The following is a 57,671-nucleotide window of genomic DNA, read 5'->3' as shown; positions in this document are numbered from 1 at the left end:
CAACGTTGACGATCTTCCCGTCGACCATCGATTGGCTGAACGCGGATGGTAACGGTCGGCATCCTTGCCCTTCAGGGCGATGTCGCAGAACATGTGCGGGCGCTGGAAGAATCCGGCGCCCGCGCTGTCCTTGTGCGACGTCAAAGTGAACTAGACGCTGTCGACGGCCTCGTTATTCCCGGCGGGGAATCGACGACCATGTCGAATCTGCTTCTGTCTTTCGGCCTCTTCGATCCGCTATCGAAGAAAATCGCGGAGGGGATGCCCGTTTACGGGACCTGCGCGGGAATGATTATGCTCGCTACGCATATCCTTGACGGTCGAGACGACCAGCGTTCCTTTGCTGCGATCGATATGGTTGTGCGCCGCAATGCTTTCGGGCGGCAGGTCGATTCGTACGAAGAAGATCTTTTCATCGACGGGATTGAAGGCGCGCCTTTCCCGGCGGTCTTTATCCGTGCTCCCTGGGTTGAGTCGGTCGGCAATGACGTGAAGGTTCTTGCCCGCGCGGGGAATCTGCCTGATGGCCCCATTGTTGCTGTTCGCAGCGGCCAGGCCATGGCAACCTCTTTCCATCCAGAGATCGGCTCAGACTCACGATTCCATGACCTTTTCGTACGGATGATCCGCGGAGAAGCCTGAAGATGCGGGTATTGGGTATAGACCCAGGTATTACGCGGTGTGGACTCGGCGTTGTAGACGTCGATGCGACTCGTCGTGCCTCGATGGTTTTCGTTGGCGTTGCGCGTTCGTCAAATGAGCTTGCTCAACATTTTCGATTGGCGAAGATCGCCGATGCGATTGATCGCGTCATTGGGCTCTACCATCCTGAGGTGGTTGCCATCGAGCAGGTTTTTGCGCAAGACAATTTGCGTTCCGTTTCGACAACAATGCAGGTTATGGGCGTAGCCCTTGCTGCAGCGGGGCGCGCGGGGCTGCCGATGGCGATCCATACTCCATCCGAAGTGAAAAGTGCCGTCACGGGAAACGGCAATGCCGACAAAGCGCAAGTCCAGCATATGGTTGCTCGTATTCTCGGATTAGATAAGCCGCCCAAGCCTGCAGATGCTGCGGACTCCCTCGCGATAGCGATCTGCCATGCGTGGCGGGGGACCGGACTTCTTGGAGCTCGATCGGATTCGACGGTTGCAGTTTCCTCTTCAGGAAAGCTCTCTGCGCGCGGACAGCTGACTCCCGCACAAGAAATGTGGGCACAAGCGCAAGCGGCTCAGCGCCGCACCGGCGCGGTCGATCCCAGGCGGCGGCGCAGCTAGGGTATCGTACGTATGTTCGGTCCCATCGATTTGAGGTGAAGTCATGATTTCCAGAGTTCTCGGCACAGTGGCGCAAGTTGGCGTCGACGATGTTGTCGTGGTCTACGGGGGACTTGGCTTTAAGGTCTTCATTGTTCCGCCCTTGGCAAGCGAGTTGCACAAGGGCGATGAGGTTGAGCTCTACACCCACTTAATTGTTCGCGAAGACGCATTGACTCTCTATGGTTTTAAGACCGAAGAAGAACGAAAAGTCTTTGAAATCCTTATGTCTGTGACCGGAATTGGACCTCGAATTGGACTAGCCGCTCTGTCTGTCTTCAGCCCGAATGATCTGCGCCGAGCCGTTGCTGATCAAGATACTGCAACGCTTTCGCGCATTCCGGGAGTTGGAAAGAAAGTCGCCTCGCGAATGCTCGTCGAATTGGGCGACAAACTTGGCCTTCCCGCGCAGCTTCCCGAGGCCTCGGCCCCCTCAGCCGGGGTGGTTGAAGCAGAAGTGAAGGCCGCGCTCATCGGGCTTGGATGGAATGAAACAAAGGCGGAGAGCGTCCTGTCTGAGCTCGGTGGAAACGGGCTTAACGCTTCCGATCTTTTGCGGGCTGCACTCATGAAGCTGGGAGGCGCTAATGGCCGATGAATTTGAGCCCTCGATCAACATTGTTGCTCCGGATGCTGGAGAACTTGAGAGGGCTGCCGAGGCTGCGCTTCGTCCCAAGCGTCTCAGTGAGTTTGTTGGTCAAAGTGTCGTGCGTGATCAGCTTCAACTGGTGCTCGACGCAGCTCGTGCACGAGGTGCGAGCGCTGACCATGTGCTTCTTGCTGGCCCTCCCGGGCTAGGAAAAACGACCCTAGCCATGATTATTGCAGCGGAGATGGGAACCTCACTGCGACTGACTTCTGGTCCCGCTATCCAACATGCCGGTGACCTTGCGGCGATTTTGTCCGGCCTTCAAGAAGGCGATGTCCTCTTTATTGACGAAATCCATCGTCTTGCGCGCACAGCCGAGGAAATGCTCTACCTGGCGATGGAAGACTTCCGCGTTGACGTGGTGGTAGGAAAGGGACCCGGGGCAACCTCAATTCCTTTGACCCTTCCCCCCTTCACTGTCGTCGGAGCAACGACGCGATCGGGGCTTTTGCCGGCGCCTCTTCGCGATCGTTTCGGCTTTACGGCACATCTGGAGTTTTATTCGACTGAAGACCTAGAGATGGTCGTGAAGCGTTCTGCTGATCTTCTCGCTACACCCATCGATGCACAGGCTGCCCATGAAATTGCCTCACGCTCTCGAGGCACTCCCCGTATCGCAAACCGTCTACTGCGGCGAGTCGTCGATTTTGCGCAGGTACGTGGAAATGGGCAACTCACTCTTGAGGCCGCTCGGGGAGCTCTCGAGCTTTTTGAAGTTGATGCCTTTGGTTTGGACCGACTTGACCGCGCCGTTTTGGATGCGATGTGCCGTCGTTTTGCCGGGGGACCAGTGGGACTGACCACTTTGGCTGTCACGGTTGGAGAAGAAGCAGAAACTGTCGAGACGGTTGCGGAGCCCTATTTGGTGCGTGAAGGCTTCATTTTGCGGACGACACGCGGGCGCATGGCGACGGCGAAGGCTTGGAAACACTTAGGGCTTACTCCGCCGCCTGAATCGACGCTTTTTGAGTGATTTTTGTGAACCCGGACGGTATGTCACCGAAAACCAAGCGTAGCTATTAGACTGTATGCGGATAGTTATCGTGCGTATCTGCCCCTAGAAGAAAGACACACCGTGGATTATAAATTCCTGCTCTTCCTTGCCATCGCAGTCGTTGCCATGTTTGTGATGAATGCTCGTGCCCGCAAGCGCATGATGGAGCAAGAAAAAGAAGCAGAACGACGTCGCAACGAAATGATGGTTCCGGGTGCGTGGGTTCGCATGCGCTGCGGATTCTGGGGACGCTTTGTTGACAAAGACGGCGAGATCATCATTCTTGAAACTCCCGGCGGCTCCGAAACCTACTGGGATCAGCGCGCAGTTCTTGAAGTTGCTGAAGAACTTCCCTTCCAAGGCAGTGAGTCTGACAACCAGGACGATACGCAAGAAGAGCCGGAAGAAGAACCTATCCTCGGCTTGGATTCGCAGGAAAACCCCACCGACACGAAGTAATCCCCTAAGGGACCCAAAGGCAGCCCATCGTGAAAACTCAAAAGCGTCATCCATGGCGCGCACTCTTTACTCTCATCTTTATTTTTGTTCTCGGGACAGCCTCGCTTGTCGTCGGAAAACTGACGAACAAGGGTGCTTCCTACACTCCTTCCTTGGCTTTGGACCTGCAAGGTGGAACGCAGCTCATTTTGACCCCAGTTTCGACGGGACAGGGCGACCGAGAGGTTACTGAAAGCGATATCACCGAGGCGATCAACATCATTCGCCAGCGTATTGACGCATCCGGTGTGTCTGAGTCTGAGATCTCTTCTCTGGGTTCGAGCAATATTTCTGTGTCGATTCCCGGTACTCCTTCCCAGGAAACCTTGGATTTGATTCGTTCGTCTTCGCAGATGAACTTCCGTCCGGTTCTGGCGATGCTTCCCGCAGTCAAGCAGTCGGAGGGAACACCTACGCCTTCTGCAAGCCAGGGTGCGGAAGTGACGAGTCCTCAGAACAGTGAGTCTCCTTCTCCTTCGGAGTCTGCATCGGCGTCTCAGAGCGCTTCTCCTTCGGAGAGCGCATCGCCTTCGGCGTCTGCAAGCCCGAGCTTGGTCACTACCGCACTGAGCGAAGAACGCGCTAAGGAACTTGCCGATATCAATAAAGACGGCGTTCTTTCTGATACACCCAGCGAGAATCCAGAAAGTAACTCGGATCTGAAGTGGGCCACGGAGCAGGCTCGCTATGACCTTTTCACTTTGGACTGCACCACTGCTCGTGGCGGACGCACCGAAGCCCCCGCGGATAAGCCCTACGCTGCTTGTGACGCGGATGGGAACATTAAGTACCTTCTTGGTCCGGTTGACGTTTCGGGTGCCAATCTTGCCGATGCAAGCGCCGGAATGGGCGTGAACCAACAGGGGCACACGACCGGTGAATGGATCGTAAACCTCACGTTCAACGACGAGGGTGCGAAGCAATTCGCTGAGGCATCGAAGCGGCTCTACGATCTCAGCCAAGATACTGAGGGCGGTAAGAGCTACGGCAAGCCTGATCGCAACCACTTTGCGGTGGTGCTGGATGGACAGGTGATTACTGCTCCCTCGATGAATGCGGTCATTACGGACGGTAAGGCCCAGATTTCGGGTAACTTCACCGCGAAGACTGCCTCAGCCTTGGCCAACCAGTTGCGCTTCGGTTCTTTGCCCTTGAACTTCGAAGTTCAATCGGAACAGCAGATTTCTGCAACGCTCGGCTCTGAGCATCTTGAAAAGGGTCTGTGGGCTGGCCTCATTGGTCTGCTTCTCGTTGTCCTCTACATGATTTGGCAATACCGTGGCCTTGCCGTTATTTCAGCAGGTTCGCTGCTTGTCGCAGGATGCCTAACCTATCTGGTCATCACGGTTCTTTCATGGGCCGTTGGTTATCGATTGTCACTTGCTGGCATTGCGGGCTTGATCGTTTCTGTCGGTGTTACTGCGGACTCCTTTATCGTCTACTTCGAACGTATCCGAGATGAAGTCCGCGATGGACGTCCACTCAGTGCCGCGGTTGATGAAGGCTGGGATCGTGCGAAGCGAACCATTTTGGTCTCCGATGCGGTCAACCTTGTTGCAGCTGTTGTTCTCTACGTCCTCGCTGTCGGTGGTGTTCAAGGCTTCGCCTTCACCTTGGGTGTGACAACGGTCGTGGACTTGGTCGTGATCTTCCTCTTCACGCACCCCATGATGGAGCTTCTCATTCGCACCGAGTTCTTCGGTGGGGGACACAAGCTCTCGGGTCTCGATCCCGAGCACTTGGGTGCACGTTCGGCAATTACTTATGCCGGCCGAGGCCGTGTGGTTGTTTCAGCGCAGGGTTCCGAATCTGAGCAGCTGGGCGCAGATGGTGAAGTCATGTCACTTGCCGAGCGCAAACGTGCTGCCCGTTTGGCGGAGCAAGAAAAGGCGGAGGCAACTGCCACACCTGAGGTTTCGGACAAGCAGGAGGGAGAAGACCAATGATGAGTTACGCGCAGTGGGGCAATGCCCTGTACTCGGGTGAGAAGTCATATGCGATCGTTCCTAAGCGTCGGATCTTTGTCCGAGCTGCTTACGCCGTTATTGCTGTGTGCATCGTGTTGATTGCCATTCTTGGCCTCAACCGTTCATTCGAATTTACCGGCGGTTCGCAATTTACACTGACCGGTCTGACCAACACCTCGCAGCAGCCGGCATACGATGCAATCCAGAAGGCCAACTTGGCCTCTGAAGTTCGCGTTTCCTCGGTGGGTGTCGACGGTATCCGTGTTCAGACGGAATCCTTGGATTCTCAGAAGACTCTTGCGGTTCGCGAGGCTTTGGCTCAGGCGTACAGCGTCAACGCCAGCGATGTTCAATCCGCTTCGATTGGCCCCTCTTGGGGACGTGACGTGACGGCGAAGGCTGCTCAATCACTGATCATTTTCTTGACTCTTGTTGCCGTTTTGATGACGGTTTACTTCCGGTCATGGACAATGTCGGTTGCCGCGATTTTTGCGCTCTTCCACGATATTGCGATGACTCTTGGCTTCTTCGCGGTTACCCGCGTTGAGGTTTCGCCGGCAACGGTCATCGGCTTCCTGACAATTTTGGGCTACTCACTTTACGACACCGTCGTGGTTTTCGATAAGGTTCGTGAGCTTACCAAGGGAATCAATGATCAGAACCGCTACACCTATGGCGACATGGTGAACTTGGCTGTGAACCAGACGATGGTTCGTTCACTGAACACCTCCATCGTTGCCTTGCTCCCGGTCGGATCCATTTTGATTATTGGATCTTTGCTTTTGGGAGCGGGAACGTTGACCGATATTTCACTTGCACTGTTTGTCGGAATGATCGTCGGCACGTACTCGTCAATCTTTATCGCTTCGCCTTTGCTGGTTATGCTTGAAGAACGCCGTGCCTCTACAAAGGAACACAATGAAATTGTTGCCCGTCGGCGTGAACGCGACGGCGGCAGCAGCGACCATGTCCGCGTTGCACCGGTCCAGCCCGGTCGACGCCTCGCAAATGATGCCCAACCCAAGAGGAAGAAGGCCCGCCGATGAGCGCTGAGCTCGGCAAAGTTGTCAGTGATTTGGTCTTGAGCCACTTGCGAGAGGTTCAAGATTTTCCCGAGGAAGGGGTGCTGTTCCGCGACATCACACCGCTGCTTGCAGACGGAGAAGCCTTTGCGAAGCTCATCGAGCTCCTCGCAGATCACTACCGCGGTCGTATTGATGCAGTAGCAGGTTTGGAATCACGAGGCTTCATCCTCGCTGCTCCCTTGGCTACCGCTCTTGGAATTGGCATGATCACGGTCCGAAAGGGAGGCAAGCTTCCCGGTCCGGTGATCGGTATCGACTACGATCTCGAGTACGGAAGCGCACGTATGGAGCTCAATCCGGGCCTCGTTCGTGAAGGTGCACGTGTTCTTGTCGTCGACGATGTGTTGGCGACGGGTGGAACTGCAGCGGCATCTGTGAAACTGCTTGAGCAGTGTGGTGCGAAGATTGAAGCCGTTGCTATTTTGCTTGAGCTTGAGGCTTTGAAGGGACGCACAAAGCTGGAGCCTCACGTGAAGGTTGAAACTGCTGTCGTTTTCTAATTCAGGCCTTTCATTCCCGCAGATCACTTGTATCATTGAGGAATGAGTGAGCAAAAAGACGATGTGACCCGGCCACCCGCGGCCGGGTCACGTGTGCGTTCAGGACTTGTATGGTTCGGTGCTCGTTCAAAGACGACGACACCCGAGATTGAACCTCTGATCCGCGCCCTCCGTGCAAATCACCCGAAAGCCGATATTTCACTGATCGAGCGCGCGTATCGTACGGCAGAAAAAGCCCATCGCGGGCAAATGCGTAAGAGCGGGGAACCCTACATTACTCACCCGGTCGCCGTCGCCACGATTTTGGCTGAGGTCGGTATGACCTCGCCAACGCTTGCTGCTGCTCTTTTGCACGACACCGTTGAAGACACTGACTACAGCTTGGAACAGCTCACCGCAGATTTTGGTCCCGCAATTGCACAGCTCGTCGACGGCGTAACAAAGCTCGACAAAATCCGTTACGGAGCAAACGCCCAGTCGGAGACTCTGCGCAAAATGATTATCGCGATGAGTCGTGACATCCGTGTTTTGCTCATCAAACTTGCTGATCGCCTCCACAATGCTCGTACCTGGCGTTTCGTACCTGTCGAATCTGCAAAGAAGAAGGCGCGCGAAACGCTTGAGATTTACGCTCCGCTGGCACACCGCCTCGGAATGAACATGATCAAATGGGAGCTTGAAGAGCGCTCTTTCAAGGTCCTCTATCCCGAAATCTACGAGGAAATCGATCATCTCGTTGCCGAGCGCGCTCCTGAGCGAGACGTCTACCTACGCGAAGTAATCACCCAGATTGAAGAAGATCTACGCAGGTCCGGGACTCAAGGCACCGTGAGTGGGCGACCTAAAAATCACTATTCGATCTATCAAAAGATGATCGTCCGGAATAAAGCCTTTGATGAGATCTTTGATCTGGTCGCGGTGCGCGTGCTGGTTGAGACAGTTCGCGACTGCTATGCGGTTTTGGGAGCGCTTCACGGTCGATGGAACCCGATTCCCGGGCGCTTCAAAGACTATATCGCCATGCCGAAGTTCAACTTCTATCAGTCGCTGCATACGACGGTGATTGGTCCCGGTGGGCGTCCGGTTGAGATTCAGATCCGCACCTACGAGATGCACGAGCACGCCGAGCACGGCGTCGCCGCACACTGGAAGTACAAGCAGAATCCGAACGCGAATTCGCTTGAGTCGGATCGAATGAGTGCTGACGAACAGATGAACTGGCTTCGGGCGCTCGTCGATATGGAACGGGAAACCGGCGATCCCGAAGAGTTTTTAGATTCTCTTCGCTACGAGATTTCCGGTGAAGAGGTTTATGTCTTTACCCCCAAAGGCGAGGTCGTTGTCCTTCCGCGAGGGGCTACGCCGGTTGATTTCGCCTACACGGTGCACACCGAAGTCGGCCACCATACGGTCGGCGCGAAGGTCAATGGGCGCCTCGTCCCCCTTGATACTCGGCTTGAATCCGGGCAGACCGTTGAAGTTGTCACTTCAAAATCTGATAAAGCGGGTCCGTCGCGAGACTGGCTGGCCTTTGTTGCATCGCCTCGAGCGCGCTCAAAGATCAAGGGCTGGTTCTCGCGCGAACGTAAGGAAGAGGCCGTCGAGGCGGGCAAGGAACACATTGCGCGTGCTATGCGTAAGCAGAACTTGCCTCTGCAGCGTTTGATGAGTCATGACTCACTGCTCTCTGTTGCTACCTCTTTGGGATATCCCGATATTTCTGGACTGTATGCAGCCGTTGGTGACGGTCATATTTCCGCGCAAAGCATCGTCACGAAGCTCGTTGAAAACCTCGGTGGGGGAGACGGAACGGAGGAAACTCTCTCCGAAGCGATTACCCCCGGAAGCCATCGATCGACAATTGGTGAATACAGCGCAAAGGGACAGGGTGTCTCTGTCGCGGGTATGAATGCCAATGACGTTTGGGTCAAGCTTGCACGTTGCTGCACGCCCGTACCGGGCGACGAGATTATCGGCTTCATCACCCGCGGCCAGGGCGTGTCAGTTCACCAGAGTTCATGCCCCAATGCGATCCGTCTCCAGGGACTACATCCGGAGCGCTTCGTGGAAGTGTCGTGGAGCGGTGAGCACTCACATGCCCAGTATCTCGTTCAGATTCAGACCAAAGCCTTGGACAGGCCAGGACTCTTGGCTGATATGACGAAGGTGATGACCGATTATCGCGTGAACATTCTTTCGGCATCGACGGTGTCGACGCGTGATCAAGTTGCGACGGCGCGTTTCAGCTTTGAATTGGCAGAGATTAGCCACCTCAATGCCGTGCTATCTGCTTTGCGTCGGGTTGACGGGGTTTTCGAAGCGGTGCGAGTATCGACCTCTGCGGCACAGTAACCGCGTATCGCTTCGTGGAATCCTAGTGAAACGTCACACCTTTTTTTATGAGTTTGGCGGCTATTTCATTTAGGATGGATGCGTACCGTTGATGGTATGCCTGTGTGGAGCCCCCACGCACCGCGTCGGATGGGAAACTGTCCCAACCTCTAAGGAATATCGTGACCACTTCGCCTGAACCGCAGGCCGTTGAGCCTGAAGTTGCCGCTGCACGTACTGTCGAACAACCAGGAACCCAGGAAATGTCGACCGATTTTGGTCGGATTGACTCGCAGGGAAATGTGTGGGTTAAGGACGGCGAAGAAGAGCGCATGATTGGCTCTTTCCCCGAAGGCCTGCCCGCAGATCCCTTTGCTCTGTATACGCGTCGTTACGCAGATCTTGAAGCTACGATCAAGCTTTTCGAAGATCGACTCGCTTCACTTGGTCCCAAGGAAATTGACCAGACTTTAGCAACCCTCAAGGAGGCAGTTGCCCTTCCTAACGCAATTGGCGATTTGCCGGCATTGCGTGCGCGCGTAGCCGCTGTCGAAGAACGTGCCCAGGCACGTAAGGAAGAGGCAAAGGAAGAGCGTCGCCTCGCAAAGGAACAGGCACTTGCCGAACGTACCTCTCTGGTCGAGCGCGCTGAAGCGATTTTGGCCAAGGAATCTTCGAAGATTCATTGGAAGCAATCAGGTCAGCTGCTTCGCGATCTCCTCGAAGAGTGGAAGCAGATGCAGCGCAGGGGTCCGCGCCTCGATAAGAGCACTGAGGACGAGCTCTGGAAGCGTTTTTCGGCAACCCGTACGCAGTTTGACCGCCGTCGCCGTCAGTACTTCTCTGAACTTGATGAGCGCCAAGGTCAGGCCAAGCGCGTGAAGGAAGAGATTATTGCTCGTGCTGAGGCGCTGAAGGATTCGACTAATTGGGGTGAAACTTCAGCTGCTTTCCGCGACCTGATGGAACAGTGGAAGCGCGCACCGCGAGCGTCCCGCCGTGAAGACGACGCGCTGTGGGCGCGGTTCCGTTCCGCTCAGCAGGCCTTCTTTGATGCTCGTCACCGTAATGATCTTGCAGTTGATTCCGAGTACCAGGCGAACTTGAGTGCAAAGGAAGAACTCCTCAAGGAAGCTGAAGCACTGCTTCCCATCACGAACCACGAGGAAGCTAAGTCTGCGCTTCGTTCGATTCAGGATCGTTGGGCAGAGATCGGTCGTGTTCCTTCTGAGCACTTCCGAAAGATCGAGTCTCGACTGCGCGCCGTTGAAGATGCTTTGCGCCAAGCGGAAGAAGCTGAGTGGCGTCGAACGAACCCCGAAACGCGCGCGCGTGCAACGGGAATGCTTGGACAACTTGAAGAACAGCTTGAGCAGCTGCGCGAAGACCTTGAGACCGCTAAGGCACAGGGTGACGATGCTCGCGTTCGTGAGTTGACGCAGGCCTTGGAAACCAAGAAGGCATGGTTCGACCAGATTTCCTCGACGCTCTCGTGAGCCAGGGAATTCGGATCCATGTGATCCCAACGCCCTTCTATGGTGCGAATTGCTACGTCATTTCGCCCCGAAGCGAAGGTAACGCGCCGGTTCAGTCTCTTGTTGTCGACCCTTCGTTCGGCGCTCGCGAAAAGATTCGAGAGGCACTGGAGGAAGACAACGCCTACGTGGGTGCGGTGTTGGCGACACACGGTCATGCCGACCACGTCTGGGATTGCGCAGAGATCGCCTCGTGGGCACCAGATGGTCCCGCTCCGGTGTGGATCCCCGGTCCTGACCTGTACCGCTTGGACGACCCGGCCTCGTACGTGAGCCTTCCGCTTCCTGAGGAAGTGAATGTGCCGTGGGTGAAGCCTGCGCTCATCAAAGAATGCCCAGTCGATACTCTCGAGTACGTTCGAGGTGTCTACTTGCGTATGGTTCCGGCCCCCGGACACACCGAAGGTTCAGCGCTCTTTTTGGGCGCATCGGAGCTCACTGTGTTCTGGAACGGTACTCGCGCTTTAGATACCGAGGTCGTTGTTCCTTGGGCGCTCAGTGGTGACGTCATTTTCGCGGGCTCTGTTGGCAGAACCGATATGCCCGGTGGTGACGAGACCCAAATGCGTCATTCCTTGCGTACGCTCGCCAATGTGATCGACCCGCAGACGATTCTCTTCCCTGGACACTCGGTTGCAACGACCATGGGGGATGAGCTGGAGTCAAACGCCTACCTTAGGCGCGCTCGAAGCATCGGTTAGGTACTTGCGCCGACATGTGAGCCGGCGCGTGAAAGAATAGGACTCATGGCACGTACTTCACTTTCAGGTTTCCCAGAGTGGCTCCCGCAGGGGCGCATCGTTGAACAGGCGATTTTGGACCACATTCGTTCGGTTTTCGAGCTTCACGGATTTGCGGGAATCGAAACTCGAGCTGTCGAGACTCTTGAGCAGCTTCAATCCAAGGGTGAAACCTCGAAAGAAATCTACGTTCTGGACCGTCTTCAAGCACTGAAGGAAGAAGGTGGACGTTCCTCAAAGGAACGCCAAATGGGCCTTCACTTTGACTTGACTGTTCCTTTTGCGCGTTACGTGATCGAGAACGCCAACGAGCTCGATTTTCCGTTTAAGCGTTATCAGATCCAAAAGGTCTGGCGCGGTGAACGTCCACAGGACGGGCGTTTCCGCGAGTTTACTCAGGCAGATATTGATGTTGTTGGTCTGGGTGAGCTTCCCTTCCACTACGAAGTGGATCTGCCCTTGGTGATGGCAGAAGCTTTGATGTCTTTGCCGATCCCTCCCGTTCACGTCTTGGTCAACAACCGCAAGGTTGTCCAGGGAATTTGTGAGGGTCTCGGCGTCGATGACGTTGAGTCTGCACTTCGCGGCCTCGATAAGCTCGATAAAATTGGACCCGAAGGTGTGGCTGAGGAGCTTGCCGAGGCCGGGCTTGAGCAGCCGCAAATTGAGGTGCTCTTGCGTATGGCGCAGATCCGTACCGAGGATTCCGAGCATCTGCGCTCGGAGGTGAACGCGCTGGGCGTATCGAGTGAAACACTCACTCAGGGCTTGGATGAACTGTGCGCATTGGTTGAGCAGGCTGGGGCAGCGATGCCGGGTGTTGTTCTGGCTGATCTGAAGATTGCTCGTGGACTGGATTACTACACGGGGTCCGTTTACGAAAGCGAAATCGTTGGGCACGAGGACTTGGGATCGATCTGTTCCGGCGGACGTTACGATTCTCTTGCCAAGGACGGAAAGCGAAGCTATCCCGGTGTCGGCCTCTCTATCGGCGTGTCTCGTTTGGTGTCACGAATCCTTTCGCAGGACATGGTGACAGCTTCTCGTAAGGTGCCTACCTGCGTTGTTATCGCAGTTGCTGACGAGGAACAGCGTCAACACTGCAACGCTCTGGCGACGATCCTGCGCAAGCGCGGGATTCCCACCGATGTTGCCCCCAGTGCGGCGAAGTTTGGCAAACAGATTAAGTTTGCTGACAAGCGGGGGATTCCCTTCGTATGGTTCCCGGGAAGCGAAGGCGAAGCGGATACCGTCAAGGACATCCGTTCAGGCGAGCAGGTTCAAGCCGATATCTACAATTGGCAGCCTCCGGCAGAAGACCTTCATCCCTCGATTGTTCCTACGCAAGACTCGAACGACTAAGCTTCAGGGTGCCTTCGGTGTGCGATCTCACCGGAGGCACCGCTGTCTTCACGCCCAAGTAACTGATAGCCTTGCAAGGCAACGAGGCGCAACCCAATGGTGGTCGAGTGCGTCTCGGCGGTGAAAACGGTGTGGGGTCGCGCGTCATCCGTGAAGTCGACCCAGAGCGACGCTAATTGTAAGGAAACTTGTGTCCACTGCGCCCGAAAACGCCACTGAAACGACCTTTGCTGATCTCGGCCTCCCCGATGATCTTCTCGCAGCCATTACCCAGATGGGGTATGAAGTTCCCACTCCGATCCAAGCCGAGGCAATTCCTGCACTTCTCGAACTGCACGATGTCGTTGGAATCGCTCAGACTGGCACGGGAAAGACCGCTGCATTTGGCTTGCCTCTTCTTGCCGTGATTGATTCAGATGAACGCCATGTGCAGGCACTTGTTCTTGCCCCCACGCGTGAGCTGGCAATGCAATCCGCACAGGCAATTTCGGATTTTGCTTCTCATAGTCGTGATATCGATGTTGTCCCGGTCTACGGTGGTTCCGCCTACGGACCGCAGATTGGCGCGCTCAAGCGCGGAGCCCAAGTTGTTGTAGGAACACCGGGGCGCGTCATTGATCTGATCGAAAAGGGTGCCTTGGATCTGAGCCAGGTCTCAATGCTTGTCCTTGACGAAGCTGATGAAATGCTTCGTATGGGATTCGCAGAAGACGTTGAAACCATTACGTCTTCTGTTCCTTCGGATCGCCTCACTGCGCTTTTTTCCGCGACTATGCCCGCCGCAATCGAAAAGATCGCACAGACGCATCTCAAGGATCCCCTCAAGATCGCTGTATCCGAAGAGTCATCGACGGTTGATACTATTCACCAGACCTATGCGGTGGTTCCCTACAAGCACAAGATCGGTGCTTTGTCACGGGTCCTAGCGACGCGAGCGCAGCACCAGAGCAACGAAGAATCCGACGCAGCGATCGTTTTTGTTCGCACGCGCCTCGATGTCGAGGAAATTTCACTCGAATTGAATTCTCGAGGATTTAAAGCGGCGGGTATTTCCGGTGACGTGGCACAAACCGAGCGCGAGCGCATGGTCGAGCGCTTGAAGAACGGTTCTTTGGACGTTTTGGTTGCGACCGACGTTGCTGCACGTGGCCTCGATGTCGAACGCATTGGTTTGGTCGTGAACTTCGATGTGCCTCGTGAAGCTGAGGCCTACGTTCACCGAATCGGACGAACAGGGCGCGCGGGACGTCAGGGGCGATCGCTCACCTTCTTCACGCCTCGTGAGCACTCTCGTCTTCGCAAGATTGAAAAGCTCACTGGAACTCAGATGGAAGAAGTTGAGATTCCTTCTCCCGCTGCGGTTTCCCAGTTCCGAGCCAGCCGGATTCTCGATTCGATCGGCGAGCGAATCGAGAAGGGACGTTTGGATCTCTACCGCACACTTCTTGACGAAATTCACGATACAACCTCGCTCGAGATTGAAGATATCGCCGCCGCACTCTTGGCCAAGGCCGTTGGTGATGAGGGGCCGAATGCACGAATTGCTGACGACCGACGCGGAAACGGCAAGATTCGCCGCGAAGAAGAACTCGATGAGTCCGGAGAATTTGCTCGGGCGAGCTTTGAAGGCGGCCGTGATCGTGAGCGTCCGCTTAAGGGACGTAAGACTTCGACAACGCCTCGTCACGCGGTGGGAACCGGTACTCGCTACCGCATTGAGGTCGGTAAGAAGGACCGCGTCAAGCCCGGTGCCATCGTCGGTGCAATCACCGGTGAAGGTGGTATTTCAGGGGCAGATATCGGCCACATCGATATTTACCCGACTTTCTCTTTGGTTGAGATTCACACAGATCTCAGTGCAGATTCCATGACGCGCATTTCCAAGGCTCATGTTTCTGGACGAGCCTTGCGAATCCGTGTCGATGAAGGCCCCGATGGCAAATCACACGCGCCTAAGAAGAGTCCGATTGCGCGTAAGGAATCCCGAGAAGGCAGCCATCGCCTCGACCGGGGACGCGGGCGTCATCTTCCGCATTCTGAGGAGCACCGCTTTGATGATCGCCGAGGCGAGCGTCGCTTTGGGGATCGCGAACGTTCGACGCGTGGTGGTCGCTTTGCGCAGCCGCAGCGCAAGTCAGCCTCGAAGAAGGTAGCTAAGCGCCGCTTCGGTCGCTGAGTCGGACGAGGAACTTACACGGACGCGCGGGGGAGGAGGTCTTCCTCGCGCGTTCGCATTGCTGCGAAGACTCCCACGACAGCGATCGAAAGCGCGATGAAGGTTGCGGGAAGATAAGCAATGGGACCCGTGAAGCCAATAGCGTTCCAGAGAGCTAGCGCAAGAGAGACAAAAGCAAGCTCGACGGCTGCGCCTGCTGAATCAGCAACCTGAAGCCACGAAGATGCCCGTCCGTGCATTGAAGGATCGGTTGAACCCAAGGTGAAGTCAGAAATCGTTGAGTGCGTGAAACCGACACCGATACCAGACAAAAGCCAAGCAATAAAGACAGGCCATTTCGGTAGGGACGGGTTGAGAAGCATCGACAGGGGAGCAAGACCGATCACGATCATGCAGGAACCAATTTTGGGAAGCAGAAGGCGCACGCGTCGATTCTTAAACTGCGACTGAATGAAAGCGCCGCTCGCCCATGAAAGCGTCGCGATAGTAACGGCAAGTGAAGCCGTATTCGCGCTCCACCCGTGGATGCGCTGAAGAAGAAGCGGCATGACGACTTCCGCACCGGTCACTGCCCCCATCATGAGAAGACGCGTCATGACAAGAGCGGGGATTCCGCGCTTGAGCCTGAAGGTTCCCTTTGGGAGCAGACGAGGCAGGGTAAAGATTGAGAGCACGAAGCCGAGGGCTCCAACCGCTGACATTGCCCACACCGACTGGAAAGTTCCCGAGATCTGTAAGAGGAAGACACCCAAACCTGAGCCCAAAGCCAAGCGAAGGAAACGCGCAGAGGGGAGACGCCCCTGAGGCGTACTGACCAGTCCCTTGAGAACCGAGTGCAAGGGAATGGCTCCAAAAATTGCCAGGAAGGGTGCGACTCCGAAAACAATTCGCCATCCCCAATAAGTCGCGACGAATCCGGCAAGAGCGGGCCCGACTAATGCGGGGAAGACCCACGAGAGTGAGAATGCTGCAAAATAACGCGGACGGTGCAGGGGAGTGGCTATCGCCCCGACAAGCACGTAGAGGGGGACGATGATAAATCCTCCTCCAAGACCCTGGACGAGACGGCCAAGAACGAAGACTGCGATATGGGGTGAAAAGGCGCTGATCAGTAATCCGACGCAGAAAAGTATGAGTCCCCATGCAAAGACTTTTTTGACACCGATCGCGTCGCTGAGTCCACCGGCGAGAACGTTGGCAATGAGGTTCGTAATGAGCGCGGTTCCCGAGGCTACTGCAAACCAAGAGTCTGCATGGAAAGACGCAACGACGTTCGGCATGATTGTCGTTGTTGCAAGCGATTCAAAAGCGGAAAGCGTGATCAAGATGACTGCGGAGAGCATGAGCCCTTTTTCGGCACTCGACCACGCCTGAGAATCGGAGCGTGAACCCATAGCAACACACGTTACACACTTTCGAGGGTCACTTCTACAATGCTTGCCTGATCAACTGCACGTGCGCACAGGTATTTTCCCGGCTCATCGGCGCGAAAGGAGTATGATGTCCGTGCCGCCGCTCGTCTCGCGGATGGTACCAACGAAAGGAAAAACAGTGCTTCGCACTCACAATATTGGAACGCTTGGCCTTGACCTTGTCGGCCAAACCGTCACCCTGACCGGATGGGTCGATCGACGCCGCGACCACGGCGGCGTGGCATTCATTGATCTTCGTGATGCCTCGGGAATTGCACAGGTGGTCGTTCGCGATGAACGCGTTGCCCACGAACTGCGCAGCGAGTTCGTTTTGAAAGTAACCGGAGAGGTCTGCGCTCGCCCCGAAGGCAATGAAAACCCGAATCTTGCAACGGGCGCCATTGAAGTGATGGGCGATGACATTGAGATTCTCAATACCTCGGCACCTCTTCCTTTCCAGGTTTCTTCCAACGCTGAAGATTCAGGCAATGTTGGTGAGGAAACCCGACTGAAGTACCGCTACCTCGATCTGCGCCGCGAACCGGAACAATACGCGTTGCGCCTGCGCTCGAAGGTCTCACGTGCGGCCCGCGATACTCTTTACGCTCACGATTTCGTCGAAATTGAAACGCCGACGCTGACACGTTCCACACCCGAAGGTGCGCGTGACTTCATTGTTCCTGCACGTCTGGCTCCCGGTTCGTGGTACGCGCTTCCGCAGTCTCCTCAGCTTTTCAAGCAGATGCTGATGGTCGCCGGAATGGAACGCTACTTCCAGATCGCGCGTTGCTACCGTGATGAGGACTTCCGCGCGGACCGCCAGCCCGAGTTTACCCAGCTTGATATCGAGATGAGCTTCGTCGATCAGGACGACGTGATCGCAGTTGCCGAAGAGATCATGAAGAATGTCTGGGCGCTCATTGGCTATGACCTCCAGACTCCGATTCCTCGCATGACCTTCAAAGATGCCATGGAGAAGTACGGTTCGGATAAGCCTGACCTGCGTTTCGGGTACCAGCTTGTTGACCTGACCGAGTACTTCAAGGACACGACTTTCCGTGTCTTCCAGGCACCCTACGTCGGCGCGGTTGTTATGCCCGGTGGTGGTTCTCAGCCTCGCCGTACCTTCGACAAGTGGCAGGAATGGGCCAAGGCGCGCGGCGCCAAGGGACTTGCTTACGTCACGATCGACGACGAAGGAAACCTGGGCGGCCCGGTTGCAAAGAACATTACCGAAGCTGAGCGCGCTGGCCTCGCCGAGGCAACTGGCGCCAAGCCCGGTGACTGCATCTTCTTCGCTGCCGGTAAGCCCACCGCCTCGCGCGAGCTGCTTGGTGCCGCTCGCTTGGAGATCGGCAAGCGGTGCAACCTTATCGATCCCGATGCTTGGGCGTTCACGTGGGTTGTCGACGCACCTCTGTTCAAGCCGACCGGAGATGCCGAGGCCGAGGGTGACGTTGCGCTTGGACACAGCGCATGGACGGCAGTCCATCACGCCTTCACTTCGCCAAAGCCCGAATGGCTCGACACCTTCGATCAGGATCCTGGAAACGCTCTGGCTTACGCTTACGACATTGTCTGCAACGGTAATGAAATCGGTGGTGGCTCGATCCGTATCCATCGTCGTGATGTCCAAAACCGTGTCTTTAAGGTGATGGGAATCGGAGAGGAAGAAGCACAAACACAGTTCGGGTTCCTCCTCGATGCCTTCAAGTTCGGTGCTCCGCCGCACGGTGGCATTGCCTTTGGGTGGGACCGAATCGTGTCCTTGCTGACCAAATCCGAATCGATTCGTGACGTCATTGCCTTCCCGAAGTCGGGTGGTGGCTATGATCCGTTGACCGATGCTCCTGCACCCATTACTCCTGCACAGCGTAAGGAAGCTGGCGTTGACGCGAAGCCGAAGAGACGCGGTGAGGAAGATGCTCAAGCGTCAGGCGAAAAGCAGGGCGCCTAAGGAATTGATTTCTCAGTGATTTTGGGGTGGATGATGCGCATCATCCACCCCAAAATTCTGATGAATGCAAGTAGGCACAAGGCCTCTCAAAGGATTAGGCTAGTCCTTCAGCAGGACTCGATGCCGATTCCCAGGAGTGAAACGAGATGGCTATTCTTCCCCCGCATCTTTTACCGTCCGCTGTAGTTGCACCACCTTCTCAGCAGGTGGTAAGCGGGACATGCTGGAGAATTCAGGTCCTCTCGGACACAGTGATTCGGCTTGAGTGGGATCCGCGAGGAGACTTTGTTGATGGGCCAACTCAGATGATGGCTCAGCGAGAGTGCGTTTCTCCGAAGGAACTGCGTATCGACCGTGACCCCTCGGGCTCGATCACTATTGAAACTGCACATATGCACTTTCACTACGACGGTGAAGCTCCCAGTTCTAATGGACTCTGGGCACAGGTACGCGAAGAAGACAGCTGGGGTGGAACGTGGCGATGGGGGACAGACCGGGAGTTTCCTTGGCTTCAGGGTCGAAACCTGCGAGGGACCTGCCGCACTCTTGACACGGTCGATGGCAGATGCGAACTCGACCGAGGGGTCGTCGATGGCCGGGGAATAGTCTCTCTTATGGACGACACCTGCCCGGTGGATGAAGACGGTAACTTCTTGCCTTCACGGCCCGAGCATACAGATATTTATATCTTTGCAGCAGGTGGAGATTTCCCCGAGGCCGTTCGTTCTTTCTATCGTCTGAGCGGGCCTCAAGCGATTCTTCCTCGCTTTGCCTTGGGCAATTGGTGGAGTCGCTATCACCGATACAGTGAAGAAGAATATCTGCGGGTTATGGATGATTTTGCTTCCCGCGCGGTCCCTGTATCTGTTGCAGTGATCGACATGGATTGGCATATCACTGAGCCTCCGGAAGGAGCAGGCTCTGGGTGGACTGGATACACCTGGGACCCGCAGCTCTTCCCGAATCCCGAGCGTTTCCTCTCCTCCCTTCATTCGCGTGGCCTTCACACTTCGCTGAACCTGCATCCAGCGGATGGAATCCGTTATTTCGAGGACGGATACGAGCGTCTTGCGACTCGCATGGGAATTGACCCCGAGTCTCGTCAGACGGTGCTTTTTGATCCTGCGAATCCGGAGTTTATGCTCGCCTATTTTGAAGAGATCCTGCATCCTCTTGAGGATCAGGGAGTCGATTTTTGGTGGGTTGATTGGCAGCAGGGAGAACACACTTCAACACGTGGCCTTGATCCGTTGTGGGTACTGAATCACTACCACTATCTCGATAGCGCGCACCGCCATGGGCGAGGACTCACTCTTTCGCGCTACTGCGGTCCGGGTTCTCAGCGCTACCCGCTGGGCTTCTCCGGCGATACCTATATCACGTGGGACTCTTTGAACTTCCAGCCGGAGTTTACTGCGACCGCTTCGAATATCGGATACGGCTGGTGGAGTCACGATATTGGCGGCCATATGCTTGGGCGTCGTGATCCCGAATTGGAGACGCGTTGGGTGGAAAGCGGCGTCTTTAGCCCGATCATGAGGCTTCACTCATCGAATAATCCCTTCACTCGCAAAGAACCCTGGGTCTTCGATGAGCCGCACTGCGATATCCAAGAGGAATATCTGCGCCTGCGACACCGCCTGGTCGGGTATTTGCATTCCGAGCAGCTTAACGGACGTGAAGAACTGCTCCCGCTGATCCGCCCGATGTATTGGGAACATGATGGCCATGAGCAGTCATGGGAAGTCCCCAATTGCTTCCGTTTCGGTAGCCAGATGATTGTCGCGCCGGTGACGTCTCCTTCTTACGAGGCCACCGGTAAGAGCGTGAGCAACGCTTGGTTGCCAGAGGGAACCTGGGTTGATTTGATGGCGAATCTCGCCTATGCGGGAGATCGAACGATCGCGTGTTGGTCCGATCTGGGGCGCACTCCGCTTTTTGCTCGGGCGGGAAGTGTTATTCCCCTGTGCGGTCGCGCAGCGAAGCCTGAATCGGACGGTGTTCTTGGAGCCTTGGGACGCCAATCATATGTCGGTGTTGAGAATCCTGATGCTCTTGAGATCTTGGTTGTAACAGGTGCCGATGGCGATTATGAATTGCTCGAGGACCGTGACAGTGATGAGAGCCTCGTTCGAACAAAGATTCACTGGAATGATAATGAGGGAATCTTGCGAGTCGAGGCAGCTGTGGGAGATTTGGGATCTCTTCCCCAGCAGCGAGAACTGTCTCTTCGTCTTCTTGGCCCGAACGTCCACGCCGAACTCATAGAGTTGGGGACTTTCCTTCCGGCGCAGGGCGCTCAATTCCTGGTGACCCGTGAGGCTATGAGCGAAAAAGACAAGCGTACGCGCGAAATCCATCGGATTTTGACACACGCCCGCTGTGAGGTTGAACTTTTGACCCGCTTGGACTCATGCTGGAACCAAGGGCTTGGCAGTTTCCTTGCAGCTCTTAATCATGAGGATATTCCGCACGATCTGCGCGATGCTTTGACTCAGATTGCCATTGCGTCAGACCTCGAGTGAATGAAGGAACATCATGTCTTTTGTTGAAATTCATCCCGAGAATCCGCAGACTCGCCTTGTTGATCGCGTCGTCGATGTGCTCAACTCCGGTGGGCTAGTTGCTATACCGACAGATTCGGGTTACGCGCTCGCGTGTGTACTGGGAAATAAATCTGGAATTGATCGTATCCGCGTCATTCGTCGCCTTGACGAGAAGCACAACTACTCACTTCTTTGTGATACTTTTGCGCGCCTTGGTGACTTGGTCATTATGGACAACTCGCAGTTTCGTGCGATGAAAGCCTCGACTCCGGGGCCTTATACCTTCATTCTCCCCGGAACTAAAGAAGTTCCCCGAATGACGCTTAACAAGAAGAAGCACACTATTGGTGTACGTATTCCAGACCACCGCGTCGTTCAGTCAATCCTGTCTGCCCTCGGCCAGCCTCTGGTCGCTTCATCGCTGATTCTTCCAGGGCAGAGCGACGTTATGAGTGATGGCTTTGAGGTTGATGACAAGATTGGCTCTCAAGTTGACCTAGTCGTTGTGGCACCGGTCGGCGGTGACGAGGCAACATCGGTTATTGATTACACCGATGGTAGCGCGCGTATTGCCCGGCGTGGAGCTGGAGACTTAAGTTTGTGGGAGTAACAGCACATCTCTTCTACGCGCATTATTGCCGGAATCGACAGTGAAAACAGATAGCATGAGAGGGTTATGAAAAAGCTATCCCTCAAACTGTCGGTCCTCCTTGGAATCACGGTTGTTGCCCTTATCGCCCTTGGCGTGTCTGGGTGGTTCTACTCAGCGCATGCGCTCCCGCGCACGTCCTTAGCTGGGCAATCGATCTCTTCTTTGTCTCAACAGCAGGTTGAAGATCAGCTCCGTCAAAGGGTTGATTCCGCAAAAGTGACCTTAACTGTTGCAGAGCAGACGCGTGAAGCTTCGCTTTCAGATCTGGGAATCTCGGTTGATGTTCCCGCAACCGTAGATGCGGCTTTTTCTGAGAATCGAAGTCTATTTTCCCGTTTTCGCGGGCTCTTCCGCTCGCGTTCGATTACACCTGTCGTGAACTTCGACCAGTCGAAGCTCGCCGCTTTCGGCACTGCTTTAACCTCACAGGTGGGAACGCCGATGAGCGATGCCCACCTCAAGGTCAGTGATGACGGTACTACCTTCGAAGTTGTTCCCGCACAAGAGGGAATTACTATCGAGAGCTCCGAACTCACGAAAGTTCAGCAAGAAGTTGCCACGGATTTGGGGACACAAGGACGTTCGATTCCAGTTGAGGTTCGTAAACCTCAAGTGACAACCGAAAGGGCTGAGGAAGCAAAGACGCAGGCGATGGCTTTGATAGCTCCCAGCGTGACGATCACTGATGGAATTGATGACTTCACTGCCTCGCAACAAGACAAGATGAAGTGGGTCAAGGTCAGTGTCGAAGGAGACAAAGCGGCAGTGCTTGATTCCCAGGCTCTTTCAGCTTGGGTTAATGAGCTTGCGAAGTCGACGAACGTTGAATCTGAAAAGGGAATCCAGGGTGTCAATAGCCGTGGGGACGTCGTGGGTGTACTCAAGGCGGGTACCGTCGGTTACCGCGCAAATAACACTGAATCAGTGATTTCTGGAATCGAAGATGCTCTGAAGAACGGGAAGTCCTATTCGGGCGACTTTGACTATGACAAGGTTGAACCCGAATATGATCGCCAAGATATCCCTGATGGTTACGGCGACGATGTCTACCAAGCCTCTGCTGGTGAAAAGTGGATCGATATTGATCTGTCAAAGAACACTGTTTCGGCTTATGAAGGTCGCACCATTGTGCATGGCCCGACTCCGATGGTTCCCGGAGCTCCCAATACTCCAACCGTTACGGGTAAGTTCCACGTCTATCTCCAGTATCAATCTCAAACAATGGAGGGAGAGAACGCCGACGGCACTCCCTACAAAACCGAAGGTGTTCCTTGGGTAACATACTTCTACGGGGGATATGCGATGCACGGAGCACCGTGGCGGTCCTCTTTCGGTTGGTCGGGCTATGGAGGCTCTCACGGGTGCGTCAATATGCCTGTCGACGCCGCCCATTGGATTTACGAATGGGCAGATAACGGCACCGTTGTCATCAGCCACTACTAAATCGGGGAGTGAAGATGGATCTCTTTGATTCACAGGGAATCGAAGAATTCGGGACCCCTGTGGTTGATGAACATGCTCCGCTGGCAGTTCGGATGCGTCCTCAGAGCATCGAGGAAATCGTTGGCCAGCAGCATCTTTTGAAACCGGGGTCGCCTCTGCGCAGACTCCTCACTCCAAGTACTGATTCCCCCGCAGGCTTGAGTTCCGTAATTCTTTGGGGGCCTCCCGGGACGGGGAAGACGACTCTTGCCTACCTTATTGCGCGCGCATCGGGGCGTAGATTCTGTGAAGTATCTGCAGTTATCTCCGGAGTGAAAGACCTTCGTGACGTGATTGCGCAAGCGCGCCGAGGACTAACTTCGACAGGAGAAGAGACAATCCTCTTTGTCGATGAAGTTCACCGCTTTTCTAAATCGCAGCAAGATGCCCTTCTTCCGGCGGTCGAAAATCGCTGGGTTACTTTGGTTGCTGCCACGACCGAAAATCCTTCATTCTCGGTAATTTCCCCCCTACTCTCGCGCTCTCTTTTACTGACTTTGCATGCGCTCACCAGCGAAGATCTTTCTCTTTTGCTTGATCGTGCTCTTGCCAGTGATATGGGCTTGAAAGCGCTCTTTGACCTGTCTGATGACGCTCGTGCTGGCCTTTTGCGCTTGGCTGGCGCAGATGCGCGCAAGGCGCTCACCCTCCTCGAGGCGGCTGCGGCCTCGCGCGCGGAAAAGAGCGAAGCCGCGGCGGAGAATGCGCAGGAGCCTTGGATGATCGACGCCGACGATGTCGAAAATGCTGCAAATCAGGCTTTGGTTCGTTGGGATCAAGATCAGCACTACGATGTTGCCAGCGCTTTTATTAAGTCCATGCGCGGCTCAGATGTTAACGCAGCGTTGCACTACCTCGCGCGGATGATTGAAGCGGGGGAGGACCCACGTTTCATTGCCAGGCGCGTCATGATCTGCGCTGCTGAAGATGTTGGTATGGCTGCTCCCGAGGTGCTGACAACCGCCGTTTCAGCCGCGCAAGCAGTTCAAATGATCGGCATGCCTGAAGCGCGGATCATTCTGAGCGAAGCAGTCATTGCCGTCACAGTGGCGCCGAAATCAAATCGCGCTTATCTGGCGATTGATGCTGCGCTGGCCGATATTCGACGGGGCAAGGGATCAGCAGTGCCCCCGCACCTGCGCGATGCTCACTACAGTGGAGCTTCACGTTTAGGACATGGCGTTGACTACATCTACTCTCACGATGCCCCTCACCATGTTGCGGCGCAGCAGTACCTACCCGACGATCTTGTTGGTACTTCGTACTACGAGCCGACGATGAACGGCAATGAGGCTATCCTCACTAAACGGCTTGCAGTGCTTCGTGAACTATTAAAAGTACGCTAGACTGATCCGGTTGCCCGTATGGGCGACATATACCTGGGGTCTTAGCCGACGGCACAATGCCTGGAGTTGACCCCGCATCCGCATCGCGGGTGCGACATCAGAGACAGGAAAGGTCATTTAATGGCTCACAATCGTTCACGCAAGCAGGTGCGCGAATCCCGCGCCCTTGGCTTCGCACTCACCCCGAAGGCAGTTCGCTACTTCGAGAAGCGTCCTTACGGCCCCGGTGAACACGGCCGTAGCCGTCGCCGTCAAGAATCTGACTACGCGGTTCGTCTGAAGGAAAAGCAGCGTCTTCGTGCACAGTACGGCATCCGCGAGGCGCAGATGCGTCACGTCTTCGAAGAGGCACGCCGCAGCGCAGGTCTGACCGGTGAAAACCTGGTTGAGCTCCTGGAAATGCGTCTTGATGCTCTGGTTCTGCGCGCTGGCTTTGCTCGCACCATCCAGCAGGCTCGTCAGTTCGTCGTTCACCGTCACATCATGGTTGACGGCAAGATCGTCGATCGTCCGTCCTTCCGCGTGAAGCCCGGACAGACCATCCAGGTCAAGCCCAAGTCTCAGACCACCGTCCCCTTCGAGATTGCAGCCGAGGGCGTCCACCGCGATGCACTTCCTGCAACCCCCGATTACCTGGACGTTGAGCTCTCTCGCCTGAAGGCAACGCTCGTGCGTCGCCCGAAGCGTGCAGAGGTTCCCGTCACCTGCGACGTGCAGATGGTCGTCGAACACTACTCGCGCTGATTGCGTTTAGGTAAAGCCCCGAGGCACTGCCTCGGGGCTTTGCTTTATTGAGCACGCGCGAATGACCAATACACGATTCTGATTGTTGTCCACTACTATGGGGTACTATGCGCACTTCTGAAATTCGTCAACGTTGGCTTGACTACTTTGCATCCCAAGGCCATGAGATTCGCCCGTCGGTGTCTCTTGTTTCTCCTGAGCCCTCGATTCTCTTTACCATCGCGGGAATGGTTCCTTTTATTCCCTACATCATCGGGGTTGAACCTGCGCCCTGGCCCCGGGCAGCATCTGTTCAAAAGTGCATTCGTACCAATGACATCGATAACGTTGGACGAACCACTCGCCACGGTACCTTCTTCCAGATGAACGGCAATTTCTCCTTCGGCGACTACTTCAAGGAAGGCGCGATCAACTTCGCATGGGATCTGCTCACGGGTGATCAGTCTGAAGGCAAGTACGGCCTCGACGGTGAGCGCATGTGGGTGACCATCTGGGAAAAGGACGAAGAAGCATTCAACGTCCTGACGAAGCAGATCGGCATGGATCCTCATCATATTGTTCGTCTTCCCCGCGAAGAGAACTTCTGGGATACCGGCCAGCCAGGTCCCGCCGGCCCCTGCTGCGAATGGCACTACGATCGTGGTCCTTCCTACGGCCCCGAGGCCGTGGGTGGCAACGTTGATCCCGGCGGAGACCGCTACCTTGAGCTGTGGAACTTGGTTTTCGATCAGTACATGCGTGGCGAAGGTGCCGGCAAGGACTATCCGCTGCTCGGCGAACTTGACCAGAAAGCTATCGATACCGGTGCAGGTTTGGAGCGTCTTGCATTTGTCATGCAGGACAAGCCGAATATGTACGAGATCGACGAGGTCTATCCCGTAATTGCAGCCGCTGAAGAAATGAGCGGTAAGCGCTACGGACTCGGTGCAGCTGGTCCCGAAGCAGGAGCAGCATACGACGATGATGTACGCCTGCGCGTGGTCGCCGACCACGTCCGCTCGTCTCTCATGCTCATTGGTGACGGCGTGCGCCCCGGTAATGATGGTCGCGGATATGTTCTGCGTCGCCTGATCCGTCGCGCTGTGCGCTCCATGCGCCTGCTGGGTGTTGATACGGCAACTATGCCGATTTTGCTCACAGCATCCAAGGATGCGATGAAGGCCTCGTACCCCGAATTGGAAACAAATTGGAGCACGATTTCCGAGGTAGCCTACGCCGAAGAAGAAGCGTTCCGACGCACTCTGAGCGCTGGAACGACCATTTTGGACGTGGCTGTTGAAGAAGCAAAGTCTGCTCCTGGTACGCCGATGATCTCAGGTGAGTCTGCGTTCTCGCTTCACGACACCTACGGTTTCCCCATCGATCTGACCCTCGAAATGGCAGCCGAGCAGGGAGTCCAGGTCGATGAGGCGGCCTTCCGCGCGCTGATGGAAGAGCAGAAGGAACGTGCTCGTGCCGATGCTCGCGCAAAGAAGACCGGCCACACCGACGTTCGTATCTTCCACGACATCGAAAAGGAACTCGGCGGCGGCTCGACTTTCGTTGGTTACACGGAAAACGCAATTGACGCCCAGGTCGTCGGCCTGCTCGTGGATGGTGTTCCCACTCCTGCAGCGAGTGCTCCGGCAGAGGTAGAGATCATCCTTGACCGGACCCCTTTCTATGCAGAAATGGGCGGTCAGCTAGCCGACCACGGAACCATTCGCCTCGCTGATGGCGGTGTGATTGAGGTCCATGACGTGCAGGCGCCGATTCGTGGGCTATCAGTTCACCGCGGGACTCTCACCGAAGGCAAAGCAACCTTGGGGGAGAAGGCATACGCGGAAATCGATACCGAGCGCAGGCTTGCAATCGCGCGCGCACACACGGCAACCCACATGGTCTACGCGGGCTTGCGTCGCATTGTGAACAAGGATGCCGAGCAAGCAGGTAGCGAAAATTCGCCCTCGCGTCTGCGCTTCGACTTCACGAACTCAACAGCCCTTGCTGAAGGACAACTCAACGAGATCGAGAGCCTTGTCAATGAGAAGCTCGCGCAGGATCTCGCTGTGACCACCGAGATCATGTCGCTCGACGATGCCAAGCGCTCAGGTGCGATCGCACTCTTTGGTGAAAAGTACGGCTCCGAAGTCCGCGTTGTCAGCATCGGCGATAACTTTGATCGCGAGCTATGCGGTGGAACCCACGTTCCTTCAACCGGACATTTGGGCCGCGTGACTGTGCTGAGCGAAGGTTCAATCGGTTCGGGTGTACGCCGTATCGACGCCCTTGTTGGAGATGGCGCCTACGCCTTCCAAGCGAAGGAACACGCGCTTGTGTCCCAGCTGAGCTCCATGCTTGGCGGGCGTCCTGACGAACTGGCCTCACGCGTCGAATCCATGATGGGGCGTCTGCGTGAAGCAGAAAAGGAACTTCAAAAGATCCGTGAGCAGCAGGCGCTCGCAGAAGCAGCATTGCTCGCTCAAAATGCTCGCAAGATTGGTAAATTCACCTGCGTCGTGGCTCCCGTGGGTGCTTTGGGATCGGCTGATGATCTTCGCGCAATGGCGACCGATATTCGTGAGCGCCTGGGTAATGACGGTCCCGTGCTTGTCGCACTCGCCGGCGTGATTAACGGTAAGCCTATGGTCACTGTCGCAACGAATGATCTTGCTCGCCAGCACAGCGCACGTGCAGGACAATTCGTTCGTCGCGCCGCAAAGATTCTCGGCGGCGGCGGTGGCGGCCGCGACGACCTCGCTCAGGGCGGCGGATCCAATCCGGAAGCCATTGAAGATGCTCTCAATGATGTGAATTCGCAGATCCAAGAGCTGTAATGCGTCCAGGAGTTCGTCTGGCAGTTGACGTTGGCACGGTCAGGGTTGGTCTCGCACGTAGTGATGCGGGAGCAGTCCTGGCCTTGCCGCTCCAAACGCTGACTCGTCAAGACGATGCTTCGGAACTTGACGAGATTGCGCGGATTGCTGGTGAGCTCGATGCCATAGAAATCGTTGTCGGGCTCCCTCGCCACATGCAAGGCGGTGAAGGCATTTCAGCGAAAGGCGCACGCAGGTACGCGCGGAAGATTAAAATGGCTTTACCTGCGTGTCGTGTGTGCTTGGTCGATGAACGCTTGAGTTCACACGAAGGGCACGAACGTTTGCTTCAAGCCGGTGTCGGACGACGCGAACATCGACAGATGATTGATCAAGTGGCGGCCTCGATTATTCTGGAGACAGCCCTGGAGATGGAACGAATGAGCGGACAAGCTCCCGGAAGGGAAATTGTCCTCGAGGAAGGACAGAGATGAGCGAGAGCACTCCCGAATATCCTTTCCCGAAGCGCGCGAGTATTCACCAACGCCGCTCGCAAGAAAACACTCCCGAGGAGACCCCAGAATCCTCACCGGTACGACGACCAGTTGTCCGTTCGTCGGCAAGCACCCCAGGGGATTCTCTCCAATCGTCTCCTGTGGGCGCGCGGCCTCGTGAAACAGAAGCCACTACGCCTGCAGCACAGACTCTTCCCGCGCACCTACCCACGCGTCGCTCAAGGCGTGCAGCCCAAGAAGACACCGCAGTTGAGACGACGGGAATGCGCTCTCGTCGCCTCGAACAAGAACGGCGCTTGGTGCGTAAACGCAAACGCCGCAGGGCAATTCGGACCTTTTTTGTACTACTGCTGACACTCGCCCTGATCTCGGGCGGTGCGTACTTTGCATACACGCAATTGCGTGGCTCCTCGTCGTCTTCAACAACCGCCGATGACTACCCGGGTCCCGGTAGCGGGCAGGTTGTTGTGACGGTGTATGACGGTGAGTCTGGCCAGCAGATTGGTCAGCGCCTAGTAGACGCGGGCGTCGTTAAATCACTCACTGCGTTCATCCGCGCATTTGATGCGAATAAAGCAGCGGTGAGTATTCGGCCCGGAAGCTACACGCTCAAGAAAGAAATGAGCGCCTCAGGTGCGATTGCTGCACTTTTAGATGATGCGAACCGCAGTGATAACACGGTGACGGTGACTCCTGGACAGACAAAGGACCAGGTCGCCGAGCAGATTTCGATGGTGGCCAATATCCCGCTTGATCAGGTGAAGTCAGCAATGGCAGATACGGCAGCTTTGGGCTTGCCAGCTGAAGCCAATGGAAACGTTGAGGGGTGGCTTGCTCCGGGTTCCTATGAACTCGCAGAGGGAGCGACGGCGACTTCTCTCATTTCTCAGATGATTACTCGGACGACTCAGAGGCTTGATGGGCTGGGCGTTGCCGCCGCGGATCGCGAAAAGATCTTAACGAAGGCATCAATTCTCGAAAGAGAAGTTCGTAATACGGAGTATCTTCCGATGGTTTCTCGTGTAATTGATAACCGCTTGGCAGATACGAATGGTGAAACCCACGGTTTGCTTCAGATGGATTCAACCGTCTTATACGGTGTTGGCAAGACCGGTGGAATACCGACTGCAGACGACCTTGCTGCTGAGAACCCCTACAACACCTACCGCAATCCGGGTCTTCCTCCTTCGCCAATTTCGCAGCCCTCTACCGAGGCAATTGAAGCTGCTTTGCATCCTGCAGAGGGCAATTGGCTGTACTTCGTCACGGTGAATTTGGATACCGGCGAGACGCTCTTCGCGGCTACGCATGACGAGCAGACGCAAAACACTAAGCGTTTGGAAGAATACTGTTCGACGCATCAAGGAAAGTGCTGATGCCCTGGGCAGCAGTCATCGGCTCGCCGATTGAACATTCCCTCTCACCCCTCATCCATCAAGAACTCTGGCGTAGCGCTGGAATTACTGGATGGGAGTACCGAAAGTGTGAGGTCGATGCTCAGCGCCTACCTCAGTGGATCGCATCTTTAGACAGTGAATGCGTCGGAGTTTCAATCACGATGCCTTGCAAGAAGGCGGTGATTCCTCTCCTTGACGTTGTTGAACCGCAGGCGGCTGCGCTGAGTTCTGTTAATACCCTTATTCCATCGGGTGGGGTTCTTTCGGGTTTCAACACTGATGTCTTCGGTATGAGTCGCGCGATCGAGCTGAGTCGGCGCAACGCAGGGATGGATCTTGGCGGGCGAGCCATTATTATCGGTTCGGGCGCCACTGCGGCCTCGGCTCTCGCGGCGGTGATCTCTCTTGGATTTCGCGAGGTCGATGTTGTTGCTCGTGCTTTTAGTGGAGGAAAGCTCCCTGCTGATTTCAACCGCAGTGCGATGAATTTGGGAGTGACCTACAGCGGTCATGACCTGACGGCGGCTGGTACCTTGTCTCGTTGCTGCGAGCAAGCGGATCTTGTCGTCTCGACTTTACCTTCGGGTGCGCTTGACCCCTACGTTGGTGAGCTCTCAACAATGCCATTGCGCTCGAGCTTTCTTGATGTGACCTATGCACCGCGTGAAACGGCTGCAATTTCGTGTTGTCTTGAACGGGGTATCCCCGTCGCCTTCGGCGTAGAAATGCTGGTCTATCAGGCGGTTCTCCAGTTTAAGTTAATGACGGGAATTGAAGCTGATAGTCACGCGATTTCTTCGGTGTTTCAGCTGTTGGAGGCGAAATAGAAGATGGAACTCGTCGCCATATCGGCTCGTGGGTACTACTTCGCCCACGATTATGCCTTGGGAATGGGCGAGTGGAATCTGATTCTTTCTGTCGTTGTCTGGCTCGCTTTTGCGCTGTGGCTTTCACGTTCGGGATGGGCGATTCAACGACGCTACTTTATTGAGGCCTCGCTTACCCCGCTTAAGAGAAACGGCGTCGTCTGGTCGGCTGTACTGGTAGGTGCGATCAGCCTTGTTGCTTCTCAGACAAGGCCTGCAGCACCTGCGGTCGTCGCGCTGACCATGATGGGAACTCTTCTTGCGTATGTCGACGCTAAGACTCATCGTCTGCCCACTCCCTATGTCATTGCGCTTGCGTGCGGTGTCTTGTGCGGGGCCGGGGTGAGCGTCTATTTCCATCCCCATTCGATTCGCGTTCTTGCCGAGGCCGGGGTTGGCGCGTTGATCTGGACCCTACCGCTGTGGCTGGGGTCTTTACCGCGACGAGGCTTTGGCCGCGGTGATGTTCGTTTGGCGCCGATCCTTGGGGCGATGCTGGGCATTCTTGGTTGGCATGCGGCATTGTTTGGATTTGTTATTGCTTTGGTATCCGCGGCACTTGCGGCTTTGTGGATGGTTGTCAGTGGCCAAGCTGGCACACGCTCGCGTATTGCCTTTGGACCATGGATGATCGGTTCCTCCTTGCTGACCTATCTTCTGTGGGGCGTCGCTATTCCGACCTCCCTGCATCTTTTCAGTGCTCTGATTTAGCCTGCGAGCTGTCTGATTAACGCCTTTTGCCCGTGGGAGACTAGCATTTGAGATAGGTTCTCACGAGGAGGTGAAGGTGGCGGAACTTGACGCGATCATTGCCCACACGCAGCGTAAGCGCGCTTTGCGTGAAGAGCGCGTGAGTCTTGATGAGCTCAAACGCGCGTGTGAAAGTGTTCCCGACCCCCTAAGACATCCAGACGAGTACCTACGTTCGGATGGCGCCACCTCCGTCATTGCCGAGATTAAGCGTGCTTCCCCATGGGGTGTCTATTCAGATATCGAAGACCCGACCCCTCTTGCTCAGGCTTTTGAGCGCGGGGGAGCAGCGATGGTTTCGGTCGTGACCGAGAGTTCGTTATTTAACGGCAGTTATAAGGACCTGTCGCGGGTAAGAGCTGCAACAGAACTTCCACTTATTTGTAAGGACATCATTCTCTCCGCATATCAGCTCTTTGAGGCCCGCAGAGCCGGAGCAGATGCAGTCCTGCTTATCGCGCAATTTCTTTCGCAGCCGGCGCTGGAAGGGCTGCTCGAGCGCGCTCAATCGCTGGGAATGTCAGTGCTCGTCGAAACCCACTCGCGCCTCGATGCTCTTCGAGCTTTAGAAGCCGGCGCTGTGATGATCGGTGTCAACGCCCGTGACCTCAGTACGGGGGTCGTTGACCGCCACGTTATTGACGAGGTCATTGATGTTATTCCAACGAATGTTCTTGCTATCGCCGAGTCCGGCGTGCGGGGGCCGCGGGATGTATTTGAATACGCACGTGCTGGCGCAGATGCTGTGCTCGTTGGGGAAGCTCTCATGCGCAGCGATCAACCCGAGGAGTTAGTCGCTGAAATGGTCAGTGCCGGTCACCATCCGTCATTGCTTGCTGACCGTCGGATGCGAGTTCGGGCGGCACATAAGGGTGCAGATGGGACGTGGAACGATACTCGTCGCGAATAATCGATTAGAGTAGTACGGCAACCATCTTTATCCGCAAGGAATACTATTCATGCGCTTTTTAGCATTGCCGTCACCAAGTCAAGGGGTCTGGTACCTCGGACCGATTCCGATTCGCGCCTATGGTCTCATCATCGCCTGTGCAATTCTGATTGCCGTTTACTGGGCTGCTAGGCGCTACGAAACTCGGGGTGGCGACCGTGAGCTCTTCTATGACATTGCACTTTGGGCTGTTCCTGGTGGCATTATCGGGGCGCGCGTCTACCACGTCATTACGTCTCCAGATGCCTACTTCGGTAAGAATGGCAATCCGATCATGGCCCTCGCAATCTGGAACGGAGGTTTAGGGATTTGGGGCGCGGTTGCCGGGGGAGCACTTGCAGTTTGGCTTGTCGCCCGCCATCGCGGACAGCGGCTCGGCCCTATTGCAGATTCTCTGGCCGTCCCGCTTCTTGCGGCTCAAGCGATTGGGCGCTGGGGAAATTGGTTCAATCAAGAACTCTTCGGGGCGCCAACAACCTTGCCGTGGGGCCTGCACATCGACAGCGCACACATGCCACTTGGATACGCCAGCGGCACCTTGTTCCACCCCACCTTCCTCTATGAATCGCTGTGGAACCTCGCGGGTGTTGCTGTTTTGCTCCTCATTGATAAACGTCGGTCTGTGAAGTCCGGACAGCTTTTCTCCTGCTACATCATGGTTTATACCCTGGGGCGTGTCTGGATCGAGATGCTCCGTATTGATGATGCACATCATTTCTTAGGTCTTCGTATCAATGTCTGGACCTCAATCCTTGTCTTTATTTTGGGTGTTGTCTGCTATCTCTATGCAGGAAAACGTGCAGCCTCGACGACTCTCACTGAGGCTGAAATCACGCGCGAGAGCGGCCTTGGCGAAGAAGATGACGCGCAAACTATGGAAACGGCCGAGGCCAGCGAAAACACCGTCGAGGAGGGACCCGAGGACAACGAGGACGGGGCCGATAGTCCCAAGCCCTCGGAAAGTCGTCCGGTCGAAGACCTCGAGGCACGATAGGATAGAAACATGCGTCGAGCAAAGATTGTATGCACTATTGGACCCGCGACAGCCTCTGCTGAACAGATCCAGGCTCTTGTTGATGCCGGCATGGATGTCGCCCGAATTAATCGTTCTCACGGCACTGCTCAGGAACATGAAGAAGTTATCGAACGTGTTCGCCGAGCCTCTCAAAATTCGGGCCGTGGGGTAGCTGTTCTTGTTGACCTTCAAGGTCCAAAAATTCGCCTCGAAACCTTCGAAGAGGGCCCACAGTACCTAGAAATCGGCGATACTTTTACCATCACGACTCGTGATGTTCCCGGTACTAAAGAGCTGGTTGGAACGACTTTCAAGGGTCTTCCCGGTGACTGTGCTCCCGGTGATCGCCTGCTCATTGATGATGGCAACGTCGCAGTGCGCGTCGTTGAGGTAAGCGCAACCGATGTTGTTACCCGCGTTGAGGTTCCCGGGTATGTTTCGGACCACAAGGGATTGAACCTTCCCGGTGTTGCTGTTTCTGTCCCGGCAATGAGCGAAAAGGACGAGGAAGACCTGCGATGGGGCCTTCAGGTTGATGCAGACTTTATTGCTCTGTCCTTCGTCCGTTCCGCAGCAGATATCGACTCTGTCCACGCGATTATGGATGAGTACGGTAAGCGTCTGCCGGTCATCGCGAAGATTGAGAAGCCCCAGGCTGTCGATGCACTTGCAGAGATTGTTGATGCCTTCGATGGAATCATGGTTGCTCGAGGCGACTTGGGCGTTGAAATGCCTCTCGAAGATGTCCCTCTGGTGCAGAAGCGTGCGATTGAGCTCGCTCGTCGTGCTGCCAAGCCGGTCATCGTTGCGACCCAGGTTATGGATTCGATGATTAAGAATCCACGTCCGACCCGAGCAGAAGCTTCCGACTGTGCAAACGCAATTCTCGACGGCGCAGACGCAGTCATGCTTTCGGGCGAAACATCCGTGGGTGCTTTCCCCATTGAAGCGGTCCGCACTATGGCGCGAATTGTTGAGAGCACTGAAGAAAATGGTGGCGAGCGTATTGCTGCGCTTGGACCCGTTGAGTTGGATCGCGCATCTGCGATCTGCGGTGCGGCTGCAGTTATCGCTGAAAAGCTTGATGCACGCTTCTTGGTAACTTTCACTCAGTCAGGAACATCGGCGCGCATGCTCTCTCGCTTGCGCACGCCAATTCCGATGCTCGCCTTCACTCCGCTTGAATCGACGCGTCGCCAGCTTGCCTTGTCGTGGGGTATTCAGGCTTATCGGGTTCCCGAGGTCGCTCACACTGACGATATGGTCTGGCAGGTTGATCAGGTCGCGCAGAGTGCGCGTCTCGCGGAAGTTGGTGACGAGATGGTCATCGTCGCAGGTATGCCGCCGGGAACCCCTGGTTCCTCGAACCTGTTGCGCGTCCACCGTCTAGGAGACGAGGTTGACTACGTGATCGGCGGATCACGTGGAGATGCTTAAGTTTGATTAAATGACGGGGGTGGTAGGCCGCGTGGTCTTCCACCCCCTCACATTTTGAGGAGTTTGACGTACCTTGACGACGTTGCCACGGTCATCAAAACAAATAGAACGCGAGAATTCTCAAAGTGCGCAGGGATCAAAGCCCACGTACTTAAGCGGGGTCAATGGCCTGCGTGCACTGGGAATTATCGCCATCGTCTTGTACCACTTGCGCCCGAGTTCTCCTGCACAAGGTGGTTTTATCGGCGTCACTCTCTTCTTCGTGATTTCTGGTTTCCTCGTTTCGCGCTCACTTCTTCGTGAGATTGAGGGGGAGCGGGATATTGCGGTTGGCGCGTATATTCTCAGGCGTTTTGTTCGCTTGTGGCCAACGATGCTTCTTGTCACGGCTTTCTCAGCGATTGCTTCCTTCTTCTATGCGCCGCCGCTGCTGCTCAAAATGCATGAGGATGCGATTCCTGCTCTTGCTTTCTTTTCGAACTGGTTCTACATCTTTCGCGATGTTCCATATTTCGCGCAGGCAGGCTTACCTTCGCCGCTGACCCATTTTTGGTTCGTCGCCGTCATTATGCAGTTCTATGTATTGGCGCCGGTTATCGTTCTCTTACTGCGTGAGTTTTTCCGATCTCGTGGAAAAGCAGCTCTTGTTGTCTTGTTCTTCGCTGGCTGTTTTGCCTGCGAGATGGCTGTATTGTTCGAGCCCGGATCCGACTCATCAAGGGTGTACTACGGCTTAGACACACGGCTCGCAGAAATTCTTGTTGGTGTTGCCCTCGCGTATGCAGAGGGCTACATTGAACGCCTCAATGCTCTGCAAACACGGCTACTTCAATGTGCATCGTGGTGCGGACTTGCTTATTTGGTCGCTGTGAGCATCTATGGGCGCGGATACATGACCTGGCTCTATCGAGGAGGTTTCTTCGCCTCAGCACTGGTATGTGCAATTGTGGTGAGCGGCGCGATTGTCCCGGGCGCGATATCGCGTGTGTTATCGACGCGTCCGCTTCAGGTGGTCGCCTCGCGATCCATGAGTGCCTACATGTGGCACTATCCCTTGATCCTACTGATGAACCCCGCCAGGCGCACTTCTGCGCTTCCGTGGTGGGCTTGGGTGGTGGAAGCTGGCGTTTTCCTCCTGATTACCGAGGCCAGCTATCGTTTTGTTGAGAATGCGCCTTCCTTTGCGCGTCAGAAGACTTGGCGTGCTTTGCGCGGCGGCGCTCAGAATACGCGCCAAGTTCGGCTATGTATATCGGCGTTGAGCATTGCTTTGACTGTGAGCATTGCGATCGCCAGCATTCCAGGAGTCTTCCTTGAATCGGCTTCGAAGAAGGCCAACGAAATCTTTGCTTCGACCGCTTCCAGTCCTTCCACATCTGTGGCTTCTCCAAGCGATTCGCCTACGCAAGAAATGACGACGACAAGCCCGCCGCCTCCCAGCTATCACGATGCGAATGGGAAAGCGGTATACCCGAAGGCTGCGATTATTCCTGACAACTACGATCCCTCTCAATGGTCATGCTCTCCAGAGGATGGAACATGCACTGTTCCCCTGGTCTTGATTGGTGATTCCGTGTCTGAAGGAGCAAGCTACTACTGGATCCCAACCCTCTTCCCGCAGTCTTTTACGGATACGGAAGTTGGTCGTTCCTTTGAAAAGGGAGTTGCGGTATACAGCGAAGATTTAGCCCAAGGACATGACGGCTCTCCCGTGATTGTTGCTTTGGGGGGTAACGGCCCGATTACATCGATGGACTCAGCGCAACCCTTGATTGAAGCAGCGGGGGAGAGACCTGTATTCTTCGTGACGATCCGCGCCCCTTACCCCTTCCAGGATGAGAACAATGCCTTGATGCGCCAGCTTGCTCAGCGTTATCCGCAAGTTGGCATTCTCGATTGGTATAAAGCCAGTGAAGGCCACGATGAGTACTTTTACGACGATGGCCAGCACCTGACGGAAGAGGGACGAGAAGCCTACGCTCGAATGATTATGACGGGACTCATGGGAGACAATAACTAGACACATCTTAGTAGCGTGTGGAATAATTACCTGTTCATCCGTGTTGGATGACTCGTAAGGCTTTGCCCTTACCGGCATCTACAGTCTGGTTGCCTGCGCACCTTGAGCGCATACCGGTAGATGCAGAAGAAGAAGGAAGAGGAGAAAGAAATGAATCAAATGAATACACAGATTTCGGTTCGTGCCGCGCAGGGTCGCTACCAGGCGCTCAATGTTCCGGTTTCGCAGCTGAGCGAGGCTGTCCGTCCTTGGTATCAGGATTGGACCGATCAGAAGATTCAAGAGGCGCTCAATGACTTGGAACGCCCTGAAATGCGTGATCGAGCTGCGGAATTCTTGGGCTTGGAGCTTATCCCCGCAGCCTGAGATGTGATTTGTCTCTCTAACGTCAACTCCGTCAACTTAATTAGTTGGCGGGGTTGACGTTTATTTGATGGATTTACCTCGCTGATGCGCATCACTGTTTCCGCGTGATTGCAAGAAAAAATGGCTTTGAGATCATTGTGATCTCAAAGCCACTGACGAAAATATGATACATATTCGTACCCCGAGTGGGATTCGAACCCACAACAAGCCGGGTTTGAGCCGACCGCCTCTGCCAATTGGGCTATCGGGGCAACAGCGCAAGCGCGCTAATAAGGATAAGATATAACCGGTGCTAGTGACAAACTATCGTACAAGGAAGACGACATGAGTGAAGAAGTTGCACAGCCGCGCCGCGTTCTTGTCGCGGAAGATGAGGGCCTGATTCGCCTCGATATTGTGGAGACGCTCACCGGTGCCGGTTTTGAGGTTGTCGGGGAAGCTTCCAACGGTGAAGAGGCCGTCCAGCTTGCTCTTGAGCTTGAGCCGGACCTGTGTGTCATGGATGTCAAGATGCCGAAGATGGATGGCATCACCGCAGCAGAGAAGATTCTTGCTGAACTCTCATGTGCAGTCGTCATGCTCACTGCCTTTAGCCAGACAGAACTCGTCGAACGTGCTCGTGATGCTGGAGCAATGGCCTACGTTGTGAAGCCCTTCAGCCCCGCAGATCTTATCCCTGCAGTTGAGATCGCTCTTTCCCGCCATCAGGAAATCGAATCCCTTGAAGAAGAGGTTGCAGACCTCACTGATCGTTTTGAAACTCGCAAACGTGTTGATCGCGCGAAAGGTCTCCTCATGAAGAATATGGGGATGAGCGAGCCTGATGCCTTCCGCTGGATTCAGAAGACTTCTATGGATCGCAGGCTTTCGATGCGTGAGGTCGCCGATGCCGTGATTAACCAGGTCGAAGGCTAAGGACCACACTGAACTTCTCTAAGGGCGCGAGCATTGGCTCGCGCCCTTAGTTATGCAACACGCGATTCGATACGCGTGCCACAGCAAGGGTTTGATCGTGTTCATCTGTGATAGTCACAGTGTGAACAGTCGAGCTCTTACCCAAGTGGACTGCCGTAGCGCACGCGCGAACCCAGTCGCCTCGACCGGGGGCAATATGTGAAATGTTCAGCTCAACGCCCACGGCGACGCCGGCCTCGCCATAAAGAGAATGCGCGTGAATCTGGGCGGCGTGGGAAGCTACTGTTTCTGCAAGCGCGGCGCTGGCTCCACCATGTAGAAGACCATGGGGCTGAGTGTTGCCAGCAATTGGCATTTCGGCAAGAGCGCTTTGGGCGGAAGCCGAAATCAGGCGGATGCCCAGACGTGACATAAGGGTGTCCGCCCAGCTATCAATCCGATCATTTTCTGCATTCAAAGTGTGCATCGTGCCCTCTCGCCGTAGTGTGTCTTCTATGAAGGAGACAATGCTTGTCATCGATGGTCATTCAATGGCCTTTCGTGCATTTTATGCCCTGCCTGCGGATAAGTTCGTGACAGCCCAAGGCCAACACACAAATGCGGTCTATGGTTTTGCCTCGATGCTCATCAAATTGTTGGAGAGTTATCAGCCCAGCCATATTGCGGTTGCTTTCGATGTCTCGCGTCATTCCTTCCGTACCGATGAGTATCCCGAATACAAGGGAACACGAGACGCAACACCTGAAGAATTTAAGGGACAAATCGAGCTGATTCGGGATCTGCTGAGTGCAATGGGTATTCGCTCCCTGTCACGGGAAGGCTTCGAGGCAGACGATATTCTTGCCACTCTTGCGAAACGTGCGGCAGATGCGGATATGCGCGTCTATGTTGCCTCGGGGGATCGCGATAGTTTCCAGACTGTCACCGATAGCGTGACCGTTCTCTACCCGGGAATGAGCCCGGGTGACTTGCGTGAGATGACCCCGCAAAGCGTTGAAGCAAAATACGGGGTCCCTCCTTACCGATACCCGGAAATCGCCGCACTGGTCGGAGAAACTTCCGACAACCTCCCGGGAGTACCCGGTGTCGGCCCGAAGACTGCAGCCCAGTGGATCAACCGTTTCGACGGCCTCGACAATCTCTTGGAGAACGCGGACAAGATCACGGGCAAGCGGGGCGAAGCGTTGCGCGAGCACCTCGAGGACGTGCGACGCAACCGTCGATTGAACCATCTGCTGACGGACATGGACCTTGAGTGTGACATCACGGACTTGCGCCGCGAAGTAACCGACCGCCAGGCGCTCAGCCAGCTGTGTGATGCCCTGGAGTTTCGTTCTCTGCGCTCTCGGGTGCTTTCGGTGGCGAAGATTGGTTTGGGGAGTGCCAGTGACGATGACGAGGCCGAAGTCTTGATGCCCGCTGAGCAACCACAGGTGTCGTGGACGATCGCTGACGAGGCCACCTCTGTTGATCAATGGCGTAGAGAACATCCGGGACAGCTTGCACTCTTGATCGATGGCACGCTCAGCGTGAACGCTCCGGAAGCCAGTGCTATTGCACTTGCAACGGCGACTGATGCGCTGGTTATTGACACCGCTTTGCTCTCGGCACAGCAAGATCAGGCTCTCGCTTCAATTCTCAGTGAAGACGGCCTGATTCTTCACGATCTTAAGGGCTGCATTCATGCTTTGGGAGCGCGTGGTTGGACGCTCGGCAAGGCACATACCGATCTTCTTCTCGCTGCCTATTTGGTGAATTCGGAACACCGTGGGTATCAACTCGACCAGCTTTTTGCTCGGTATTTAGGTGTTGACTCGCAAGAGAAGAAAGACAGCACAACTCTCTTTGAGGTTGGAATCAGTGATGAGCGCGCTCAGAAGCTAGCCGAAGACGCTGCGCGAATGCATTCTCTCGATGTCATCCTCGCTGAGAAGCTTAAAGAAAGTGACCAGTCACATCTGCTGGATGATTTGGAAATGCCAGTTGCGGTCTTGCTCGCACAGATGGAGAAATGCGGGATCGGTGTCGATGAAGACTTCTTGACAGCCCTTTCTCATGAACTTGCTTTGGATGTTGACACAGCGCAGCGCGGGGCATGGGATGTACTGGGGCACGAAGTTAATCTTTCATCTCCTAAACAGCTCCAAACTGTGCTCTTTGAGGAACTTGCTCTGCCCAAGACGAAGAAGACGAAGACCGGGTACACGACTAACGCCGAGGCCTTGACGGATCTCTTCGAAAAAACTGGAAATGATTTCCTGCGTCACCTACTTGTCCATCGTGACCGCATCAAGCTCAAGCAGATGGTCGACGGTTTGATTTCGAGCATTGGTGTCGATCAGCGTATCCATACGACTTTTTCGCAAACCGCTGCAGCGACGGGGCGTTTGGCCTCGTCTGAACCGAATTTGCAGAATATCCCTGCGCGTAGCGCTGACGGCCTGCGGATTCGTGGTGGGTTTGTTGCGCAAGAGCCGTATACGAATCTCATGAGCGCGGATTACTCACAAATCGAAATGCGGATCATGGCGCATATGTCGCAAGACCCAGGGCTGATCGATGCCTTTTCTTCGGGGGAGGACCTCCACCGCACTATGGCAGCAATGGTCTTCGGAGTTGAACCGGAAGATGTGACGGGCGAAGAACGCTCGCGAATCAAAGCGACTTCCTATGGACTTGCCTACGGTTTGTCCGCCTACGGTCTTTCTGCACAGCTTCAGATTCCCGTTCACGAGGCCGCGGCCCTGCGTGATCGCTATTTCGAACGCTTCGGCGGTGTCCGTGATTACCTTGAAGGCCTTGTAGACGAAGCTCGCCGATGGGGATGGACACAGACAATTCGTGGACGCAGGCGTTATCTTCCGGATTTGCATTCGGCGAATCGAACGCGACGCGAGATGGCTGAACGAGCCGCGCTGAACGCTCCGATTCAAGGAAGCGCCGCCGATATTGTCAAAATGGCGATGCTGGATGTGCACGCACAGCTCAAAGATTCGGATCTGAGATCGAGAATGCTGGTCCAGATCCACGACGAATTGCTCTTCGAGGTTGCACCGGGAGAAGAGGAGAAACTGCGTCAACTGGTCCGCAAGGGAATGGAAGGCGTGATGTCTCTACGCGTTCCACTGGAAGTAGCAATTGGGTTTGGGCCGACATGGAAGGACGCTGCGCACTAAGGCGGGTGGACTTTCGGTCCTATTCTGTTAGAATGCTCAAGGTACTGCTGTGTGCAATAGCCATTTGCACCCCGCAGCCGCAATTGTCCATATCTAGTAATACGTCCGTTTCGGAGAACACAACTACATGACCAGCACCAACTCGCAGCCGGCAGTTTCAACGCCCCAGGTTGCAGTGAACGACATTGGGTCCCGCGAGGACCTGCTCGCCGCTATTGACGAGACCATCAAGTACTTCAACGATGGCGACATCGTCGAGGGCACTGTCGTCAAGGTTGACCACGATGAGGTCCTTCTTGACATTGGCTACAAGACCGAGGGTGTCATCCTCTCTCGCGAGCTTTCCATCAAGCACGATGTCAACCCGGATGATGTGGTTGCCGTTGGTGATCAGATCGAAGCCTTGGTTCTCCAGAAGGAGGACAAGGAAGGTCGTCTGCTCCTGTCCAAGAAGCGCGCACAGTACGAGCGCGCCTGGGGACAGATCGAGAAGGTCAAGGAAGAAGACGGCGTTGTTACCGGTACCGTCATCGAGGTCGTCAAGGGCGGCCTGATCCTCGACATCGGCCTGCGTGGCTTCCTCCCCGCATCCCTCGTTGAAATGCGTCGCGTTCGTGATCTCGCGCCCTACATCGGCCGTGAGATCGAAGCCAAGATCATTGAGCTGGATAAGAACCGCAACAACGTTGTTCTGTCTCGCCGCGCATGGCTTGAGCAGACTCAGTCTGAGGTTCGCACCAACTTCCTGCACACCCTCCAGAAGGGTCAGGTTCGCAGTGGTGTCGTGTCCTCCATCGTAAACTTCGGTGCTTTCGTTGATCTTGGTGGCGTTGACGGTCTGGTTCACGTCTCCGAGCTCTCGTGGAAGCACATCGATCACCCCTCAGAGGTTGTCGAGGTTGGTCAGGAAGTCACCGTCGAAGTCTTGGACGTCGACATGGACCGCGAGCGCGTGTCGCTCTCGCTCAAGGCCACCCAGGAAGATCCGTGGCAGACCTTCGCACGCACCCACGCCATCGGCCAGGTTGTGCCCGGCAAGGTCACCAAGCTCGTTCCCTTCGGCGCATTCGTGCGTGTTGAAGACGGAATCGAAGGTCTGGTTCACATCTCCGAGCTCGCTCAGCGTCACGTCGAGCTGCCCGAGCAGGTCGTCAAGGTTGGCGACGAGGTCTTCGTCAAGGTCATCGATATCGACCTCGAGCGTCGTCGTATTTCGCTGTCCCTGAAGCAGGCCAACGAGCGCGTTGATCCCAACTCTGAAGAGTTCGATCCTTCGCTCTACGGCATGGCCGCTGAGTACGATGAAGAGGGCAACTACAAGTACCCCGAAGGCTTCGATCCCGAAACCCAGGAATGGATGGAAGGCTACGAGGCCCAGCGCGAGGCTTGGGAAGCTCAGTACGCACAGGCTCAGGCTCGTTGGGAAGCCCACAAGGCACAGGTTGCAAAGGCTCTGGAAGAAGACGCCGAAGCAGCTCCCGCTGTTGAAGAGCAGGCTTCCTACTCGACCCCGGTCGACTCCGAAGGCACCCTCGCCTCGGACGAGGCGCTCGCAGCACTTCGCGAGAAGCTGACCAACAACTGAATCACAGCGCCTAAGCGCTCATAGTCAGTTCTGAGGCCCCGGTGAAAACCGGGGCCTCAGTTTTTTGCCATTGTTCAGACTGTGCTGCTGTCATTGTGCAGACGAATCATTGGCATGAACTGCTAGTGAAATAACCGCATTTTCGGGTTTAGATTCTGTGTTGAAGCGCAAGAAGAAGCGTTCCTTCAGTTCTTCAAGCTAAGAGTGTGGCCCGTCTCGAAAGAGACGGGCCACTTCAGTACAAGAGCGTGAGGACTACGCCTGAGCGCGCTTGGATAAGACGATATCAGTCAGCAAGCCAAGAAGAGCTGCGCCCAATGAGGGAAGAACCCATCCAAGCTGAAGATCCTGCCCGGGGCTCCACGCAAGCAAAGGAGATGCGAAGGTCAAGATCCCAAGCGAGATTGCGGTGGTCAGAAGTGACCATAGGCTGGCAACCCAGACGCCCAGACGGAATGTCCAATGAATGCGCATGGAGTAGCGCAGCGGATGCGTGACGATCGTCACGAAGATGATTGAGATTGCGATCGGGTAAAGGAAAGTAATAATTGGCACTGCGACGTTGAGGACTGCCTTGAGACCGGCCGATGCCAAGACGAATGAAATGATCGTGAAGCCAACGAGCCATGTCTTGTAGGGGATTCGAGGAATAAGCCGCTCGAAGAACTCCGAGGTCGCAGCAAGAAGACCTACCGCAGTTGTCATGCATGCGGTGAGAACAATCAACCCAAAGACGACCTGTCCAGCAGTTCCCATGGTGATTCGGGAAGCATCGGCTAGGAGCGCAGCGCCATCAGAATAGCCCTGACCATTGGGAATCACGTGGCCGATCAGGCCGAGTCCAACGTAGACCAGGCCAAGTAGAATGCCTGCGATTACACCAGCAGAGCTGGTCTTGCGAACGAGCTTGATCCCGCTGAGCCCGCCTTCCCCTTGATCGAAAGACGCAACAACGATAATTCCAAAAGCAAGAGCTGCGATGGAATCCATCGTCATGTAGCCATCAAGGAGCCCTGCGGTTAGGGGAGCGCTTGCGTACTGCCCGACCGGAGCAGCGTCTGAAGGCGGTAGCTTCGCCAAAGACAAGAAAACCAAGAGTACGAGCAGAACGAGCAGAACAGGAGTCAGGATTTTACCGAGGTGGTGGATGATCTGCCTCGGGTTCCACGACAAGAACAAAGCGACGCCGAAGAAGCAGGCATTGAAGATCAATGATGAAACAAAAGCGGTTGAATGAATGAGCGGTGCTACGGCCGTCGAGAAAGAAACAGCACCGGTTCGTGGAAGGGCATAGAAGGCGCCGATCGACAGATACACCATGCACGAGAAAGCAATTCCAAAAAACTTTCCGCCGCGCCCAGACAGGTCACGCAGGTCACTTCCCGATAATGCAATTGCGATGATCGCAATGACGGGAAGCGCGACGCCACCGATGAGGAAGCCAATCATCGCCGAGTTAAAGTGAGAGCCAGAGTTCGCTCCCATAATTGGAGGGAAAATCAGGTTTCCCGCACCAAAGAACATCGAAAACAGCGTCAACGATGTTGCGATCAACAAGCCCGTTCCCTGCGAACGCTTGCTTTGTGTAGTCGTCGTCGATTCAGTCACAATTTTGCTTCAAACCTTGTAGAAGTTATAAGTACCCCTGAGATTTTGTCATTTCATGCCACTTTAGCCAAGTGGTGTTCATTGTTCTACGCTTCAGATGTGAACACTCTCATTCGCTCAGGTTCATCGAGCGCCACTCTCTTGCGAGCAATCCGGGAGGCACGTCCTCAGGGACCATCGCACCTGCTTGCTCTCAGCGGGGGAATCGGCGCCGGGAAGTCCACGCTCGCGCATGCTTTACGAGGCCTCGGCGCGCACATTGTCGACGCGGACGCACTTGCGCGCGAGGTGCTTTCCCCCGAGCATCCGGTGTACGAGGCGGTGCTTGCGAGTTTTGGGAGTGACCTTGCCGGAGCGGGCGGGGTCCTTGACCGACAGCTCTTAGCGCAGCGCGCTTTTTCTTCAGCCGAAGGTACAGCTCTTCTCAATTCACTCACTCATCCAGCAATCGCTGCTTTGGCGCACGAACGTCTTGCGCAAGCTGGAGACGGAAAGCTCGCTGTCTATGATGTGCCACTACTGACAAGGCGCGAAGACGCTGCTGCCTTCGATGGTGTCATCATGGTGAGTGCCCCAATGGATGTGCGTCTTGAGCGTTTGGAGAAACGCGGGGTCAGCAGGGAAGAAGCGGCAGTACGAATCAGCAGACAAATGAGTGACGAGCAGCGCCGGGACCTTGCGTCGATATGGGTCGACAACTCAGGAAGTAAAGAAGATCTGACAGATCTGACTCGTAGCTTCGTTGCGCGTTGGCTGAGCCCCTCGGGGATTTAACCGAATATAGGCTTCAGTATTCGCCCAGTTTTCCCATTATTTCAATGGGAAATCTTCAACTATTCATCCGGAAATCACTCAGGAAAAACCAGGTTTACCTGCAACTATAGATTTGAACATGTAAGTAAACCGGTATCGGCCTGAGCACCGGAATTCAAAGATCGCGCTGCCCTATTGATTCAGCAGCTTCTCGTACGCGATACGGGATGATCTCTGGTTTCGCAGTCGACATTTGCCGCAGGGATGAGGATAAATGGCATACGTAAAGACGAATCGTTTTTCGGGGAATAGAGCTGTGCGTACGCTTGGAGCGTTCACGCTCGGCGCTGCGATGACGGTAGGGGGACTGTCCTTTGCGAGCGCAGGGGATGTTCAGCCGACTCCCAATGAAGTTCAAGCCCTGGGATACAACACTCTGATCTTTCAGGATGAATTCACCGGAAATGAACTTGACACCTCGAAGTGGGGATACGAATACTCCTGCTTCGATCCGAAGACGCGCTCACAGGCCCAGTACACCGATTCGAAGGAGAATGCGTCTGTCTCGGGTGGAAACCTCCATTTGACGGCGAAGTATGAGCCAACGCGTCAAAAGTATGACAGCCGTTCACGTTCAATGGTCACGGTCGACCGTGAATGCACTCGGACAGTCAATGGGCGCTCGGAAACCTACAAAGCTCCTTTCACTTCAGCAATGGTGCAGACGCGCGACAACAAAGGCATAAAGTTCGCTGCATATGGCGACTTCTATGCTGAGGCGCGTATCAAACTCCCTAATGCTGTTGCGTCGTGGCCAGCATTTTGGATGACCGGTATTGCCCCGGCATCATTCCCGGCTCACGGTGAGATTGACGTCGTCGAAGCTAAAGGATGGGATCCGAATTTCCTCCAAGCGAATGTTCATACGCCTCGGGTCGGTAATCCTCAAAAGACTGAGCAACACATGGGACAGCTCGGGGGCAATGGTACTTCGCAGACTCAGTTCCATACCTATGGTGTGGAAAAGAACGGGAACTCAATCACCTTCTATTTGGATGGAAAACGGGGACACACCGTCACTTACGATCAAGTAAAAGGGGATAACCCCTTTATCAACGATGCCAACGGCATGGTGCTTCGTCTCAACCACATGGTTGGGGGTTCTTTCCTAGCCTCTGAGCGTGGTGATACGACGTACACCGATGCGATTAAGTTCAAGGAAGCCTATCAAGGTGCTGGTTCTGACATGCTCGTTGACTACGTCCGTGTGTGGAAGAAGAACGGCAATGCCACGAGCGAGCCAGCCCCGCTTCCCTCAACGGCTACCGCCGATCCACAACCTAGCGCTGAGCCGACTGTGACGACCGCGCCTGCTCCCATGCCGACTACTGCGGCCCCTCAGCCTTCGAGTGCAGTAACAGCGCAGCCGAGCGCGCCTGCTCAGCCGACAAGCGCAGCGCCCTCTACCCAGCTCACGGCCTCGATCGCACCGATGCCGGTACCGACTGTTTCGGCGCCCAAGCCTTCCGATGATCCCAAGGCTACGCCGCGACCAACTACTGTAGCGCCCTCTACTCAGCCCACGGCCTCGGAACCGGTAGCCTCTGCAACTACGCAGCGTCCCCCGCGAGCTCGTCGAAGCGCCGATGCTACGGCGCCGGCACAGCCCACGGAAGCAGCAAGCTCAGCCCTGCCTACGCGTCCTGAAACGACAGCATCGGCACCATCTGAAGCCCCTGTGAATCCTTCAACCGAAGGCGCGGCAGACACATCGGTGAGCCAGCCTGATGCTTTAGCGCCAAATGAGCGACCAGCGCTCTCGCAGCTTCTTCCGGAAGCTTCGCATCTCAGCGTGCTTGGCACCGATCGAAGCGCACTCACGTCCACCAATGAGGCAGAGGCGCAAAACTCCGCTGTCGCGCGAAACGAACAGGCTGACTCTGCTCAAAATCCAAGTTCTGTACGCGCACTTGCCGCAACAGGAAGTTCCTCCCTTGGGTTTGTGTTCGCTGGGCTCTTGGCAGTAGTGGGAGTGCTGATGCTCGCTTGGCCAACGCCAGCAACCGCTCAACACATGAGTCCTCGGCGTAAATGAGGCATAGCTTCCTGGCAACCTGCTAGGACCGTGCGCAAGGGGTCGGTGTAGGTAATCTTCATCTCGAAGAACACCTGCACCGCCCTCTTTTCATCGTGAATGGGAGCGAGAATTGAGATCCTCGAAGCTTGAGCTCGCCGTATTTGCAGTGGTGAACGCGCAGAACCTCGCAGAAGTCCTTAGCCTAAGACTATGAGTGATACCCCCATCCTTCGTCAGGAATACCCCTTTGAAGTAATTTCTGAATACACCCCATCGGGTGACCAGCCGAAGGCTATTCACGAACTCGCCGAGAGACTTCGCGCGGGCGAACAAGACATCGTCCTGCTGGGGGCAACGGGAACCGGGAAAAGTGCGACAACCGCGTGGCTCATCGAGGAGATCCAACGTCCAGCATTGGTTTTGGAACCCAACAAGACCTTAGCTGCGCAGCTTGCTGCGGAGTTTCGGCAGTTGCTGCCCAAAAACGCGGTCGAGTACTTCGTTTCGTACTACGACTACTACCAGCCTGAAGCTTACGTTCCCCAGACCGATACGTTCATTGAAAAAGACTCATCGATTAACGAAGAAGTTGAGCGGCTACGTCACAGTGCGACAAACTCATTGCTTACTCGTCGCGATACCGTCGTCGTTTCCTCGGTGTCGTGTATTTACGGCCTTGGTACGCCCGAAGAATATGTCGCGCGAATGATTGAACTGAGTCGGGGAATGACGATTGACCGTGATGACCTCTTGCGGGCGTTCATTTCCATGCAGTACGCGCGAAATGACCTTGGATTTACGCGTGGGACCTTCAGAGTGCGTGGGGATACGGTCGAGATCATTCCCGTCTACGAGGAACTGGCAATCAGGATTGAAATGTTTGGCGATGAGATCGATTCGCTGGCTGTGCTCCATCCTGTCACCGGCAATGTTATTAAAGAAGTCGATCATGTGTATCTGTTTCCCGCCTCGCACTACGTTGCGGGCGAAGAACGAATGAAGCGTGCAATTGCTTCGATTGAGGCGGAGCTTGAAGAGCGTCTTGAATGGTTTGAATCGCAGGGGAAATTGCTCGAGGCGCAGCGTCTGAGAATGCGCACAACCTATGACTTGGAGATGCTCAAAGAGATCGGGACATGTGCGGGCGTTGAAAACTACTCACGCCATATTGATGGGCGCGAGGCTGGCACCCCACCTCATACCCTTCTCGATTATTTCCCTGATGACTTTGTGCTCGTCATTGACGAATCGCATGTGACAGTTCCCCAAATCGGAGCCATGTTTGAAGGGGATATGTCGCGTAAACGTACATTGGTCGAGCATGGGTTCCGCTTGCCTTCGGCGATGGATAACAGGCCACTCAAATGGGATGAATTTACCGAGCGTATTGGTCAAACCGTTTACCTCTCAGCTACGCCAGGATCCTATGAGCTCGATAGGTCCGATGGGGTAGTGGAACAGATCATTCGCCCCACAGGACTTGTTGATCCGAAGGTTGTGGTCAAGCCGACTCGAGGTCAAGTCGATGACCTCCTTGAGCAGATTCGTGAGCGGGTCGAGCGTGACGAACGCGTTCTTGTGACAACACTGACAAAGAAGATGGCTGAGGACCTGACGACGTACCTTGCCGAGCGCGGAGTGAAGGTTGAATACCTGCACTCAGATGTCGATACTCTCAGACGCGTTGAACTTTTACGCGAGTTGCGTTTGGGAACTTTCGACGTTCTTGTGGGAATTAATCTCTTGAGGGAAGGCCTGGATCTTCCCGAAGTTTCTCTCGTTTCAATCTTGGACGCCGACAAGGAAGGATTCCTGCGTTCGACGCGTTCTCTCATTCAGACCATTGGGCGCGCCGCGCGAAATGTCTCTGGTGAAGTTCACATGTACGCCGATGACATCACTGATTCGATGCGTGCTGCAATCGAGGAAACTGAGCGACGCCGTGAAATTCAGATTGCCTACAACACCGAACACGGTATTGATCCCAAGCCTCTACGCAAAAAGATTGCAGATGTTACGGACATGCTCGCTCGTGAAGAAGTTGACACAGCGGAGCTCCTTGAGGGCGGATATAGGCGCGAACGCACCGCAAGCGATATTCGCGCTGATGAGATGGCTTCCTTTGCGGGCCAAGAAGGCTCAACGCGCACACGTGAAGAACTTGCTCAGATGGCCGAGAGTGATTTGGAAGAATTGATCCGTCAGCTTTCTGATCGGATGATGGAAGCCGCTCAGGATCTTCAATTCGAGCTTGCGGCAAGGCTTCGTGATGAACTCAGTGAACTGAAGAAAGAACTGAGAGCGATGAAAGCCGCCAACTAAGTAGTTGTGGAAAGTGGTAGGTATCGCTTCGAGAACCGCCTAAGATAGGTATGTTCTTGTTCGCGACTTTGGGAGTCGATGGTGTCTACGATGGCGCACACGCAAACGCGTCCCCTTCCTTTCACCAGGCGTGCCATGGCATGGGGCGCTCATGCCTTTACTCTGACCGGTGTTGTTTGGGCGGCACTCGCAACGATTGCTCTCTTCGAAGGGCATATCCGCCATATGTGGTTGTGGCTGGGAATTGCGCTTCTTGTTGACGCCGTCGATGGCTCAATCGCGCGGGCCGTGCGCGTGAGTGAATACGCACCTGGCTTCGATGGGGCAACTCTAGACAATATCGTTGACTATCTCACGTGGACTTTTATCCCCGCTCTGTTCATGGCCTTCCATCTTCCTTTTGGATCACGCACACTCGGTATTGCCATGGCCCTGCTGGTCTGCGTCTCATCGATGTTCTGCTACTGCAATGTGTCGCTGAAGACTCCCGACCACTACTTCATGGGATTCCCTGCCGCCTGGAATGTCGTAGCCGCGATTATGTGGATCTTCCAGACCGGAGCGGTTTTCAACCTTGTTGCCACGGTTATTTTGGCTGTGCTGACGGTCGCGCCGATCGCCTTCGTTCATCCATTCAGGGTCGGGCGTTTGCGCGTAATCAATATTGTGGCGGCACTGGTGTGGGTTGCTGCGACGGCGGCGCTCGTTGCCTACGCCCCTGTGCGGCCGATTATCCTCACAGGGATTTGGTGGGTTGCTGGAATCTGGATTCTCGTGGTGAGCGCAATCCGTTCCATCCAAGGGATTCCTCAAGAATTGCGTGACGCAGAATAACGTTTTACAAGCCGCGAGTTCTGAACAGAGCGCCAAACTTCAGTTGCGATTGACGCAAGGATCATCAGAGCAACAATGACAACAACCGATCCCGGATACCCGCGTCCGTGGATCCAGAAATAAACATATGGCGCCATAAAGGTTACGAGCGCGACGATTGCGCCGGCGTAGCGCTCCAATGGCCTCGAAGCGGTGATCATGGCCAGGATTCCCCACGTGTAGGGAAGCGCAGTCAAGACATCAATCGACCATAGGACAAGGACTGATCCATGGAATTGCGGAACGAAGATCACCGGTAAGGCGCGCAGCGAGGAATAAATAAAAACCACGAGGTAGACCCACACACGTGGATCTTTGAGGATTCGGGTGATCAGTGAACGTTTGTAGACCGTGACCCCGCTGGCTTCGATTTGGTGGACGAGGCCGTGTGGCGTTCGCGTTGCATTCATTCCTTGGAGAGCCTCGCGGAAGCGTGGGTCCGGAAGCAGCTCGTGAACGAGCTTGCTGACTCGCAAGGCAAAGACTGTTTGCTCTTTGGAGTGCTCGGCGCCGACGTTGACAAAAAGATGGAACAAAGGACCGGCGAGACGCTTGAGTTCCTCACGATTGATGGGACCGATGAGCCAGATAATTCCGCGGTGCTCCAGAGCATTGCGTACTTCGGTAAAGAAGAGATCGGTGTCTGCAAGGATAGAAGGATCAAGTTCACGGACCTCGCGTCTGCCCAATTCAGCAAGTCGTGAGACGCCGGCGGCGTGAGCGAGGCGAGTGGTATCAAATGCGCAGGAGCGCACGACCGGGAGTTCGAAAGGAGCCTGAGTCGACCCGAAAAGGGTCTCCTTCAGGCGACGCAGTCGGGAAATCTGGGCTGCAGGGTCTTTAACGCTCACTCCAACGAGTTTAGAGCACTGCGGTGTGAAGCTCTTAACGACTTGGCATTCTCATGTAGGAGTGTGAGCAGAATCGTTGTTACTCTATGAGTGAGGGGAGTACTCCCACGAAGCGCACCATCGTCAACGCGGTATCGCCTCGGTACCCGGTGTTGCCGCCCAATTATGGGTGGGAAGAGACCTCAAGCCTCACTCCCTGAAAGGTCACTTGTGGACGTACACATCCTTGGTTGGATTGGCCTGGCCATCGTCGTAATTGCACTGATTACGACCGATATTGTTGGACATGTACGCAAACCTCATGCGCCATCGCTGAAAGAAGCGACAGCGTGGACTTTGGGCTACGTTGCTCTTGCTGCTGCTTTCGGTGTTGCTATCTGGGCCATCTATGGTCCAAGTTTTGCCATCCAGTTCTACAGCGGCTACATCATGGAATGGTCGCTGTCGCTGGACAATCTTTTTGTCTTCGTCATCATCATGTCTTCCTTTAGGGTTCCTCGTGAATTCCAGCAGAAGGCATTATTGGCAGGCATTATCTTGGCGCTGATCTTCCGTGCTTTCTTCATCGTTGTCGGTGTCACGCTTGTCAATCGCTTCACGTGGATGTTCTTCTTCTTTGGTGCGTGGCTCTTGTGGACCGCCTATTCCCAGGCGCGGGAAGGCGCATCGGAGGAACAAGAAGAGGAAGAACAAGTCGAAGAGAACGGTTTTGTTCGCTTTGTCCGCCGCATCTTCCCGGTGACCGATGGCTACATCGGTGATCGCTTCTTTTATCGGCATAGTGGGCGTACTTCCGTTACCCCGCTCTTCTTAGTCGTTCTCGCACTGGGGTCAGCAGACTTGATGTTCGCCCTCGATTCAATTCCTGCGATTCTTGGCCTTACGACCGAGTCCTATTTAGTCTTCGCCTGCAATGCCTTCGCGCTTCTTGGCCTTCGTCAACTCTTCTTCCTCATTGACGGTCTTTTGGAGAAGCTTGTCTTCCTGAACTATGGCCTTGCTGTGATTTTGGGATTCATTGGCATCAAGCTTGTTCTTCATGCCATGCACGAGAACTCTGTGCCCTTCATTAACGGCGGCCAGCCAATCCACTCCGTACCAGAGATTGGTATCCCCATTTCTTTGGGTGTTATTGCCACGACTTTAATCGTCACCGTTATTACTTCGCTTATTCATTCTCGCCGCCACAAGACCAGGAGCTAGCCCTAGTGACAACGAGTACGCCAGAAACTGCAATTACCGGCTTAACGCGGCAAGAGGTTGAAACCCGACGCCAGGCCGGGCAGGTCAATGTCACGAAGTTGCCTTCTTCGCGGTCATTGGCCTCGATCATCCGAGCGAATGTCCTGACCCTGTTTAACGCAATCCTCAGCGTTGCTATGGTCATCGTGGTCGTTTTTGGATCGTGGCAAGACGCAGTTTTTGGCGGAATCATGATCATCAATGCGATCATCGGGATTTTCTCGGAAGTGCGCGCGAAGCGGACACTAGACAATCTTGCAATAGTCGATGCGCCCCGGGCACAAGTACGTCGAGATGGCCTTACTGAACAGATCGATGTCGACGATATCGTTCTTGACGACATCATCGAGCTCAGTTTGGGTGACCAGATTGCCGCTGACGGCGAAATCCTCGAGGTATCCGGCCTCGAAATTGACGAATCGATGCTCACCGGCGAATCTCGTCCCGTCCTCAAGCAAATTGGTGATCGAGTTCTTGCAGGCACATCGGTTGTTGCCGGTTCTGGATTGATGCACGTCCAAGCGGTGGGAGCTGACCTGTATGCGCAGGGAATTGCTCGTCACGCACGAACTTTCTCTTTGGCAACTTCTGAGATTCAGCAGGGCATCAATAAGATTCTCCGCGTTATCTCGGTGGCCTTGCCGCCAATTATTCTGCTGACCTTATGGTCACAGACTCGTATTGCTGGTGACGGAGTTCCTCATGCCTGGCAGCATGCGTTGGTCTTGGCCGTTGCAAGCGTTGTCGGAATGATCCCTCAGGGCTTGGTGCTCCTGACCTCGATGAACTTCGCAATTGGATCAGCAACTTTGGCCCGTCGGGGCGCGCTTGTTCAAGAACTTCCAGCTGTTGAGGTTCTGGCCCGTGTGGACGCTCTGTGCTTGGACAAGACTGGCACGCTGACGACCGGTGGGATTCGTTTGCGTTCGCTTGAAGTCCTTGAGACTCACGATTTTGATGGGGAGCTATTTACTGCTGTTCGCGTGCTGAACGATGACGAAACCAATGCGACTGCCCATGCGGTAAAGGAATACCTCGATTCAGATTCTTCCTTACCCTTAGAGCATTGTGCAGATTCCTGGACGATTCCTTTCTCTTCGGCACGAAAGTGGGCGGCATGGGGGACCGCAGAGTCCTCGATTGTCATGGGTGCTCCTGAGATGCTCATCGATGGGATCGCGGAACTTGATGGACTTCGTCAAAAAGTCCGCTTGTACGCCGAGGAAGGCTTGCGTGTCCTCGTTGTTGTTCGCTACGGCCAAAGAATTCAGGATCAGACGCTTCCTGAGCGTCCCATGCCTCTTGCGCTGCTTGTCCTTGAGGAAGATCTTCGGGACGATGCCCGTGAGACACTGGCATATTTTCGCAGGCAAGGAGTGCGCGTCCGGATTATTTCTGGCGACAGCCCGACAACTGTTGCCGCGCTGGCAGCTCAAGTTGGTTTGCAATCGCCGGATGGCAATGCGCCTCAAGCATTTGATGCACGTCAGCTTCCAAGTGATCCGACCTCACCTGAATTCTTGTCGATCGTTGAATCTACTGATGTCTTTGGGCGCGTTACTCCCGAACAGAAACGGGCGTTGGTCAAGGCGCTTCAGACCCAAAAGCACTGCGTTGCGATGACAGGTGATGGCGTTAATGATGCCCTTGCACTCAAAGACGCGGATCTTGGTATTGCAATGGGTAACGGGGCCGCAGCGACAAAAGCCGTTTCGCAGCTTGTCCTGGTTGATCAAAAGTTCTCTGTATTGCCGAGCGTTCTGGGCGAAGGCCGACGCATCATGGCGAATATGGAGCGCGTCTCTTCTCTGTTCCTCGCCAAGACAACCTACGCGACACTCTTTGTGATTCTGAGCGCGATTTTTGCATGGCGTTATCCATTCTTGCCGCGCCACTTTACCTACGTCGACACCTTGACCATTGGCATTCCCGCGTTCTTTATTGCGCTTGGGCCAAACAATAGGCGTTACGTTCCGGGATTCCTCGTGCGAACTCTCTCTCTTGCCATTCCCAGTGGCATTGTTCTGGGCGTTAGTGCTCTTGCTGTCTATTCTTCGGTTGGAGATGGAACCGCGCTAGGATCCACGGCGGCAGCTCTTACTGTGCTGATCGCGGGGCTATGGCTGTTGTCAATTACTGCACGTCCTCTTGTGCCTTGGCGCATTGCACTCATCTGTACGATGGCCGCCGGGGGAGTACTCGGCGTCTTCATTCCGGTTGCCCGTCACTTCTTCGCATTTGAGTGGCCTTCAGCTTCTCTGTGGCTCGTCATCGTATGTGCTGGACTGTGTGCTGGTGCCGTGATTGAGGCGTTCTCGCGTGTCCTCTATTTGGGTCGACTTCGTGAAGCCGAAGAAGAAGGACGCGCGCGCGATTAAGAACACATGTTCGAGAAAAAGAACGTGTCAACACGTAAACTGATTGAGTGCATGATCAGTTAATTGTCCGCGGTGCGCGCGAGCACAATCTCAAGGGCGTCGATCTTGACCTCCCTCGCGATTCAATGATTGTCTTTACAGGACTTTCAGGCTCCGGCAAGTCCTCTCTCGCTTTCGATACGATTTTTGCCGAAGGACAGCGACGCTACGTTGAGTCTTTGTCCTCATACGCACGGCAATTCCTCGGCCAGATGGATAAGCCTGACGTTGACTTCATCGAAGGACTGTCCCCGGCGGTTTCGATCGACCAAAAGTCGACATCGCGTAATCCTCGCTCGACGGTGGGCACAATTACCGAGATCCACGATTACCTGCGTCTGTTGTATGCGCGCGCGGGTATCGCGCATTGCCCAAAATGCGGCGCACGCATTCAAGCTCAAACTCCACAGCAGATTGTCGACCGTGTGCGCTCAATGCCGGAGGGAACACGCTTCCAGGTACTTGCTCCCGTAGTTCGCGGACGCAAGGGTGAATATCAAGATCTTCTTGAAGAACTCAAAGCTTCCGGATATGTACGTGCGATTGTCGACGGACAATTGATGCGTTTGGAAGAGGTTCCTCCTCTCGAAAAGAAACTCAAGCACACGATTGAAGTCGTTGTTGATCGCCTTGTTGTCCGCGAAGGTATGCGTCAACGCTTGACTGATTCTGTCGAAACATCGCTGCGTCTATCCGATGGTCTTGTCGTGATTGATTGCATCGATCTGGATGAGGATGATCCCGAGCGACGCCGTAAGTATTCGGAGAAACGTTCATGCCCCAATGACCACCCACTCACTTTGGACGAGATTGAACCACGAACCTTCTCATTCAACGCTCCCTACGGCGCGTGTCCGGAGTGCTCAGGGCTTGGCTCGAAGCTTGAAGTCGATCCCGAACTTGTCGTTCCAGATGAGGAACTTTCTCTCGCACAGGGCGCTGTCATTGTTTGGAATTCGAATTTTAAGTACCACAAGCACCTTCTGACGGCGCTTTCTCAAGAACTCGGATTCTCCATGGACACTCCGTGGAAAGATCTCCCTGCTGAAGTTCGCGATGCCATCCTCAACGGTCGCAATTACGAGGTAAAGGTTAAGTTCCGAAACCGTTGGGGACGCGAACGTTCCTACACGACCGGGTTCGAAGGCGCACTGACCTACATTCAGCGCAAGAAAGAAGAAACTGAATCACAGCTTGTGGTTGACCGGATGGACTCCTACATGCGCGAGGTGCCCTGTAGCGCGTGCCATGGAGCTCGGCTTCGTCCGGAAGTTCTTGCCGTCACCGTAGGCGATTTATCGATTGCGCAGCTATCGGATCTGTCGATCAGTCAGGCGAAAAGCCATCTGGATCATGTTGAGTTTGAGCAGCGGTCCTCGGTCATTGCCGCACCGATCTTGACTGAGATTCGTGCGCGTTTGAACTTCCTCGTTGATGTTGGCTTGTCGTATCTGACCCTTTCACGAGGCGCCGCCACCCTTTCCGGCGGGGAAGCGCAGCGCATCCGTCTCGCGACACAGATCGGTTCAGGCCTTGTCGGGGTGCTCTATGTTCTCGACGAACCCTCAATCGGTCTTCACCAACGCGACAATCGCAAGCTTATTGCGACCTTGGAAAGACTTCGCGATCTTGGAAATACTCTGATCGTTGTCGAACACGACGAAGAGACGATTGAAGCAGCTGACTGGATTGTTGACGTTGGTCCTGGCGCTGGCGAGAACGGTGGGTGGATTGTCCACAGTGGAACGCTTGACGAACTTCGCCAGAATAAGCGTTCTCTGACCGGTCAATATTTAAGTGGAAAGCGCTCAATTGCTGTTCCCGCCACTAGGCGTCCGCGAGATCCCCAGCGACAAATTACGGTGAAGGGTGCCTACGAGAACAACCTGAAAGATGTGACGGTTTCCTTCCCACTCTCAACATTTATTGCCGTAACAGGTGTATCAGGTTCGGGAAAGTCGACTCTGGTCAACCAGATTCTCTACCGTTCACTGGCAACGCGCCTCAACGGTGCACGCCTCGTTCCCGGACGACATCGCTCGGTTACTGGAACCGATGAGCTCGATAAGGTCGTGCATGTCGACCAGTCGCCGATCGGTCGGACGCCGCGTTCTAACCCCGCGACCTATACAGGTGTGTGGGATCAGATCCGTAAACTCTTTGCTGAGGTCCCTGAAGCGAAGTTACGTGGCTACGGTCCGGGCCGCTTCTCCTTCAACGTCAAGGGAGGTCGGTGCGAATCCTGCAAGGGCGACGGCACTCTTAAGATCGAGATGAACTTCCTTCCGGACGTCTACGTTCCCTGCGAAGTCTGCCATGGCGCTCGCTATAACCGCGAAACGCTGGAGATCTTGTACAAGGGAAAGAGCGTCGCTGACGTTCTCAATATGCCCATTGCCGAGGCCGCAGAGTTCTTCGCGCCGATCTCGCGTATCGCGCGCCACCTGAACACT

44 protein-coding genes and 1 tRNA gene (2 of these 45 running past the window's edge) are annotated in these 57,671 nt (G+C 55.1%); 40 read left to right on the top strand and 5 right to left on the bottom strand.

Annotation, left to right across the window (positions count from 1 at the left end; all coding sequences use genetic code 11):
- From pdxS to ACWNMW_RS06250, 14 genes are all read left to right on the top strand, one after another.
- Positions 1-52: the end of a pyridoxal 5'-phosphate synthase lyase subunit PdxS gene (pdxS, locus tag ACWNMW_RS06315; protein WP_449490387.1), read on the top strand. The gene continues 851 nt to the left of window position 1, outside the view; 52 of the gene's 903 nt are visible here — the last part of the coding sequence; the start codon falls outside the window, past its left edge; the stop codon is at positions 50-52.
- On the top strand, positions 46-642 hold the full coding sequence (gene pdxT, locus ACWNMW_RS06310) for a pyridoxal 5'-phosphate synthase glutaminase subunit PdxT (protein WP_299060714.1): 597 nt from the start codon (positions 46-48) through the stop codon (positions 640-642). The genes pdxS and pdxT overlap by 7 nt, the downstream gene beginning before the upstream one ends.
- A gap of 2 nt (positions 643-644) precedes the next feature.
- Positions 645-1,274 (top strand): crossover junction endodeoxyribonuclease RuvC, encoded by a 630-nt coding sequence (gene ruvC / locus ACWNMW_RS06305; RefSeq protein ID WP_449490386.1) that lies wholly within the window; start codon positions 645-647, stop codon positions 1,272-1,274.
- A 43-nt stretch (positions 1,275-1,317) separates the two neighbouring features.
- Positions 1,318-1,911, top strand: a complete 594-nt coding sequence (gene ruvA, locus ACWNMW_RS06300) for a Holliday junction branch migration protein RuvA (protein WP_034503484.1) — start codon at positions 1,318-1,320, stop codon at positions 1,909-1,911.
- Positions 1,901-2,935 (top strand): Holliday junction branch migration DNA helicase RuvB, encoded by a 1,035-nt coding sequence (gene ruvB, locus ACWNMW_RS06295; protein ID WP_314212612.1) that lies wholly within the window; start codon positions 1,901-1,903, stop codon positions 2,933-2,935. Before ruvA ends, ruvB begins: the two co-directional genes overlap by 11 nt.
- A gap of 102 nt (positions 2,936-3,037) precedes the next feature.
- On the top strand, positions 3,038-3,415 hold the full coding sequence (locus ACWNMW_RS06290; RefSeq protein ID WP_034503479.1) for a preprotein translocase subunit YajC: 378 nt from the start codon (positions 3,038-3,040) through the stop codon (positions 3,413-3,415).
- Positions 3,416-3,444: 29 nt separating this feature from the next.
- Positions 3,445-5,400, top strand: a complete 1,956-nt coding sequence (gene secD / locus ACWNMW_RS06285) for a protein translocase subunit SecD (RefSeq protein ID WP_295894651.1) — start codon at positions 3,445-3,447, stop codon at positions 5,398-5,400.
- Complete coding sequence (gene secF / locus ACWNMW_RS06280; protein WP_034503474.1) at positions 5,397-6,467, top strand: protein translocase subunit SecF; 1,071 nt, start codon at positions 5,397-5,399, stop codon at positions 6,465-6,467. Before secD ends, secF begins: the two co-directional genes overlap by 4 nt.
- Positions 6,464-7,006 (top strand): adenine phosphoribosyltransferase, encoded by a 543-nt coding sequence (locus tag ACWNMW_RS06275; protein WP_449490385.1) that lies wholly within the window; start codon positions 6,464-6,466, stop codon positions 7,004-7,006. The genes secF and ACWNMW_RS06275 overlap by 4 nt, the downstream gene beginning before the upstream one ends.
- Before the next feature lie 42 nt (positions 7,007-7,048).
- Entirely contained in the window at positions 7,049-9,358 is a 2,310-nt protein-coding gene (locus ACWNMW_RS06270; RefSeq protein ID WP_449490384.1) for a RelA/SpoT family protein, read from the top strand.
- A gap of 161 nt (positions 9,359-9,519) precedes the next feature.
- Positions 9,520-10,833 carry a DUF349 domain-containing protein gene (locus tag ACWNMW_RS06265; protein WP_295894639.1) on the top strand — a complete coding sequence of 438 codons (1,314 nt, stop codon included), beginning with the start codon at positions 9,520-9,522 and terminating at the stop codon, positions 10,831-10,833.
- Between the two features lie 8 nt (positions 10,834-10,841).
- On the top strand, positions 10,842-11,573 hold the full coding sequence (locus ACWNMW_RS06260) for an MBL fold metallo-hydrolase (protein ID WP_449490401.1): 732 nt from the start codon (positions 10,842-10,844) through the stop codon (positions 11,571-11,573).
- A 45-nt stretch (positions 11,574-11,618) separates the two neighbouring features.
- Positions 11,619-12,974 carry a histidine--tRNA ligase gene (gene hisS / locus ACWNMW_RS06255; RefSeq protein WP_449490383.1) on the top strand — a complete coding sequence of 452 codons (1,356 nt, stop codon included), beginning with the start codon at positions 11,619-11,621 and terminating at the stop codon, positions 12,972-12,974.
- A gap of 190 nt (positions 12,975-13,164) precedes the next feature.
- The gene (locus tag ACWNMW_RS06250) at positions 13,165-15,150 is read left to right on the top strand and encodes a DEAD/DEAH box helicase (RefSeq protein ID WP_449490382.1); all 1,986 of its coding nucleotides are present in this window, start codon (positions 13,165-13,167) and stop codon (positions 15,148-15,150) included.
- Positions 15,151-15,164: 14 nt separating this feature from the next.
- Here the strand turns inward: ACWNMW_RS06250 and ACWNMW_RS06245 are convergent, their stop codons facing one another.
- Positions 15,165-16,544 (bottom strand): MFS transporter, encoded by a 1,380-nt coding sequence (locus tag ACWNMW_RS06245; protein WP_052040922.1) that lies wholly within the window; start codon positions 16,542-16,544, stop codon positions 15,165-15,167.
- A gap of 157 nt (positions 16,545-16,701) precedes the next feature.
- On the opposite strand from ACWNMW_RS06245, the gene aspS reads away from it, so the two are divergent.
- From aspS to ACWNMW_RS06165, 16 genes are all read left to right on the top strand, one after another.
- Entirely contained in the window at positions 16,702-18,519 is a 1,818-nt protein-coding gene (aspS, locus tag ACWNMW_RS06240; protein ID WP_449490381.1) for an aspartate--tRNA ligase, read from the top strand.
- Positions 18,520-18,770: 251 nt separating this feature from the next.
- On the top strand, positions 18,771-21,044 hold the full coding sequence (locus ACWNMW_RS06235; protein ID WP_449490380.1) for a glycoside hydrolase family 31 protein: 2,274 nt from the start codon (positions 18,771-18,773) through the stop codon (positions 21,042-21,044).
- Positions 21,045-21,057: 13 nt separating this feature from the next.
- Positions 21,058-21,675 carry an L-threonylcarbamoyladenylate synthase gene (locus tag ACWNMW_RS06230; protein WP_034503451.1) on the top strand — a complete coding sequence of 206 codons (618 nt, stop codon included), beginning with the start codon at positions 21,058-21,060 and terminating at the stop codon, positions 21,673-21,675.
- 66 nt (positions 21,676-21,741) lie between these two features.
- Complete coding sequence (locus ACWNMW_RS06225; protein WP_295892234.1) at positions 21,742-23,160, top strand: L,D-transpeptidase family protein; 1,419 nt, start codon at positions 21,742-21,744, stop codon at positions 23,158-23,160.
- 14 nt (positions 23,161-23,174) lie between these two features.
- The gene (locus tag ACWNMW_RS06220) at positions 23,175-24,545 is read left to right on the top strand and encodes a replication-associated recombination protein A (RefSeq protein ID WP_449490379.1); all 1,371 of its coding nucleotides are present in this window, start codon (positions 23,175-23,177) and stop codon (positions 24,543-24,545) included.
- Positions 24,546-24,665: 120 nt separating this feature from the next.
- Complete coding sequence (gene rpsD / locus ACWNMW_RS06215) at positions 24,666-25,289, top strand: 30S ribosomal protein S4 (protein WP_034503441.1); 624 nt, start codon at positions 24,666-24,668, stop codon at positions 25,287-25,289.
- A gap of 107 nt (positions 25,290-25,396) precedes the next feature.
- Positions 25,397-28,105, top strand: coding sequence for an alanine--tRNA ligase (gene alaS, locus ACWNMW_RS06210; protein WP_449490378.1), 2,709 nt, complete (start codon positions 25,397-25,399; stop codon positions 28,103-28,105).
- Complete coding sequence (gene ruvX / locus ACWNMW_RS06205) at positions 28,105-28,578, top strand: Holliday junction resolvase RuvX (protein WP_448750657.1); 474 nt, start codon at positions 28,105-28,107, stop codon at positions 28,576-28,578. Before alaS ends, ruvX begins: the two co-directional genes overlap by 1 nt.
- Positions 28,575-29,975 carry an endolytic transglycosylase MltG gene (mltG, locus tag ACWNMW_RS06200; RefSeq protein WP_449490377.1) on the top strand — a complete coding sequence of 467 codons (1,401 nt, stop codon included), beginning with the start codon at positions 28,575-28,577 and terminating at the stop codon, positions 29,973-29,975. Before ruvX ends, mltG begins: the two co-directional genes overlap by 4 nt.
- Positions 29,975-30,823 carry a shikimate dehydrogenase family protein gene (locus ACWNMW_RS06195; RefSeq protein ID WP_449490376.1) on the top strand — a complete coding sequence of 283 codons (849 nt, stop codon included), beginning with the start codon at positions 29,975-29,977 and terminating at the stop codon, positions 30,821-30,823. The genes mltG and ACWNMW_RS06195 overlap by 1 nt, the downstream gene beginning before the upstream one ends.
- 3 nt (positions 30,824-30,826) lie before the next feature.
- Positions 30,827-31,573, top strand: coding sequence for a prepilin peptidase (locus tag ACWNMW_RS06190; protein WP_299060780.1), 747 nt, complete (start codon positions 30,827-30,829; stop codon positions 31,571-31,573).
- A 76-nt stretch (positions 31,574-31,649) separates the two neighbouring features.
- The gene (locus ACWNMW_RS06185) at positions 31,650-32,522 is read left to right on the top strand and encodes an indole-3-glycerol phosphate synthase TrpC (RefSeq protein WP_449490375.1); all 873 of its coding nucleotides are present in this window, start codon (positions 31,650-31,652) and stop codon (positions 32,520-32,522) included.
- A 49-nt stretch (positions 32,523-32,571) separates the two neighbouring features.
- The gene (gene lgt / locus ACWNMW_RS06180) at positions 32,572-33,555 is read left to right on the top strand and encodes a prolipoprotein diacylglyceryl transferase (RefSeq protein WP_449490374.1); all 984 of its coding nucleotides are present in this window, start codon (positions 32,572-32,574) and stop codon (positions 33,553-33,555) included.
- Positions 33,556-33,564: 9 nt separating this feature from the next.
- Positions 33,565-35,013 (top strand): pyruvate kinase, encoded by a 1,449-nt coding sequence (pyk, locus tag ACWNMW_RS06175; protein WP_448751025.1) that lies wholly within the window; start codon positions 33,565-33,567, stop codon positions 35,011-35,013.
- 73 nt (positions 35,014-35,086) lie between these two features.
- On the top strand, positions 35,087-37,033 hold the full coding sequence (locus tag ACWNMW_RS06170; RefSeq protein WP_449490373.1) for an acyltransferase family protein: 1,947 nt from the start codon (positions 35,087-35,089) through the stop codon (positions 37,031-37,033).
- A gap of 150 nt (positions 37,034-37,183) precedes the next feature.
- Positions 37,184-37,399, top strand: coding sequence for a hypothetical protein (locus ACWNMW_RS06165; protein ID WP_173656060.1), 216 nt, complete (start codon positions 37,184-37,186; stop codon positions 37,397-37,399).
- A gap of 177 nt (positions 37,400-37,576) precedes the next feature.
- Here the strand turns inward: ACWNMW_RS06165 and ACWNMW_RS06160 are convergent.
- Positions 37,577-37,650: transfer RNA gene (locus ACWNMW_RS06160), tRNA-Leu, on the bottom strand.
- 73 nt (positions 37,651-37,723) lie between these two features.
- On the opposite strand from ACWNMW_RS06160, the gene ACWNMW_RS06155 reads away from it, so the two are divergent.
- A complete protein-coding gene (locus ACWNMW_RS06155) occupies positions 37,724-38,314 on the top strand; it encodes an ANTAR domain-containing response regulator (RefSeq protein WP_072455820.1) in 591 nt (196 codons plus the stop codon).
- A 46-nt stretch (positions 38,315-38,360) separates the two neighbouring features.
- Here ACWNMW_RS06155 and ACWNMW_RS06150 read toward each other — a convergent pair whose 3' ends face one another.
- Positions 38,361-38,780, bottom strand: a complete 420-nt coding sequence (locus ACWNMW_RS06150) for a PaaI family thioesterase (RefSeq protein WP_295892269.1) — start codon at positions 38,778-38,780, stop codon at positions 38,361-38,363.
- A 28-nt stretch (positions 38,781-38,808) separates the two neighbouring features.
- Here ACWNMW_RS06150 and polA point away from each other — a divergent pair, with 28 nt between their 5' ends.
- Positions 38,809-41,490, top strand: a complete 2,682-nt coding sequence (gene polA / locus ACWNMW_RS06145; protein WP_449490372.1) for a DNA polymerase I — start codon at positions 38,809-38,811, stop codon at positions 41,488-41,490.
- A gap of 127 nt (positions 41,491-41,617) precedes the next feature.
- Positions 41,618-43,075 (top strand): 30S ribosomal protein S1, encoded by a 1,458-nt coding sequence (rpsA, locus tag ACWNMW_RS06140; RefSeq protein ID WP_009409460.1) that lies wholly within the window; start codon positions 41,618-41,620, stop codon positions 43,073-43,075.
- A 255-nt stretch (positions 43,076-43,330) separates the two neighbouring features.
- On the opposite strand, the gene brnQ is transcribed toward rpsA, so the two are convergent.
- A complete protein-coding gene (gene brnQ, locus ACWNMW_RS06135; protein WP_449490371.1) occupies positions 43,331-44,683 on the bottom strand; it encodes a branched-chain amino acid transport system II carrier protein in 1,353 nt (450 codons plus the stop codon).
- Between the two features lie 99 nt (positions 44,684-44,782).
- Here brnQ and coaE point away from each other — a divergent pair, with 99 nt between their 5' ends.
- From coaE to ACWNMW_RS06115, 4 genes are all read left to right on the top strand, one after another.
- Positions 44,783-45,457 carry a dephospho-CoA kinase gene (coaE, locus tag ACWNMW_RS06130; RefSeq protein WP_449490370.1) on the top strand — a complete coding sequence of 225 codons (675 nt, stop codon included), beginning with the start codon at positions 44,783-44,785 and terminating at the stop codon, positions 45,455-45,457.
- 253 nt (positions 45,458-45,710) lie between these two features.
- Positions 45,711-47,531 (top strand): family 16 glycosylhydrolase, encoded by a 1,821-nt coding sequence (locus ACWNMW_RS06125; RefSeq protein WP_449490369.1) that lies wholly within the window; start codon positions 45,711-45,713, stop codon positions 47,529-47,531.
- Positions 47,532-47,723: 192 nt separating this feature from the next.
- On the top strand, positions 47,724-49,835 hold the full coding sequence (gene uvrB, locus ACWNMW_RS06120) for an excinuclease ABC subunit UvrB (protein ID WP_449490368.1): 2,112 nt from the start codon (positions 47,724-47,726) through the stop codon (positions 49,833-49,835).
- A gap of 90 nt (positions 49,836-49,925) precedes the next feature.
- Positions 49,926-50,669, top strand: a complete 744-nt coding sequence (locus ACWNMW_RS06115) for a CDP-alcohol phosphatidyltransferase family protein (RefSeq protein ID WP_449490367.1) — start codon at positions 49,926-49,928, stop codon at positions 50,667-50,669.
- Here ACWNMW_RS06115 and ACWNMW_RS06110 read toward each other — a convergent pair.
- The gene (locus ACWNMW_RS06110) at positions 50,645-51,559 is read right to left on the bottom strand and encodes a hypothetical protein (protein ID WP_295892285.1); all 915 of its coding nucleotides are present in this window, start codon (positions 51,557-51,559) and stop codon (positions 50,645-50,647) included. The two genes, ACWNMW_RS06115 and ACWNMW_RS06110, sit on opposite strands and share 25 nt — an antisense overlap.
- Before the next feature lie 210 nt (positions 51,560-51,769).
- Here ACWNMW_RS06110 and ACWNMW_RS06105 point away from each other — a divergent pair, with 210 nt between their 5' ends.
- The 3 genes in view from ACWNMW_RS06105 to uvrA are tightly spaced (at most 47 nt apart) and all read left to right on the top strand, a layout consistent with a single transcriptional unit that may run on beyond the window.
- Positions 51,770-52,762: a TerC/Alx family metal homeostasis membrane protein gene (locus tag ACWNMW_RS06105; protein WP_449490366.1), complete on the top strand. Its 993-nt coding sequence runs from the start codon at positions 51,770-51,772 to the stop codon at positions 52,760-52,762.
- Positions 52,763-52,767: 5 nt separating this feature from the next.
- Positions 52,768-55,179, top strand: a complete 2,412-nt coding sequence (locus ACWNMW_RS06100; RefSeq protein WP_449490365.1) for an HAD-IC family P-type ATPase — start codon at positions 52,768-52,770, stop codon at positions 55,177-55,179.
- 47 nt (positions 55,180-55,226) lie between these two features.
- Positions 55,227-57,671, top strand: partial view of an excinuclease ABC subunit UvrA gene (gene uvrA / locus ACWNMW_RS06095; RefSeq protein ID WP_449490364.1) — the 5' portion only. 396 nt of this gene lie beyond the right edge of the window; 2,445 of the gene's 2,841 nt are visible here — the first part of the coding sequence; its start codon is at positions 55,227-55,229; its stop codon lies off the right edge, out of view.

Source organism: Actinomyces sp. Marseille-QA0893 (genome assembly GCF_976954355.1).
Note: the sequence above shows the minus strand (reverse complement) of the source record. Positions and strands in the feature narration are given on the sequence as shown.

Excerpts from the sequence above, each read along its gene's own strand:
- ACWNMW_RS06245 (WP_052040922.1), bottom strand. The coding sequence starts at position 16,544 with ATGGGTTCACGCTCCGATTCTCAGGCGTGGTCGAGTGCCGAAAAAGGG.
- lgt (WP_449490374.1), top strand. The coding sequence starts at position 32,572 with ATGCGCTTTTTAGCATTGCCGTCACCAAGTCAAGGGGTCTGGTACCTC.
- alaS (WP_449490378.1), top strand. The coding sequence starts at position 25,397 with ATGCGCACTTCTGAAATTCGTCAACGTTGGCTTGACTACTTTGCATCC.
- secF (WP_034503474.1), top strand. The coding sequence starts at position 5,397 with ATGATGAGTTACGCGCAGTGGGGCAATGCCCTGTACTCGGGTGAGAAG.
- mltG (WP_449490377.1), top strand. The coding sequence starts at position 28,575 with ATGAGCGAGAGCACTCCCGAATATCCTTTCCCGAAGCGCGCGAGTATT.
- pdxT (WP_299060714.1), top strand. The coding sequence starts at position 46 with ATGGTAACGGTCGGCATCCTTGCCCTTCAGGGCGATGTCGCAGAACAT.
- ACWNMW_RS06165 (WP_173656060.1), top strand. The coding sequence starts at position 37,184 with ATGAATCAAATGAATACACAGATTTCGGTTCGTGCCGCGCAGGGTCGC.
- hisS (WP_449490383.1), top strand. The coding sequence starts at position 11,619 with ATGGCACGTACTTCACTTTCAGGTTTCCCAGAGTGGCTCCCGCAGGGG.
- polA (WP_449490372.1), top strand. The coding sequence starts at position 38,809 with ATGAAGGAGACAATGCTTGTCATCGATGGTCATTCAATGGCCTTTCGT.
- ruvA (WP_034503484.1), top strand. The coding sequence starts at position 1,318 with ATGATTTCCAGAGTTCTCGGCACAGTGGCGCAAGTTGGCGTCGACGAT.
- rpsD (WP_034503441.1), top strand. The coding sequence starts at position 24,666 with ATGGCTCACAATCGTTCACGCAAGCAGGTGCGCGAATCCCGCGCCCTT.
- ACWNMW_RS06270 (WP_449490384.1), top strand. The coding sequence starts at position 7,049 with ATGAGTGAGCAAAAAGACGATGTGACCCGGCCACCCGCGGCCGGGTCA.
- ruvC (WP_449490386.1), top strand. The coding sequence starts at position 645 with ATGCGGGTATTGGGTATAGACCCAGGTATTACGCGGTGTGGACTCGGC.
- ACWNMW_RS06150 (WP_295892269.1), bottom strand. The coding sequence starts at position 38,780 with ATGCACACTTTGAATGCAGAAAATGATCGGATTGATAGCTGGGCGGAC.
- uvrB (WP_449490368.1), top strand. The coding sequence starts at position 47,724 with ATGAGTGATACCCCCATCCTTCGTCAGGAATACCCCTTTGAAGTAATT.
- ACWNMW_RS06115 (WP_449490367.1), top strand. The coding sequence starts at position 49,926 with ATGGCGCACACGCAAACGCGTCCCCTTCCTTTCACCAGGCGTGCCATG.
- ACWNMW_RS06190 (WP_299060780.1), top strand. The coding sequence starts at position 30,827 with ATGGAACTCGTCGCCATATCGGCTCGTGGGTACTACTTCGCCCACGAT.
- ACWNMW_RS06155 (WP_072455820.1), top strand. The coding sequence starts at position 37,724 with ATGAGTGAAGAAGTTGCACAGCCGCGCCGCGTTCTTGTCGCGGAAGAT.
- ACWNMW_RS06275 (WP_449490385.1), top strand. The coding sequence starts at position 6,464 with ATGAGCGCTGAGCTCGGCAAAGTTGTCAGTGATTTGGTCTTGAGCCAC.
- rpsA (WP_009409460.1), top strand. The coding sequence starts at position 41,618 with ATGACCAGCACCAACTCGCAGCCGGCAGTTTCAACGCCCCAGGTTGCA.
- ACWNMW_RS06225 (WP_295892234.1), top strand. The coding sequence starts at position 21,742 with ATGAAAAAGCTATCCCTCAAACTGTCGGTCCTCCTTGGAATCACGGTT.
- ACWNMW_RS06230 (WP_034503451.1), top strand. The coding sequence starts at position 21,058 with ATGTCTTTTGTTGAAATTCATCCCGAGAATCCGCAGACTCGCCTTGTT.
- ACWNMW_RS06125 (WP_449490369.1), top strand. The coding sequence starts at position 45,711 with ATGGCATACGTAAAGACGAATCGTTTTTCGGGGAATAGAGCTGTGCGT.
- ruvX (WP_448750657.1), top strand. The coding sequence starts at position 28,105 with ATGCGTCCAGGAGTTCGTCTGGCAGTTGACGTTGGCACGGTCAGGGTT.
- ruvB (WP_314212612.1), top strand. The coding sequence starts at position 1,901 with ATGGCCGATGAATTTGAGCCCTCGATCAACATTGTTGCTCCGGATGCT.
- ACWNMW_RS06220 (WP_449490379.1), top strand. The coding sequence starts at position 23,175 with ATGGATCTCTTTGATTCACAGGGAATCGAAGAATTCGGGACCCCTGTG.
- pyk (WP_448751025.1), top strand. The coding sequence starts at position 33,565 with ATGCGTCGAGCAAAGATTGTATGCACTATTGGACCCGCGACAGCCTCT.
- ACWNMW_RS06195 (WP_449490376.1), top strand. The coding sequence starts at position 29,975 with ATGCCCTGGGCAGCAGTCATCGGCTCGCCGATTGAACATTCCCTCTCA.